50 protein-coding genes (2 of these 50 cut by a window edge) are annotated in these 57,671 nt (G+C 43.7%); 33 read left to right on the plus strand and 17 right to left on the minus strand.

The genetic code is table 11. The annotated features are described in order from the left end of the window. The 8 genes from odhB to ACTXGL_RS04205 form a co-directional block, all read left to right on the plus strand. On the plus strand, positions 1-1,184 hold the 3' portion of the coding sequence (odhB, locus tag ACTXGL_RS04170) for a 2-oxoglutarate dehydrogenase complex dihydrolipoyllysine-residue succinyltransferase (RefSeq protein ID WP_443525086.1). Its footprint begins 49 nt before the window's first position; the window shows 1,184 of its 1,233 coding nt (coding positions 50-1,233); its start codon lies off the left edge, out of view; the stop codon is at positions 1,182-1,184. Positions 1,185-1,443: 259 nt separating this feature from the next. Next, positions 1,444-2,898 (plus strand): dihydrolipoyl dehydrogenase, encoded by a 1,455-nt coding sequence (gene lpdA / locus ACTXGL_RS04175; RefSeq protein ID WP_443525088.1) that lies wholly within the window; start codon positions 1,444-1,446, stop codon positions 2,896-2,898. 152 nt (positions 2,899-3,050) lie between these two features. Further along, positions 3,051-4,217: an ADP-forming succinate--CoA ligase subunit beta gene (sucC, locus tag ACTXGL_RS04180; RefSeq protein ID WP_201579290.1), complete on the plus strand. Its 1,167-nt coding sequence runs from the start codon at positions 3,051-3,053 to the stop codon at positions 4,215-4,217. 122 nt (positions 4,218-4,339) lie between these two features. Then, positions 4,340-5,215, plus strand: coding sequence for a succinate--CoA ligase subunit alpha (sucD, locus tag ACTXGL_RS04185; protein WP_298808923.1), 876 nt, complete (start codon positions 4,340-4,342; stop codon positions 5,213-5,215). Positions 5,216-5,292: 77 nt separating this feature from the next. Continuing rightward, entirely contained in the window at positions 5,293-6,366 is a 1,074-nt protein-coding gene (galE, locus tag ACTXGL_RS04190) for a UDP-glucose 4-epimerase GalE (protein ID WP_443525091.1), read from the plus strand. 70 nt (positions 6,367-6,436) lie between these two features. Then, the gene (locus ACTXGL_RS04195; protein WP_443525092.1) at positions 6,437-7,309 is read left to right on the plus strand and encodes a UTP--glucose-1-phosphate uridylyltransferase; all 873 of its coding nucleotides are present in this window, start codon (positions 6,437-6,439) and stop codon (positions 7,307-7,309) included. A gap of 3 nt (positions 7,310-7,312) precedes the next feature. Next, positions 7,313-8,983: a glucose-6-phosphate isomerase gene (gene pgi, locus ACTXGL_RS04200; protein ID WP_443525094.1), complete on the plus strand. Its 1,671-nt coding sequence runs from the start codon at positions 7,313-7,315 to the stop codon at positions 8,981-8,983. A gap of 64 nt (positions 8,984-9,047) precedes the next feature. Further along, positions 9,048-10,406 (plus strand): UDP-glucose/GDP-mannose dehydrogenase family protein, encoded by a 1,359-nt coding sequence (locus ACTXGL_RS04205; protein ID WP_443525096.1) that lies wholly within the window; start codon positions 9,048-9,050, stop codon positions 10,404-10,406. A 101-nt stretch (positions 10,407-10,507) separates the two neighbouring features. Here ACTXGL_RS04205 and ACTXGL_RS04210 read toward each other — a convergent pair whose 3' ends face one another. Further along, positions 10,508-12,001, minus strand: a complete 1,494-nt coding sequence (locus ACTXGL_RS04210) for a phosphohexomutase domain-containing protein (RefSeq protein ID WP_443525098.1) — start codon at positions 11,999-12,001, stop codon at positions 10,508-10,510. Positions 12,002-12,245: 244 nt separating this feature from the next. Between ACTXGL_RS04210 and mazG the strand changes: the two genes are divergently transcribed. From mazG to yjgA, 8 genes are all read left to right on the plus strand, one after another. Continuing rightward, positions 12,246-13,109: a nucleoside triphosphate pyrophosphohydrolase gene (mazG, locus tag ACTXGL_RS04215; protein WP_443525100.1), complete on the plus strand. Its 864-nt coding sequence runs from the start codon at positions 12,246-12,248 to the stop codon at positions 13,107-13,109. Continuing rightward, positions 13,093-13,470: a ComEA family DNA-binding protein gene (locus ACTXGL_RS04220; RefSeq protein ID WP_443525101.1), complete on the plus strand. Its 378-nt coding sequence runs from the start codon at positions 13,093-13,095 to the stop codon at positions 13,468-13,470. The genes mazG and ACTXGL_RS04220 overlap by 17 nt, the downstream gene beginning before the upstream one ends. A gap of 166 nt (positions 13,471-13,636) precedes the next feature. Next, positions 13,637-15,859: a polynucleotide adenylyltransferase PcnB gene (gene pcnB / locus ACTXGL_RS04225; protein ID WP_443525103.1), complete on the plus strand. Its 2,223-nt coding sequence runs from the start codon at positions 13,637-13,639 to the stop codon at positions 15,857-15,859. 32 nt (positions 15,860-15,891) lie between these two features. Continuing rightward, complete coding sequence (gene folK, locus ACTXGL_RS04230) at positions 15,892-16,470, plus strand: 2-amino-4-hydroxy-6-hydroxymethyldihydropteridine diphosphokinase (protein WP_443525105.1); 579 nt, start codon at positions 15,892-15,894, stop codon at positions 16,468-16,470. A 118-nt stretch (positions 16,471-16,588) separates the two neighbouring features. Continuing rightward, a complete protein-coding gene (panB, locus tag ACTXGL_RS04235; protein WP_443525106.1) occupies positions 16,589-17,389 on the plus strand; it encodes a 3-methyl-2-oxobutanoate hydroxymethyltransferase in 801 nt (266 codons plus the stop codon). Positions 17,390-17,441: 52 nt separating this feature from the next. Next, complete coding sequence (panC, locus tag ACTXGL_RS04240; protein WP_443525108.1) at positions 17,442-18,344, plus strand: pantoate--beta-alanine ligase; 903 nt, start codon at positions 17,442-17,444, stop codon at positions 18,342-18,344. A gap of 68 nt (positions 18,345-18,412) precedes the next feature. Beyond that, on the plus strand, positions 18,413-19,378 hold the full coding sequence (rapZ, locus tag ACTXGL_RS04245) for an RNase adapter RapZ (protein ID WP_443525110.1): 966 nt from the start codon (positions 18,413-18,415) through the stop codon (positions 19,376-19,378). A gap of 49 nt (positions 19,379-19,427) precedes the next feature. Continuing rightward, positions 19,428-19,940 carry a ribosome biogenesis factor YjgA gene (yjgA, locus tag ACTXGL_RS04250; RefSeq protein WP_319050683.1) on the plus strand — a complete coding sequence of 171 codons (513 nt, stop codon included), beginning with the start codon at positions 19,428-19,430 and terminating at the stop codon, positions 19,938-19,940. A 138-nt stretch (positions 19,941-20,078) separates the two neighbouring features. Here the strand turns inward: yjgA and ACTXGL_RS04255 are convergent, their stop codons facing one another. Next, positions 20,079-20,699 (minus strand): thiol:disulfide interchange protein DsbA/DsbL, encoded by a 621-nt coding sequence (locus ACTXGL_RS04255; protein WP_443525112.1) that lies wholly within the window; start codon positions 20,697-20,699, stop codon positions 20,079-20,081. A 501-nt stretch (positions 20,700-21,200) separates the two neighbouring features. Between ACTXGL_RS04255 and ubiG the strand changes: the two genes are divergently transcribed. From ubiG to ACTXGL_RS04275, 4 genes are all read left to right on the plus strand, one after another. After that, positions 21,201-22,034 carry a bifunctional 2-polyprenyl-6-hydroxyphenol methylase/3-demethylubiquinol 3-O-methyltransferase UbiG gene (gene ubiG, locus ACTXGL_RS04260; protein ID WP_443525113.1) on the plus strand — a complete coding sequence of 278 codons (834 nt, stop codon included), beginning with the start codon at positions 21,201-21,203 and terminating at the stop codon, positions 22,032-22,034. A 68-nt stretch (positions 22,035-22,102) separates the two neighbouring features. Further along, positions 22,103-22,813, plus strand: coding sequence for an HAD family hydrolase (locus ACTXGL_RS04265; RefSeq protein ID WP_319050680.1), 711 nt, complete (start codon positions 22,103-22,105; stop codon positions 22,811-22,813). 126 nt (positions 22,814-22,939) lie between these two features. Further along, positions 22,940-23,788 (plus strand): YciK family oxidoreductase, encoded by an 849-nt coding sequence (locus ACTXGL_RS04270; protein ID WP_443525114.1) that lies wholly within the window; start codon positions 22,940-22,942, stop codon positions 23,786-23,788. A 146-nt stretch (positions 23,789-23,934) separates the two neighbouring features. Then, positions 23,935-24,201 carry a DksA/TraR family C4-type zinc finger protein gene (locus tag ACTXGL_RS04275; RefSeq protein ID WP_201600864.1) on the plus strand — a complete coding sequence of 89 codons (267 nt, stop codon included), beginning with the start codon at positions 23,935-23,937 and terminating at the stop codon, positions 24,199-24,201. 130 nt (positions 24,202-24,331) lie between these two features. Here the strand turns inward: ACTXGL_RS04275 and ACTXGL_RS04280 are convergent, their stop codons facing one another. Beyond that, positions 24,332-25,543, minus strand: a complete 1,212-nt coding sequence (locus ACTXGL_RS04280; protein ID WP_443525116.1) for a CobW family GTP-binding protein — start codon at positions 25,541-25,543, stop codon at positions 24,332-24,334. Positions 25,544-25,622: 79 nt separating this feature from the next. Next, positions 25,623-26,381: an osmolarity response regulator transcription factor OmpR gene (gene ompR, locus ACTXGL_RS04285; protein ID WP_319050677.1), complete on the minus strand. Its 759-nt coding sequence runs from the start codon at positions 26,379-26,381 to the stop codon at positions 25,623-25,625. 376 nt (positions 26,382-26,757) lie between these two features. Here ompR and ACTXGL_RS04290 point away from each other — a divergent pair, with 376 nt between their 5' ends. Continuing rightward, the gene (locus ACTXGL_RS04290; RefSeq protein ID WP_443525119.1) at positions 26,758-29,292 is read left to right on the plus strand and encodes a Tex family protein; all 2,535 of its coding nucleotides are present in this window, start codon (positions 26,758-26,760) and stop codon (positions 29,290-29,292) included. A gap of 119 nt (positions 29,293-29,411) precedes the next feature. Here ACTXGL_RS04290 and ACTXGL_RS04295 read toward each other — a convergent pair whose 3' ends face one another. The 3 genes from ACTXGL_RS04295 to ACTXGL_RS04305 form a co-directional block, all read right to left on the minus strand. Then, on the minus strand, positions 29,412-29,936 hold the full coding sequence (locus tag ACTXGL_RS04295; RefSeq protein WP_443525121.1) for a hypothetical protein: 525 nt from the start codon (positions 29,934-29,936) through the stop codon (positions 29,412-29,414). A 450-nt stretch (positions 29,937-30,386) separates the two neighbouring features. Further along, positions 30,387-31,226 carry a hypothetical protein gene (locus ACTXGL_RS04300; protein WP_443525122.1) on the minus strand — a complete coding sequence of 280 codons (840 nt, stop codon included), beginning with the start codon at positions 31,224-31,226 and terminating at the stop codon, positions 30,387-30,389. A 498-nt stretch (positions 31,227-31,724) separates the two neighbouring features. Then, positions 31,725-33,011 carry a saccharopine dehydrogenase family protein gene (locus ACTXGL_RS04305; protein WP_443525124.1) on the minus strand — a complete coding sequence of 429 codons (1,287 nt, stop codon included), beginning with the start codon at positions 33,009-33,011 and terminating at the stop codon, positions 31,725-31,727. Positions 33,012-33,485: 474 nt separating this feature from the next. Here ACTXGL_RS04305 and ACTXGL_RS04310 point away from each other — a divergent pair, with 474 nt between their 5' ends. Then, positions 33,486-33,641, plus strand: a complete 156-nt coding sequence (locus ACTXGL_RS04310; RefSeq protein WP_114701374.1) for a DUF1328 domain-containing protein — start codon at positions 33,486-33,488, stop codon at positions 33,639-33,641. A 108-nt stretch (positions 33,642-33,749) separates the two neighbouring features. Here the strand turns inward: ACTXGL_RS04310 and ACTXGL_RS04315 are convergent, their stop codons facing one another. From ACTXGL_RS04315 to ACTXGL_RS04330, 4 genes are all read right to left on the minus strand, one after another. Beyond that, positions 33,750-34,043: a 4a-hydroxytetrahydrobiopterin dehydratase gene (locus ACTXGL_RS04315; protein ID WP_319052233.1), complete on the minus strand. Its 294-nt coding sequence runs from the start codon at positions 34,041-34,043 to the stop codon at positions 33,750-33,752. Positions 34,044-34,336: 293 nt separating this feature from the next. Beyond that, complete coding sequence (locus tag ACTXGL_RS04320; RefSeq protein WP_443525125.1) at positions 34,337-34,630, minus strand: GNAT family N-acetyltransferase; 294 nt, start codon at positions 34,628-34,630, stop codon at positions 34,337-34,339. Between the two features lie 319 nt (positions 34,631-34,949). Further along, complete coding sequence (locus ACTXGL_RS04325) at positions 34,950-36,377, minus strand: fatty acid desaturase family protein (protein ID WP_443525126.1); 1,428 nt, start codon at positions 36,375-36,377, stop codon at positions 34,950-34,952. 249 nt (positions 36,378-36,626) lie between these two features. After that, positions 36,627-37,808 carry a flavin reductase family protein gene (locus ACTXGL_RS04330; RefSeq protein WP_443525128.1) on the minus strand — a complete coding sequence of 394 codons (1,182 nt, stop codon included), beginning with the start codon at positions 37,806-37,808 and terminating at the stop codon, positions 36,627-36,629. Between the two features lie 464 nt (positions 37,809-38,272). On the opposite strand from ACTXGL_RS04330, the gene ettA reads away from it, so the two are divergent. Further along, the gene (gene ettA / locus ACTXGL_RS04335; protein WP_102090906.1) at positions 38,273-39,934 is read left to right on the plus strand and encodes an energy-dependent translational throttle protein EttA; all 1,662 of its coding nucleotides are present in this window, start codon (positions 38,273-38,275) and stop codon (positions 39,932-39,934) included. Positions 39,935-40,033: 99 nt separating this feature from the next. Here ettA and plsB read toward each other — a convergent pair whose 3' ends face one another. After that, positions 40,034-42,838, minus strand: coding sequence for a glycerol-3-phosphate 1-O-acyltransferase PlsB (gene plsB, locus ACTXGL_RS04340; RefSeq protein WP_443525129.1), 2,805 nt, complete (start codon positions 42,836-42,838; stop codon positions 40,034-40,036). A gap of 248 nt (positions 42,839-43,086) precedes the next feature. Here plsB and ybaK point away from each other — a divergent pair, with 248 nt between their 5' ends. Beyond that, entirely contained in the window at positions 43,087-43,575 is a 489-nt protein-coding gene (ybaK, locus tag ACTXGL_RS04345) for a Cys-tRNA(Pro) deacylase (protein ID WP_443525131.1), read from the plus strand. Between the two features lie 90 nt (positions 43,576-43,665). Next, a complete protein-coding gene (locus ACTXGL_RS04350; RefSeq protein ID WP_443525133.1) occupies positions 43,666-44,040 on the plus strand; it encodes a 5-carboxymethyl-2-hydroxymuconate Delta-isomerase in 375 nt (124 codons plus the stop codon). Between the two features lie 116 nt (positions 44,041-44,156). Here ACTXGL_RS04350 and ACTXGL_RS04355 read toward each other — a convergent pair whose 3' ends face one another. Next, a complete protein-coding gene (locus ACTXGL_RS04355) occupies positions 44,157-45,977 on the minus strand; it encodes an acyl-CoA dehydrogenase C-terminal domain-containing protein (RefSeq protein WP_443525134.1) in 1,821 nt (606 codons plus the stop codon). A 380-nt stretch (positions 45,978-46,357) separates the two neighbouring features. Between ACTXGL_RS04355 and ACTXGL_RS04360 the strand changes: the two genes are divergently transcribed. Further along, positions 46,358-47,482, plus strand: a complete 1,125-nt coding sequence (locus ACTXGL_RS04360; protein ID WP_443525136.1) for an FUSC family protein — start codon at positions 46,358-46,360, stop codon at positions 47,480-47,482. A gap of 63 nt (positions 47,483-47,545) precedes the next feature. Here the strand turns inward: ACTXGL_RS04360 and aroE are convergent, their stop codons facing one another. Continuing rightward, on the minus strand, positions 47,546-48,409 hold the full coding sequence (aroE, locus tag ACTXGL_RS04365; protein WP_443525138.1) for a shikimate dehydrogenase: 864 nt from the start codon (positions 48,407-48,409) through the stop codon (positions 47,546-47,548). Positions 48,410-48,785: 376 nt separating this feature from the next. Here aroE and ACTXGL_RS04370 point away from each other — a divergent pair, with 376 nt between their 5' ends. Beyond that, on the plus strand, positions 48,786-49,451 hold the full coding sequence (locus tag ACTXGL_RS04370; protein WP_443525139.1) for a hypothetical protein: 666 nt from the start codon (positions 48,786-48,788) through the stop codon (positions 49,449-49,451). Between the two features lie 3 nt (positions 49,452-49,454). After that, entirely contained in the window at positions 49,455-50,456 is a 1,002-nt protein-coding gene (locus ACTXGL_RS04375; RefSeq protein ID WP_443525141.1) for an aminotransferase class IV, read from the plus strand. Positions 50,457-50,461: 5 nt separating this feature from the next. On the opposite strand, the gene ACTXGL_RS04380 is transcribed toward ACTXGL_RS04375, so the two are convergent. Both ACTXGL_RS04380 and ACTXGL_RS04385 read right to left on the minus strand, forming a co-directional pair. Next, positions 50,462-51,292 carry a DNA-methyltransferase gene (locus ACTXGL_RS04380; RefSeq protein WP_443525142.1) on the minus strand — a complete coding sequence of 277 codons (831 nt, stop codon included), beginning with the start codon at positions 51,290-51,292 and terminating at the stop codon, positions 50,462-50,464. A gap of 2 nt (positions 51,293-51,294) precedes the next feature. Continuing rightward, on the minus strand, positions 51,295-51,543 hold the full coding sequence (locus ACTXGL_RS04385; protein WP_443525143.1) for a hypothetical protein: 249 nt from the start codon (positions 51,541-51,543) through the stop codon (positions 51,295-51,297). A gap of 94 nt (positions 51,544-51,637) precedes the next feature. Between ACTXGL_RS04385 and ACTXGL_RS04390 the strand changes: the two genes are divergently transcribed. The 5 genes from ACTXGL_RS04390 to tmk all read left to right on the plus strand — a co-directional run bounded on the left by ACTXGL_RS04390 (position 51,638) and on the right by tmk (position 56,162). Beyond that, positions 51,638-51,889, plus strand: a complete 252-nt coding sequence (locus tag ACTXGL_RS04390) for a helix-turn-helix domain-containing protein (RefSeq protein WP_443525145.1) — start codon at positions 51,638-51,640, stop codon at positions 51,887-51,889. Further along, positions 51,873-52,709, plus strand: a complete 837-nt coding sequence (locus ACTXGL_RS04395; RefSeq protein ID WP_443525147.1) for a DNA adenine methylase — start codon at positions 51,873-51,875, stop codon at positions 52,707-52,709. Before ACTXGL_RS04390 ends, ACTXGL_RS04395 begins: the two co-directional genes overlap by 17 nt. Then, entirely contained in the window at positions 52,702-53,991 is a 1,290-nt protein-coding gene (locus ACTXGL_RS04400; RefSeq protein ID WP_443525148.1) for a type II restriction enzyme, read from the plus strand. The genes ACTXGL_RS04395 and ACTXGL_RS04400 overlap by 8 nt, the downstream gene beginning before the upstream one ends. A gap of 79 nt (positions 53,992-54,070) precedes the next feature. After that, positions 54,071-55,351, plus strand: a complete 1,281-nt coding sequence (gene mltG / locus ACTXGL_RS04405; RefSeq protein ID WP_443525149.1) for an endolytic transglycosylase MltG — start codon at positions 54,071-54,073, stop codon at positions 55,349-55,351. 82 nt (positions 55,352-55,433) lie between these two features. After that, on the plus strand, positions 55,434-56,162 hold the full coding sequence (tmk, locus tag ACTXGL_RS04410; RefSeq protein ID WP_443525151.1) for a dTMP kinase: 729 nt from the start codon (positions 55,434-55,436) through the stop codon (positions 56,160-56,162). A gap of 155 nt (positions 56,163-56,317) precedes the next feature. Here tmk and ACTXGL_RS04415 read toward each other — a convergent pair whose 3' ends face one another. Continuing rightward, positions 56,318-57,671: the 3' portion of a cation:proton antiporter gene (locus tag ACTXGL_RS04415; RefSeq protein ID WP_443525153.1), read on the minus strand. 980 nt of this gene lie beyond the right edge of the window; the window shows 1,354 of its 2,334 coding nt (coding positions 981-2,334); its start codon lies beyond the right edge, outside the window — the gene reads right to left on this strand; its stop codon occupies positions 56,318-56,320.

A 57,671-nucleotide genomic window follows, 5' to 3' on the forward strand; every position in this document is an offset into this window, starting at 1 on the left:
CAATCGTTGAATGGCATGTCACTGAAGGTCAACAAGTTAATCGTGATGACCTACTAGCTGAGATCGAGACTGACAAAGTAGTACTAGAAGTTGTTGCACCTGATGATGGTGTAGTAACTAAAATCGTCAAGCAAGTTGATGACACAGTATTGTCTGATGAGTTGATTGCACAGTTCGAAGCCGGTGCAAGTGCAGGCGAAGCACCAGCTGCAGAGACAACAGAGCAGCCAGCTGCATCAGAAAAGCAAGCTGCAGACGGCGGTGAGCCAGTACAAGCGACTGACAAAAAAGACGAAGCAGATCACAAAGATCAAAGCCCAGCAGTCCGTAAAGCAGCAAAAGAGTCTGGCGTTGATCCTAAAGAAGTTGAAGGTAGTGGTCGCGGCGGTCGTGTCACCAAAACGGACATGGCAAATCCAACGCTAAAATCAGACAGCAGCATCAAATCTGATAGTGGCCGTCCCGTTGCTGAGTCAATGGGCGAACGTACAGAAAAACGCGTTCCAATGACTCGTCTGCGCAAGCGTGTTGCAGAGCGTCTATTGTCAGCATCACAAGACACAGCGATGTTGACGACGTTTAACGAAGTTAACATGAAGCCATTGATGGACATGCGCGCTAAGTACAAAGAAAAATTTGAGAAGCGTCATGGCGTACGTCTAGGCTTTATGTCATTGTTTATCAAAGCCGCAACAGAAGCACTCAAACGCTTCCCAGCAGTAAATGCGTCACTAGATGGCGACGACATTGTTTATCATGGTTTTTATGATATCGGTGTAGCCGTATCATCAGACCGTGGTCTAGTAGTACCAGTATTACGTGACACTGACCGTATGAGCATGGCTGATGTTGAAAGTACCATCCGTGAGTTTGGTAGTAAAGCACAGCAAGGTAAGCTTGGTCTAGAAGATATGACTGGTGGTACTTTTACCATCTCTAACGGCGGTGTGTTCGGTTCATTGATGTCAACGCCTATCTTAAATCCACCACAAACCGCTATCTTGGGTATGCATGCTATCAATGACCGCCCAATGGCTGTTGATGGTAAGGTTGAAATTCTACCGATGATGTACCTAGCGCTATCTTATGACCATCGTATGATTGATGGTAAAGAGGCCGTACAGTTCCTAGTAACTATCAAAGAGTTGGTCGAAGACCCAGCCATGTTGTTACTAGACTTGTAAGCTTCTAAGCTTGTATTGGCAATAGCCGATACAAGCTTTTTCACTTTAGTACAGATTATAGTTTTGCTCAGTCAGCAATCAGTTAATCCGCTGACATATACGAAAATGATTTTAAAAACGGTGACTTACTATCGACTAGAGATAAGTGAGTCTTTCTCACTGATATGGTGTATTAACCATAGAGTGTAGACCGTACTGATTTATCATTAAGATAACAATCTATTTAAATGACACATACAATTAAAAATAGGAACGTACTATGAAAGACAATTATGATTTAGTCGTCATCGGCGGCGGTCCTGGTGGTTACGAAGCGGCTATTCGTGCAGGTCAACTCGGTATGAGCGTTGCCTGTATCGAAAAGCGCGTTTATAAAGGTGAGCCAGCACTTGGTGGCACTTGCTTAAACGTTGGTTGTATCCCATCAAAAGCCTTGCTTGACAGCTCACATCGTTATGAAGCCACTAAGCATGATCTTGACGAGCACGGTATCAGTACTGGTGACGTTGCTATCAATATCGAAAAAATGATAGAACGTAAAGAAGGTATCGTCAAGCAATTGACTGGCGGTGTTGCAGCGTTGCTAAAAGGCAATGGTGTTGACTGGCTACAGGGTTGGGGTACGCTAGTTGATGGTACGGGCACTGACAAAAAAGTCAAATTTACTGCTCTAGAAGACGACAGCGAAACGACGATCACTGCTAAGAACGTTATTCTTGCGGCAGGTTCTGTGCCTATCGAGATTCCTGTTGCCAAAACTGATGGTGACCGTATTGTTGATTCAACTGGCGCACTTGATTTCACTGAAGTACCTAAGCGTCTAGGCGTTATTGGTGCTGGTGTTATCGGTCTTGAGCTTGGTTCAGTATGGCGTCGCCTAGGTGCAGAAGTAGTTGTGTATGAAGCGCTTCCTAGTTTCCTAGCTGCTGCTGACAAAGATATCTCAAAAGAAGCTGGCAAAATGCTGAAGAAGCAAGGTCTTGATATTCGTGTCGATACCAAAGTAACCAACGCTGAAGTTCAAGGTGACCAAGTTGTCGTCACTAGCGAAAACAAAGGCGAGTCGAGCGAGGAAAGCTTTGATAAGCTAATCGTTTGTGTTGGTCGCCGTGCTTATTCTGAAAAACTGCTTGGCGATGACAGCGGTATCACGTTGACTGAACGTGGCCTTATCGATGTCAATGACCAGTGTAAAACCAACCTTGATGGCGTGTATGCTATCGGTGATTTGGTCCGTGGTCCAATGCTTGCGCATAAAGCTATGGAAGAGGGCATGATGGCTGTTGAGCGTATTCATGGCGAAAAACCTCAAGTTAACTATGACACTATCATCAATGTCATTTATACTCACCCAGAAATTGCATGGGTAGGTTTGACTGAGCAAGAAGCTGAAGAAGCTGGCTATGAAGTGAAGACCGGTTCGTTCAACTTAGCTGCTAACGGCCGTGCACTTGCTCAAAGTGAAGCTCAAGGCTCTGTGAAAGTAGTCGCTGATGCGAAAACAGATCGTCTATTAGGTATGCATGCGATCTCTGCTGGTGCTGGTGATATTGTCCATCAAGGTATGATTGCGATGGAATTTGTCTCTAGCATTGAAGATTTGCAGCTAATGACCTTCGCACATCCAACTATTTCAGAAGCAGTGCATGAAGCTGCTCTATCTGCAGACGGCCGTGCTATCCATGCTATCCAGCGCAAAAAACGTAAAAAATAAGTAGTTAATTTAGTTATTGTCGATTTACAACCTGATTGTGGTATCGCTATGTTGGCGATAGCCACGATCATGAGTGCGTTATATGTATGCTTAATATATGTGCGTACTTGATTTCACTTTTTATTAATTGTAAAAAATAAAGGATACAATCAATGAATTTACATGAGTATCAAGCAAAAGAGCTATTAAAAAGCTACGGTTTGCCAATTCAAGAAGGCATCATCGCCCATAACGGCGAAGAAGCTGCTGCAGCTTTTGATAAAACCCCAACTGATATTGCGGTAATTAAAGCGCAAGTACATGCTGGTGGTCGCGGTAAAGCGGGTGGCGTAAAGCTGGTTAAAACTCGTGAAGAAGCGAAGCAAGTTGCTGAAGAGCTGATCGGTACTAACCTAGTAACATTCCAAACTGACGCTGACGGTCAGCCAGTAAACTTCGTATTGGTTGCAGAAGATATGTACCCAGTACAGACTGAGCTATATCTTGGTGCAGTTGTAGATCGTGCAACTCGTCGTGTAACGTTCATGGCATCTACCGAAGGTGGCGTAGATATCGAAGAAGTAGCACACAGCACCCCAGAAAAAATCTTCAAAGTAAACGTTGATCCTTTAGTTGGTTTGATGCCTTTCCAAGCGCGTGACGTTGCGTTCAAACTTGGTCTAGAGGGCAAGCAAATCAACCAGTTCGTTAAATTGATGACTGGCGCTTATAAAGCATTTGTTGAAAATGACTTTGCTCTAATGGAAATCAACCCATTAGCTGTTCGCGAAAACGGCGAAATCGTTTGTGTTGATGGCAAAATCGGTATCGACTCAAACGCACTATATCGTCTGCCTAAAATTGCAGCGCTACAAGACAAGACGCAAGAAAATGAGCGTGAGCTTAAAGCCGCTGAGTTTGACCTAAACTATGTTGCACTAGAAGGTAACATCGGTTGTATGGTTAATGGTGCTGGTCTTGCAATGGCGACCATGGATATCATCAAGTTGTATGGCGGCAAGCCTGCTAACTTCTTGGACGTTGGCGGTGGCGCAACCAAAGATCGCGTTGTTGAAGCGTTCAAAATCATTCTAGAAGACAGCAGTGTTGAAGGCGTTCTAATCAACATCTTTGGCGGTATCGTACGTTGTGACATGATTGCAGAAGCTATCATCGCTGCTATCAAAGAAGTTGATGTACAAGTACCTGTGGTCGTGCGTTTAGAAGGTAACAACGCTGAGAAAGGCGCACAAATCCTAGAAGAGTCTGGTCTAAAACTGATTTCAGCTCAAGGTCTATCTGACGCGGCTCAAAAAATTGTCGATGCTGTTAAAGCCTAAGTCTTTAAGCATAGTAGTCAAATCGTAATAGTGGTTTTTATAACAAAGATTGGTTATCAATATCTGATAATAAGAGTTATAAAGACCACTGTTGCAAGACAACCGAATACAAGGAAAATATAATGAGTGTATTAATCGATAAAGATACCAAAGTATTGGTACAGGGTTTTACTGGTAAAAATGGTACGTTCCATTCTGAGCAAGCCATCGAATATGGTACTAAAGTTGTTGGTGGTGTGACTCCAGGTAAAGGCGGTCAAACGCACCTAGGCTTACCAGTATTTAACACTATGAGCGAAGCGATGGAAGCGACTCAAGCTGACGCTTCTGTCATCTATGTACCAGCACCATTTGTACTAGACTCTATCGTTGAAGCAATCGATGCTGGCGTTAAGTTGATCGTTGTGATCACTGAAGGCGTACCGACTATCGACATGCTAAAAGCAAAACGCTATCTTGAAGAAGCGGGCGACGTACGTTTGGTTGGTCCTAACTGCCCAGGCGTTATCACTCCAGGCCAGTGCAAAATCGGCATCATGCCAGGCCATATCCATCAGCCAGGTAAAGTGGGTATCATCTCACGCTCTGGTACGTTAACTTATGAAGCGGTTGCTCAAACAACTAAGCTCGGTTTTGGTCAGTCAACCTGTATCGGTATCGGTGGTGATCCTATCCCTGGTATGAACCAGATTGATGCATTGAAACTATTCGAAGCTGATCCACAAACTGAAGCGATTATCCTAATCGGTGAGATTGGTGGTACTGCTGAAGAAGAAGCTGCTGCTTACATCAAAGACCATGTAACCAAGCCAGTTGTTGGTTATATCGCTGGTGTTACCGCTCCAGAAGGCAAGCGCATGGGTCATGCTGGCGCTATCATTTCTGGTGGTCAAGGTACTGCTGAAGAGAAATTCAAAGCGTTTGAAGATGCTGGTATCGCGTATACGCGTGACCCATCTAAGCTTGGTGACAAGCTAAAAGAAGTTACTGGTTGGTAAGATAGGCAAAAGCCTACTAACTACCAAAACTTTGTTGAAATGTTGAGAGGGCACCCCTACAATGGGGTGTCTTTTTTATGTCTGAAAACTTTATGAAAAACAAAATATTAGTCACTGGCGGTGCTGGATATATCGGTTCGCACACTTGTATAGCTTTACATGAAGCCGGTTATGATATTGTCGTGTACGATAACTTATCTAATAGTAGCCGTGAAGCAATTAACCGTGTCTCTACTCTTATTGGAGAGACGATTGAGTTTGTCGAAGGTGATATTCGAGATAATGAGTTGCTTAGAGAAGTTTTTGCTTTGCATGAGTTCTTTGGGGTGATTCACTTCGCTGGGTTAAAAGCCGTTGGCGAATCAGTCGTCAAACCATTGTTGTACTATAATAACAATGTTAGCGGTACCATTACTTTGCTAGAGGTTATGTCAGAGTATAATGTGAAAAACTTAGTTTTCTCATCGTCTGCAACTGTATATGGCGACCCCGATACCTTACCTATCGAGGAGAGCTCGAAACGTTCCTGTGCCAATCCATACGGACAAAGTAAGCTTGCTGTAGAGTACATACTAGAAGACCTAGCGGTATCAGATGACAGTTGGAATCTTATTTCTTTAAGGTATTTTAATCCTGTAGGTGCACACGCATCAGGGCAGATCGGTGAAGATCCAAATGATATTCCAAACAACCTCATGCCTTATGTTTCTCAAGTTGCTATCGGTAAGCTTGAAAAGCTAAGTATTTTTGGTAATGATTACTCCACTATTGATGGGACTGGTGTCAGGGACTTCATACATGTGACTGACTTGGCTCAAGGTCATGTAGCAGCGCTTGACTATTTAGAGCAGCAAACTAGTTCAGAAATCTATTCAAATACAGCCAGTCCAATTGGGTTTTTACCTATCAATTTAGGAACTGGCAAAGGTACTTCTGTATTAGAGCTAATATCCACATTCTCTGACGTGTCTGGACAAGCTATTCCTTACCAGTTTGCGTCTCGACGTGCAGGCGATATTGCCAGTTGCTATGCCAGTTCGGAGAAAGCGAAGAATTTATTAGGTTGGCAAGCAGAACTATCAATTGCCGATATGTGTAAAGATACATGGCACTGGCAGAGTATGAATCCAAACGGATATACTATGTCTTAAGATTTATTAAATCCTATTACTTATTTAATATTCTTCTCTAAACTCATCTTTTTAATATAGCTAAAAAACTATGAATAAAATAACGCATGCTGTTATTCCCGTCGCAGGCTTTGGTACTCGTATGTTGCCATTGTCTAAATCTGTACCTAAAGAGTTGTTACCTTTGGGTAATCGTCCAGCTATTCATTACGTGGTAGAAGAGGCCATCGCTGCAGGTATTAAGCATATCGTCTTGGTCGGTCATGCACAAAAAAGCGCAATTGAAAACTACTTTGATGTCAATGCTGAGCTTGATAATCAACTGCGCCATAAAGGTAAAGATGAGCTGGCTGACAGCTTGAACTGGCTACCAGAAGACGTCACAGTATCGATGATACGTCAAGGTAAAGCTTTGGGCTTAGGACATGCGGTATTGGCAGCGCGTCCAATCATCGGTGAGCATGATTTTGCGGTATTGCTTCCAGACGTTGTGCTTGATCCGTTTACTAATGACATGTCGGCTGATAATTTGGCTTTTATGATCGATGCATTTGCTAAAGATGGTCATTCACAGATATTGGTTGATCAAGTGGCAGATGAGGATGTGCATAAATATGGTATCGCTAAACTGAGTAATAATAGTAAAGTGAACGACCACGTAGATGTTAATACTAGCTTTAAAGTTGCAGGTTTTGTGGAAAAGCCAAGCTTAGCAGAAGCGCCTTCGAAACTGGCGGTTGTAGGCCGTTATATTTTTAGTAATCATATTTTTGACTATCTGGCCGATACCAAAGCTTCAGTCGGTGGTGAAATTCAACTAACGGATGCGATTGATGCTTTGATTAGTAAGTACGGCGTGCATGTCACCACTATGCGCGGTGATAGTTATGACGCAGGTGATATGCGCTCATATATGCAGGCTTTTATCTACTTTGCCGAGCAGCAACTAGCGGACGATAAATAATCAATGGAAGAGATAAAAGGCAACAAAAAACATAAGCGTGCTCGTGGCTCTGAGCATTGGGAGCACTTACAATCGCTTGCATCGCGCTCATGGTCGCTGGCAGATTTATTTGCGCAAGATGGTAGCCGTACGACACGCTTTAGTACCCAAGCGGGTGCATTGTATATGGACTATAGCAAACAGTGCATAGATGAGCAGGTAGTAGACAGTCTGTTACAGCTAGCAGGCAGCTGTGAGTTGTCCTCTCGAATTGATGCGCTTATGCAAGGTGCGATGGTCAATAACAGTGAAGAACGTGCGGCGTTACATACGGCCTTGCGTCTACCTGAGACGGCAAAGCTACAAGCAGGTGAGCAAAATATTGTTGCTGATGTACATCACAGCCTAGGGCAGGTGGCGAGACTATCCGAGCGTGTTCGTAGCGGAACGTGGCGTGGGTTCTCAGGAAAAGCCATCACCGATGTTGTTAATATTGGAGTCGGTGGTTCCGACCTTGGACCACTGATGGCAACTACTGCGCTTGATGAGTGGGCAGATACTAGTATCGAGGTACATTTCGTCTCCAATATGGATGGTACTCAGCTCGATAATTTGCTCAAGCACTTAAATCCTGAAACCACTTTATTTATTATTTCCTCTAAATCTTTTGGCACCGTTGATACTTTGTCAAATGCTAAGACAGCGTTATCTTGGTTGCTTGCTACAGCGAAACTGCGTGCCGGTACAGAAGATAGTGTGCTACGCCGGCATTTTATAGGTATCTCGGCCAATAGTACAAAGATGGATACATGGGGGATTCACCCTGAGCACCAGTTAGAGCTTTGGGATTGGGTAGGCGGGCGCTTTTCTCTATGGTCGGCGATTGGGCTTGCCATTGCTATCCGTATTGGCATGGCTGGGTTCAGAGCGCTGTTAAGCGGTGCACATAGTATGGATGAGCACTTTGCACAAGCTGATTTTTCGGACAACCTACCAGTATTGTTAGGATTACTAGCAGTATGGAACAGTACGTTTTTGAAAGTAAGTGCCCATACGGTATTGCCTTATGATGGCAGGCTAGGTTATTTACCGAGCTATCTTACCCAGCTTGAGATGGAAAGCAATGGTAAGTCGGTCACTCAGTACGGCGATCATATTGACTATGATACTTGTCCGATTCTGTGGGGAGAAATTGGTTCAAACGCCCAGCATGCCTTTTATCAACTCCTACATCAAGGCACGCAGCAAGTCTCTTGTGATTTTATCGCTTGCGTACGTCGCTATAGTGATCAAGCGCAAAATACTTCATTACAGCAGCAGCATGAACTGTCTTTAGCCAATTGTCTGGCGCAAAGTCGGGTACTGGCTTTTGGTAATGCTGCCGTGACAGAACTGGTCGATCAAACAACAGTATCTCGTGTAGATAAATACAAGTACTACCGTGGTAATCAACCATCAACCACATTACTTATTGATGAGCTGACACCGCATAGTTTAGGGGCGCTGATCGCGCTCTACGAACACAAAGTCTATGTGATGGCCAGTATTTGGGATATCAACCCGTTTGACCAGTGGGGCGTTGAGATGGGTAAACAAATGGCAGAGTCTGTCCATGATGCCATGCAAGAAGAGTCTCAAGGTCAATTTGATACGTCTACTGACCAATTATTACAACATATTAAAAAGTTGTCCTAATAACGGTTATGGGTCAACAATACAGGAAAGTACGCTCATGGAGACTGCCACAAATGACAGTTATATGCCTAAATATAAAAACATATCTGGAACCAAGCAAATGAGTGAGCCTGCAGTCAGTGTGCTCATTGGTCACAGTATAGAAGCGATTACCAGTGCGGTCGTGCTGGCAAGTCTTGGTCAGCGTGTGCATCTTTATGCAGATATAGATCTATTGACTGAGCAGATACAACAGTATGGTTTTGAACATCATTTGCAAGCATTGTGGCAGATGTATGAGCAACAGCAAGTCATCATTAGTAAAGCATTGCCAGCCAATGCGGAGACAGTAATAGCACACTATGAGTCTGCAAGTCACAATGAAGTCGATACGCAAAGTCTTGCAGCACTATATTGGTTGTTCCTTGATAGCGCTCAGTCAGTATGGACAGAGGACAGCTGGATTACCGCTTTTAATCAAAGCCATCAGCAGAAGATACCTGTCATCATGAGCGGCATTGAGCAATTGGGCCATATATCGGAGTTAGCTCAGCGTTTGCAGCGTGCATGGGTGTACTACGTGCCCTTTGTATTCTTACAAGATGGAGATGCCTATAGCTCGATGTTGAACCCTTCGCTATGGCTATTGGGTGAAAAAACAGCGAGTAGTAGTCAACAACTACATTTGTTAAAACCTTTGATGCAGCATGCGCGTGCTGCTCATTATGCTGATATCGCAACGATTGAGTTTGCTCGTAGTAGTATCATGGCGATGCTGGCAACACGAGTGAGTTTTATGAATGAAATGTCACGCTTGGCTGATAGTCAGAACGTTGATATCAGTCAGGTCAGTCGTATAATGGGGTTAGATGAGCGTGTAGGCAGCAGCTATCTACAAGCAGGATGGGGATTCGGTGGTAACACCCTACCTACCGAGCTGACCAAGTTGCAGCAGTCGAGCAAAATAAACAGTCTGGATATGCCTTTATTAGATTCTGTCGTACATATTAATACAGATCAAAAAGAATTGATATTTCGTAAGTTTTGGCAATATTTTGATGGGTTTATTGATAATAAAACCGTCATGGTTTGGGGCGGCAGTTACAAGTCAGGTTCAGGACGTACTGCAGGGTCAGCCATTCATCCGCTATTGGCATTGTTATGGTCTTATAATATACGTACGTTGGTGTATGGTGATAAGGCGCAGGCTGAACTTGCCGAACGCTACCAACAGCAGCCATTACTCAAATTGACTACTAACCCTTACGAAGGCTTGGACGATGCCAACGCTATTTTTATTATCAGTTGGTCACCGCGAGATCAGTTGGATATTGCCAACATAAATCAGCAAGCGATGCCTATATTTGATGCACAAAATGCTCTCACTCGAACGCAAATCAATGATTTGGTAGGGGACTATATGGGTATTGGCCGATCCAAATAGCTTGTTTTCATAGTTTTCACAATACATATTAATCAAAAAACGCTCACTAAATAGCATTAGTGAGCGTTTTTTGAATGTCTAATCAGCACTAAACGATGAGGCTATGCGGGCACAGCTCCTTGATCTGCTAGCCATTGCTGAATAGTTTGAGTTTTAGTGGTCAGCAGTTCTTTATCACCACGACTCTCGATATTCAATCTAATAAGTGGTTCGGTATTCGATGCACGTAAATTAAAGCGCCAGTCACCAAAGTTCAGACTTAAACCATCTAGAGTTGATTTGGTAGGATTATCCAAACTGAATTTTTCTTCAATGGCATCAATAATGGTTGGTGCCTCGAGGGTGGTTAGGCGAAAGTTTAATTCACCTGAGCTTGGGTAATTTTCAATATAACCTGTGACTAATTCTGATAAGGTCTTGCCAGTGACAGACAGAAGCTCAATCGTCAATAGCCACGGAATCATACCGCTATCGCAATAGAAAAAATCACGGAAATAGTGATGAGCAGACATCTCGCCACCATACACGGCACCCGAGCTGCGCATGACTTGCTTGATAAATGAGTGGCCAGATTTACTAATGACAGCCTTACCGTTGTGCTTTTCTATCACCGCTTCAGTATTATAAATGACACGTGGATCATAGACGATTGATTCGCTTTGTTCTTGATGTTTATTCAAAAACGCTTGGGCGAGCATGCCAACGACGTAGCTACCATCGATAAACTCACCTCGCTCATCAAATAAGAAGCAGCGATCAAAATCCCCATCAAAAGCAATACCAAGGTCGGCGTTGTTTTCTAAAACCGCTTGCTGAGTGGCTACTCTATTGGCTTCAATCATTGGATTAGGGATGCCATTAGGGAAGCTACCATCAGGGGTATGGTGCAGCTTAATCACTTCAATAGGTGCACCAGCTTGGGACAGTTGATCGATTAATAAATCGACCACGGGACCTGCGCTACCATTGCCTGAGTTGATCACCAGCTTGAGTGGCTTGAGCTTATCAACATCAATAAAAGTCATAACATGATCGATGTACGCGCTTTTATCGGTCAATAACTGCAATTTACCTGATTGGTTGTCTGTAGTGAATTGTCCCGATTCTGCCAATGCCTGAATCTCTGCCAATCCATCATCAGCACTGATTGGTTTTGAATGCTCTTTGACCAGTTTTAGGCCATTGTAGTTGATAGGGTTGTGGCTGGCAGTGACTTCGATACCGCCAAGCGTGTCGTAATGGCTGGTAGCAAAATACACTTCTTCAGTACCGCTCATACCCAAATCAATAACGTCGACACCGGCATCCATTATTCCTTGAATGGCGGCTTGTTTTAATTGTTCACTAGAATGACGAATATCGCTACCAATAGTGATAGCTGGCTTCAGAGCTGTCATATCATTATTCTGAGCCTTCACTGCTGCCTGATAACGCTGATACAAAATCTGTGCGAATGCTCGTCCGATACGATAGGCTATGTCTTCATCTAAACTGACGCCCAGCTCGCCGCGAATATCGTACGCTTTAAACGAATCAATAGTAATAGGAGTAAATTCCGTTGCAGGTTGATAGCTGGTGGCAGCAGAGGTTGACATAATGATAAAGTTCCTTGGGAATGAGCGGTGATAGAGTTAAAACGCGCGTAGCACGATTATAAATCAAGTTGTGTTCAATGATACACTAACTACTAAAGGTGTGAGGCGTGTGTCGAGAGGTAGGGTCAAAATATATGCCCATCAACCATTCAAATCAAATATACGCTACATTGAGTTATAAAATAATAAGCGACACGTTCTGTTAAGTAGATAATTAACCCATAAAATTATAAGAGTTACCATCATGAGTATTATGAATACTACTACCGAGCCGAAGCCGGCACAAGGAACACCAGCCCCTAGCGGATCGCTCGATGATCTTTTAGCGTTGATGGCACGATTAAGAGTAGACTGTCCATGGGACAAAAAGCAAACCAATCACAGCCTTATTCCTTATGCTATCGAAGAGGCTTATGAGCTAGGCGAAGCGGTACAAAGTGACGATGACGAAGATATCAAGGGCGAGCTTGGCGATGTGCTACTGCAGGTGGTTTTTCATTGTCAGATGTATGCGGAGCAAGGGCGCTTTGATATGAGCGATGTCATCAGTACTTTGCAAGAGAAGTTAGTTCGCCGTCATCCACATGTGTTTGAGGCTGAAACGCTCAAAGACGACGCTGCGGTAAAAGAGCGCTGGGATGAAATCAAGTTGGAAGAACAGCAAGCTCGCGAGGCACGTGGTAAATCAAAACGTCGTTTAGATCAGGTTAAGGCGGGTAGTGCTTTGATGCAGGCACAAGATGTACAAAAGCAAGCGTCAAAGTTAGGTTTTGATTGGGAAGGCATTGCAGGTGCGGTAGATAAGCTAGACGAAGAGATTGCTGAACTCAAGCATGAGCTAACAAATAAACCCACAGCTGAGGTCAAAGCCAATATCAGAGAGGTCGAAAAAGAATTAGGCGACTGCATGTTTGCGCTCGTCAATGTCGCACGTAAGCTAAACCTCGATGCAGAAGCAGCGACTTTAACCTGCGTGCACAAATTCAAATCTCGCTTTGGCTATATCGAAGAGCAATTGGCAGCGAGTGGCAAGCGTGTCGAGGACAGCGATATATCAGAGATGGATGCACTATGGGAAGCGGCGAAACAACATGAACGCTCAGCATAAAACGTCATTTACCAGAATGATTATGATAGCGGCCTTTAGTCTCGTATCGACTGTCGGTACAACTATTGAGGCTAATGCCTCTGAGCCCTGTTTTGATGATCCTAAACGCGCCTATGAGTATTTGATCGCAAAAGAGCAATCTGTGATACAAGCGCGTGAGCAAAAATTAATCAATATTAATAGAGCCAGTGAAGGTGAGCTGGTGTCATTAGATGGCATTGGCAGTAGTAAGGCGCAGGCTATTATTCTATATCGTGAGATGTTTGGTGGTTTTAGGACTGTTGACGAGTTAGAAAAAGTAAAAGGGATTGGGGCAAAAACAGTTGAGAAAAATCAAAAGCGTTTAAGCGTAGTGGATTAATAGCTGCGTTTTGCATTAATTAATCCTAATATTGACAAAATAGCATGTAAGTAAATGTCATAACACCCCCAGTACGTCCAAAATTTGTTAAACTAGCGGGTACATCCGCCTGATAAACGCTGTGTTATTCAGGGGTAGTTAAAGAATACCGGCGAGGAGTAGATGCATGGCCGAGCGTGCCGCCAAGCAGTTAGAACTGAACAAATCTGAATTACCCAATTCCATTACTGAAGTGATTGCCACATTGACCCGAGCTGGGTTTGATGCCTATATCGTCGGTGGTGGTGTGCGCGATACTTTATTGGGCTTGCGCCCGAAAGACTTTGACGCTGTTACTGATGCCAAACCACATGAGATCAAAGATGTCTTTGGTAAGCGTTGCCGTATTATCGGTCGTCGCTTTCAGTTAGCGCATGTATATTCAGGTCGCGAGTTGATTGAAGTGGCTACTTTTCGCGGTCCGCCAACCAGCGATGCCAATACCAATCGTGATGGTATGATCCTGCGTGACAATGTTTGGGGCGATATTCAACAAGATTTTTCTCGCCGTGATTTTTCTATCAATGCGCTCTATTATCAACCGCTCAAAGGCATCGTCCATGATTTTTGTGGTGCGCTGGAAGACATCGATAATAGAGTCATTCGCCTGTTAGGTAATGCGCCAGTGCGTATTGAAGAAGATCCTGTGCGCTTGCTCCGTGCCCTGCGTTTTAAGGCAAAATTAGGCTTTGAGTTTGATGACGCATTGGCTGAGCAATTCCATGATGGTAATTGGGCACTGCTTGAGCAGATATCACCGCATCGACTCTATGATGAAACGCAAAAAATGTTTACTGGTGGTTATCTAGTGCCACTGTTGCCGTTACTTTTTGAGTCAGGTGCCATTGATAGTCTTGTTATTTATCCACCAGCCGAGCCAAGCGCCTTGGTCAACCAAGTAGCGATCAATACTGATAAGCGTATCGCTGCTGGCAAAAGTATTAATCCAGCATTTTTCTATGCTGCGCTGCTGTGGGAAAACTATTTACATCAACTGGCAAAAGCCAAAAAGCGCAATATGCCGTTTGCGGAAGCACAAATGCATGCGGCTGGCAAAGTTATTGACCGTCAACGTATCAAGACAGCAATTCCAAAATTTGCTGAGCAGTTTATCCGTGATATTTGGATATTGCAGCCAAAACTTGCCGCTCCTCGTAGCAAACAAATTGTTCAGCTCTCTGAGCATCCACGCTTTCGTGCAGGTTTTGACTTTTTGTTATTGCGCGAACAGTGCGGTGATGCTGAGCACCCGCTATCAGAGTCGACCAATGATATGGGTGACTGGTGGCAGACATATCAGACATTGTCTGAGCGCGAGCAACAACAGGCGATTGATGAGTTTGACGAAAACATTCGCCGCGGTGCCTACAAAAAAGGACAACGTGGTCGCGGACGCAATCGTCAAAAGCCAGAAGCCAATACCATTGATAATGCATCATCTAATCAAAACAGCGCTAAACAAAGCAAAGCCAGTAATAGTGCTGGGCAGGGAAGGAATGATCAGACAATGGTAAACGATCCATCGAATATTCCAGCACGTCGTCGCCGCGCTACCAGCCAAGCTAAAACAGGTCGAAATGGTAGTAAGCATCACGATACGCAGCAGGTGAAACAAGATAGCAGCGAGCTTGCACAGCTACAGCAGTTATCGCTCAGTAGCAACGATCAATCAGCAAACAAACGCCATCAGACTAAACCTGCGCCACTGTTTGTAATAGAGCATGATAATGTCGTGCCGCCATTACGGAAGCAGCTATCAGATGATAAAGCGTCAAAGCGCAGTAAGGCGCCTGTAAACAAGCAAGAAGCTACGCAGAAGCGAGCATCTATTGATAGCGATGCACCGCAGCAAACAGCCAAAGCTGATCGTCAGAATAGGAATCAGCCTACTAAAACTGATCTGCCAGAGACTAATTCGACTAATTCGTCATCTAGTCAGGCAAGACCAACGCGCTCGATCGCAAGGTCACCTGCATTGGTAAGTATGAATAACGAGCCAATTCCGCATAAGCGTCGCCGCCGCGAGCCTACTGTTGACAGCATAGACAGTACTCAAGTACAAGCTGATGATAAGGCGCCAGCAACAGCAACAGCAAAGTATGCGAAAAAAGCACCTAAACAAGTCGCTCAATCGACTGGTAAAGCTGATGTCAAAGAAGCGACAAATACCGAAGCAAAGAAAGTCGCTACACCTGCAAGAGCTAAAAGACCAGCTAAAACGACTACTGATAAACCTGCTCAACCCAGTCAAATGGCGAGTGACCAACTCTCTGCTATCAAAGTGACTGAGAGTAAAGGCCCTGTACCATCAAAGCGTCGCCGTCGTCAGCCTAGTACCGATAACGCTTAATGTTCTCAGGATGATTTGTAAATGGTGGTAGGATGAGTAAAAGTAGTTTTGATAGTGGCAACGTATCGGGTAGCAACACATCTATATCGGCAACTAATAGCGTTGACGAGACCATTTGGTTCACTTGCTATGTGGGCTTAGGTAGCAATCTGACTAACGAGCTAGGATCACCTATAGAGCATTTGCAGCAAGCGCTTAAAAATATGCAGAATCATGAGAAGATACGTAAAGTGACGGTATCTTCTTTTTATGCATCAGTGCCAATGGGACCACAGGATCAGCCAGACTTTGTTAACGCAGTTGCTGGTTTTGAGACAATAATGAGTCCTTTCGATTTGCTTGGCTTTTGTCAGCAGTTAGAAATGTCGGCCAAGCGAGCACGTTTACGTCATTGGGGTGAACGCAGCCTGGATGTCGATATTTTGTTGTATGGAGATATACAAGTCGCTGAACCGCAGCTAACGATTCCACATGAAGGCCTAGGCGAGCGTAATTTTGTCCTGATACCATTACGAGAGTTGGCACCACATTTGACTATACTAGACAAACCAATAGGTGACTATTCACAAAGCTGCGATTGGACAGGCTTAAAGCTACTATCAGATGCTTGATATCAAATAAACCATAGTCAATGCTCAAAGTTATGCGATGAGAGCGTAATCAATTGCCAGCAAAATTACAGCTAGCGATATCAATAATTAAAGGTACTACAAGTTAATTGAGGGTCATATGACAACGTTATCTACTTTAAATAAATTTAAAAAAGACGGTACTAAGTTTACGTGTTTGACGTGCTATGACTCAATGTTTGCACGGATGATGGATAAGGCGCAGATCGATACGATTTTGATTGGTGATAGCTTAGGAATGGTCGTGCAAGGCCATGATTCAACAATACCTGTGACAACCAACGATATGGCTTATCATACCGCCAATATTGCCCGTAGCAACAAACATGCTCTGATACTGGCTGATCTACCGTTCATGAGCTATGCGACATTGCCAGAAGCCATTGCCAATAGTCGCCAACTGATGCAGGCAGGCGCGCATGTAATCAAAATTGAAGGCGGCAATGAGCTGTGTGAACTGGTCACTACCTTAGCACAAGCAGGGACACCAACTTGTGTACATCTCGGTTTGACGCCGCAATCAGTTAATGTCTTTGGGGGTTATAAAATCCAAGGTCGCGGTGATGAAGCGGCTGACAAATTACTCGCTGATGCTAAAGCGGTCGTTGATGCAGGTGCGGCGCTATTAGTGTTGGAATGTGTTCCAGCAGCACTGGCAAAGGCAGTCACAGAAGCGGTCGCGGTACCTGTTATCGGTATCGGAGCAGGCGCAGATACCGACGGTCAGGTACTCGTTATGCATGACATGCTTGGTATGGTACATGGGCGTGTGCCACGCTTTGTACATGATTTTCTGACCGATGAGCGCAATGATGCAAACAGCATCGAGGGTGCTTTTGCTTTGTATCAACAGTCAGTACGCGAAGGCAGCTTTCCAACTGAACAACATCAATTCGATTAATCTCGTTGACGCTTTTACATAACAGAACGCTTTAATAAAAGAAAAAATTACCATGTCTCCTATCATTCATCATCATATCTCGTCGTTACGTGAGGTTTTGCAGTCTTGCCGTGGTCAGCAGCATACCAAGGAAAAAGGTGTGCAGCGTATTGCTCTAGTACCAACGATGGGCAATCTGCATGACGGTCATCTTGAGCTGGTAAAAATTGCCAAGCAGCATGCGGATGTGGTTGTCGTGAGCATTTTTGTGAATCCTACTCAGTTTGGCGTGGGTGAAGATTTTGACAGTTATCCGCGTACGTTAGACGAAGACGTGGCTAAGCTTGCGACAGTGGGTACAGATTACGTGTTTGCCCCTAGTATCGAAGAGATGTATCCCGTATTGCCACCACCCACCAGCGTGTTGGCTGGTGAGATTGCCAATCAATTATGCGGTCAATCACGTCCCGGTCATTTTGATGGTGTGGGTATTGTGGTCTCCAAGCTATTCAATATTGTACAACCAGATATCGCCGTCTTTGGACAAAAAGATTACCAGCAGCTGGCTATCATTAAGCAGTTAGTGCGTGATTTGAGCTATCCCATCGAGATCATCGGCGCCCCTATTGTTCGTTCTGATGATGGGCTAGCACTGTCATCACGCAATCAGTACTTAAGCACATCTGAAAGAAATACGGCGCCTATATTGCATCAAGCATTACAAGATTTAGCCGAAAAATTAACAAATAGCAGGATTAGTCAGCAAGCGTTTGAAACATTGCTAGCAGACGCACGTAAGCGTATTAGCGACGCAGGTTTTGTGATTGACTATTTAGAAGTAAAAACTGAAGATCTAGACGCTATGACTAATGATTCAATAATCTTCAATGCAGAAAATAAAAACCTCGTTATTTTGGTCGCAGCTTGGTTAGGGCGTGCACGGTTATTGGACAATCAGTTAGTGGCTATTAATTAGTGATTATCAGTTAATGACAATGGGTTAGCTTTTTTATACCGTAATGTACTAGATGGGATGAATAGAGCATGGATACACGTCAGGATCAAAGCGATAATAATACAGCATCGACAACGCCTCAAGTATCAACCGATAAGCTCAGCATCTTGGTGGTATCAGGTCGTTCAGGATCGGGGAAAACCTCGGTGTTGAACATTCTAGAAGATCTGGGATATTATTCTATTGATAATCTACCCTTGTCATTGTTACCCAATGCGGCACACAAGCTGATTGGTGAGAGCGGTATCAATCGTATTGCCCTTGGGGTTGATATTCGCACGCCGCGCGCTGATCTGTCTAACTTTGCAGCAACACATGAGTTATTACGAAAAACTTATGGGGCGCAGGCAGTACAAGTCCTATATGTGACAGCGCAAGAGAGTACGCTAATTGCACGTTTTAATGCGACGCGCCGCGTCCATCCGCTAATGTCTCAAGATGTCGATAGCGACAACGCCAGACACATTGCATTTAATTTGCCTGCTGCACTCAAAAAAGAAGTAGAGCTGTTGGAGCCAATTTCTGCTCATGCAGATATCACCATCGATACCAGTAGTTTAAACATCCATCAGCTAAAAGACAGCTTGCGCGAACATGTTGGTGTGGACAATCAAATCGTCATTAATTTGCTATCTTTTGGTTTTAAATATGGCAGTCCCATTGATGCGGACTTTGTATTTGACGTTAGGATCTTACCCAATCCGCATTGGAATCCTAAGCTGCGCGCATCGACTGGTCTTGACGTTGAAGTGGATGCCTTTTTTAGCGACTATCCTGAAGTGACAGAGATGCTCAATGACATTGATAAGTTTTTGACGCGCTGGCTGCCCGAGTTCTTGCACAATAATCGTCATACGGTAACCGTTGCCATTGGCTGTACAGGCGGTAAACATCGTTCAGTATTTATTACTGATCACCTGCAGCGCCGCCTCACTGATACCATGCCACAAGGCGTCAAAGTATTGGCAAAGCACCGCGAAAAAAGCCGTTGGTAATCCATTTCGACCCTATTCATTTTATTACTTATTATTTTGGAACGCTTTTATGATCGACTGGAAAGAACAGGACATGCGCGTCTCGCGCACAGAACTCAAAAAAGCCCATGAGCGTTTACAGCAATTGTCTATACCGCTCGCAAGCTTATCAAAAAAGCAGCTAAAGACTCTACCTGCCAGTGATTACTTTATGGCTGAGCTCATGGCATTGGCTGACATTACCAGTGCTAATGCTCGCAACCGTCAGACTAAGCGCGTTGGCAAACTTATCAGTGAAGAAAACCGTCACGAACTTGTCAAAGCATTGTTTGATGCATTCTTTCCAAAAGAGCAAGTCTCTAAAATAGAAAGCTGGTACGATCGTTTAAATATCAATGATGAAGGAACGCTCAAGCAATTCGTCAAGCAATACAAAGCTTCTGAGCACAACAGTATGTATCAATTACTGCTATGGATTGAGTATGCCAAGCATATGCAAGACGATGAGCTACTGGCAGAATCGAAAGAAGATTTGGCAAGCTATATACGCGAAGTAGCGATTTTGTCGCAGTTGAAAAAATAGACACACATAATAATATCGATTATATTTTAGAGCATAAAAAAGCCAATCAATTATGATTGGCTTTTTTTTATCACCTAGTGATTCATATTGTATGTATCACTAGGTTCACTAGGTTGTTTCGATTTGCACTTGCTTCAATTATTTTTTCTCAGCACGCGCTTTATCGACTAAATATTCAACAACTTTAGGTACTTTAGCATCTTCACCAGTTACCACATATTTGCCTTGTACAACGACGGCTGGTACGCCAGACAGTTGATAACGTTTAGCACCTGCTTGTGAGCGACCAATTTTTGTACCCACTGCAAATGAGTTATAAAGACTGTTGAATTTCTTCTCGTTCACCCCTTTTGATGCATACCATTTGCTCAATGATGATTGATCAAACAGTTTTTTGCCGTCTTTATGGATGGCATCAAACAACGCAGCATGAGTTTTGTCTTCAAAGCCCAAAAGCTGAGCGGAGTAAAAACCACGTGCATTGGCTTCCCAAACAGGGTTGAGCGCTGCTGGTGTTCTAAAAAACACGACATCTTTGTCTTTGGTTTTTGCCCATTTTTCCATATGCGGATCAAGAACATTACAATGCGGGCAGCCATACCAGAAAAACTCACGAACAATGATAGCATCACCGCTGATGGTTTCTGGATTGTCTAGTACGCGATAATCTTTTCCAGCGACATAGTCCGCAGCTTGTGCGCCCATAGAAGCAAGCCCAATGGCCATCGCTAGACCAGTCAGTGTCATGACACGTTTCATACTTTATCCTTGAGGTGTAGGGATTTGGAGTTCGTTAAGAGGTTTATGCACTGGTGGCTTTCAAACGCATGATATTTGCAATATGCAGTTTTCACCGTGTTTGAATGATGCAGCGCCAAGTATAGTCGAACGATACAGCAGTATTAAGGTATCGACTATGATAACGCAAAATGCATACACTTGTGAATCGGATTCTTAACCGACAGTTGTAAAGCTGTTAGCTATTATTGAAGACATATTGCTTAGCGCTTTTCAGTCTTAGCTTGTTTGGCCTTGTCTCGCCAACACTTATCATGATCCTTGCTCCGTGATGATTACGAATAATGCGAACAAATAATGCCTGCGACAAGGTGATAACTCATAAAAAATGTGTATTTACCAAACCTATTCACAATCAGTGACGATGTACTTACGACAAATTCGCAGCTGCCATGCTAATATTGAACACATAATCGTGCACTGCATACGATAACAACTATAATAGTAATCAAGGACAATCCTATGAGCTCAGCCTTACCTGCTTCGTCATCTTCAAACGACGAAAACATAAATAATAAATCGGCTAATACTGTCAATGTAGATCCTAGCGAAGTCGAGAAATTCAATAATTTGGCAAGCGAATGGTGGAGCAATACAGGTGCCTTTGCCACTCTGCATGAGATCAATCCATTACGTTTGAACTGGATAGAAGAAAACATCAAACGTGGCTATCAGGGTGATACTAGTAATAATGGTACGCCTGCCAAAACAGCTGAACAAGGACTTGCTGGAAAAAAAGTACTTGATGTTGGCTGCGGCGGTGGCATATTGGCAGAGTCTATGGCACGTCGCAATGCTGATGTGACAGGAATCGACCTAGGTACCGAAAACTTGAAAGCGGCGGCGTTGCACGCAGAACAAAGTGGATTAGAAAGCACTTTACGCTACCAGCATATCCCAGTAGAAGCGCTGGCAAAGACGCATGCGGGTCAGTTCGATGTCGTAACCTGTATGGAAATGCTTGAGCACGTTCCTGATCCCAGCTCGATTGTGCAGGCTTGTTATGAGCTGCTAGCCCCTGGCGGTGTCTGTGTGCTGTCGACAATCAACCGAAACCCCAAGTCGTATCTGTTTGCTATCGTGGGGGCGGAGTACGTACTACGATTGCTTGATCGCGGTACCCATGACTATGCCAAGTTCATCACGCCAGCTGAATTAGACAAGATGGCAATAGACACGGGGTTTGTCCGTCAAGATATTATTGGCTTGCATTACAATCCATTGACTAAGCGTTATTGGCTTGCCCAAAACGTCGATGTTAATTATATGATGGCAGTCCAAAAGCCATTGGCTTGATACTGGCGTCAATTACCTCTATTCACTGTAATTCACTAAATACATGATCAATCTCAAGAGCATTCACTATGACCCAATTCGTAAAAGCTGTTTTATTCGACCTTGATGGGACGTTAATCGATACTGCTGCTGATTTTGTTCGTATCATTGGCAAAATGAGTTTGGAGAATAACTGGCAAGCGCCGCCTGAGGCAGCAATCCGTGAGCAAGTCTCGGCGGGTGCGTCAGCTATGGTGCAATTGATGCTCAGACACAATGATCAACTTGAGGTTAGCGATGACGCATTGCTTGATTTTCGTCAGCAGTTTTTAGACGACTATGAAGCAGATATTTGTGTGGACAGCTGTGTGTTTCATGAGCTCGAAGCGGTACTGACTGATTTGGAAGAAAAAGGTGTTCCATGGGGAATTGTCACTAACAAGCCCCGTTATCTGGCAGAAAAGCTATTAAGCGAAATGCAACTAGATGATCGCTGTGCCGCTCTGGTATGCCCTGATGATGTGTCCCGATCAAAGCCTGATCCAGAGCCGATGTATATGGCATTAGAGAAGCTAGGGATTCCTCGCGGCGCAGCTGGTTGTGTCCTATACGTCGGTGACCATATACGTGATATAGAAGCAGGCAATGCGGCTGGTATGCCAACGATTTTGGCCGCTTATGGTTATATTCCGCCTGAAGATCAGAAGTCTTTGAAAAAGTGGGGTGCTGATTATATTGCTGATACCCCTGAGCAATTAAACAAACTGCTGTTGTCTTCTGGCAAATTTGATTATTTATAAATTTTTAGTTTTTAGTTTTTAGTTTTTAGTTTTATAGCTATCAGCTATTGGTATATTTCAGTCTATAAAGACAAGCACATATTTTAACGATTCCATGATAATAAATGATAAGTAGTGAGCAACGCTATGAGTGACCATATTGACCAGCCAGCCAATCAACAAAACAGTCAGCAAGACAACCAAAAAACCGTCCACAGTCGTCTCCAGCCTTTGACTCATGATGATATTCGTAGTTTTGTGCCACTTAGCAATTGCCTAGATGGTAAGACTATCTTGGTGACTGGCGCAGGTGATGGTATCGGCCGTGTTGCCGCTTTGACCTATGCTCGTTATGGTGCCACAGTCCTATTGCTAGGACGGACCAGTAGCAAGCTTGAATATGTCTATGATGAGATCGAAAGTCTGGGTGGTAAGCAGCCTGCAATGTTGCCTATGAATCTAGAAGGGGCGACTTATGCTGAGATGCAGCAGTTAGAAGGATTGATCGACAAAGAAGTGGGTCAGCTGGATGGCATATTGCATAATGCTGGTGTGCTTGGGCAACTGACCCCGCTTGAGATGTACGACGTCGATACGTTTGCTGAAGTGATGAAGGTTAACTTTACGGCGACCTTTATGCTCACCCAAGCCCTGCTTCCCTTATTGAAAGATGCTGATCACGGCTCTATCGTCTTTACCTCTAGTACAGTAGGTACGCATCCTCGCGCATTTTGGGGCGCTTATGCGCTCTCAAAACAAGCAGTAGAGGGTATGAGCGATATATTTACGCAGGAGACGCAAAACACCACAAACTTACGTTTTAATTGCGTGAATCCTGGCGGTACGCGCACTAATATGCGTGCTCATGCTTATCCAGGTGAAAACCCTATGAGTTTAAAAACACCTGAGGATATTATGGCAGGTTATGTCTGTCTGATGAGTGACGACAGCATTGGCGTGCGCGGGCAAGTTGTTGAGCTACAGCCTAAAAACTAACAGCGAAATATTTTAATTAATATTGCCGAGTTATATTTACGATACAGTGGTTGTTATCAGGTTGCAATCCAGTAAAACCAGCCCCATCTATCTGTTATTAAAGACTTTTGTATTGTCTAATTATGACAAATAAATAGGATGAGATTATGGCAGGTGGTTGGTCAAGAGATGGTGCTGAGCACGAGCAGATGGACGCAACGGTCAACGATGCGTTAGAGCGAGCACGACGTTCGCTGCCTACAGGTATCAGTGCTGAGCTATGTGATGAATGTGGTAACCCTATTCCAGAAGCGCGGCGATTAGCGGTTCCTGGTATTCAACACTGTGTCAGCTGTCAGACCGAGCTTGAACAAGAAGCAAAAGCTGCGGAACTGTTCAATCGCCGTGGTAGTAAAGACAGTCAATTGCGTTAATTGAATGGTTTTAGCAAGAGCTAAGCAACTTTGGGTAAGAGAAGTCAGAATGAGCACAAAAGAACGACCCCTGTTCTACATAGCAGAGGTCGCTTTTTTATGTTCATTTTTTTGTGTTAATGCTTTTATTCTAGAGCGACTGTATAACCATCGCCATCAACTCTCGATCAAAAGCTTCCCAATCTACAGAGTCTGATGAGGATTTAGTATGGGATGCGGTCTCTATTTTTTCTATATTTGTATCGACAGTATTGCCTAACTGTAAGATAACCTCCAACCGACTGTCAGTCTGTGCATCAATTGTCTTGGTAGTTATACTGCCAGGATTGAAGTTGAGTTGCAGCCAGCCATCTGAAGTATGTACGACGCCTTTGATACGCTGCCAGTTTGGCAGTGCTAATAGCCAGTTTTGTAATTCATCAGCGTCTAGCACGTAGTGTGTAGGCAATCGCCATCCAGCCAGCTGAAAATCTTGCTGCTCTTCATGATATCGATAGGGTAATTCGGTATCAGTATTAGCTTGAGTCTCATCCTCATCCCCAATACCGTTCGAAGATGATGAAACTCCCAAAGTGCTTGGCTGTGACAGTGAGCCAAGCGTAGGTTTTTGATTATGAGCGATGTTGACTTTGCGTTGGTTTGAAATGATAGCGCTGGGCTTATGCAGTTGCTCGTTTAGCGTTGCTAAGTAGTTATGTGCTAAAGGGGTATTTGACGAGCCTGCTATATCAGGCACTACTTGTTCAGATACTGCCCAAACAATTTTTACTTGTGAATTGAGCTTGGCTATCCACTCTACCAAGGATTGTTTTTCGTTACTACTCAATTGAGCATAGCGATTGATGATCAGTACATCGGCATCACGGATATGCGCTTGAAAGCCATCATGATGACGGTATTTAGTTTGTTGCCACTGCTCAGCGCTCAGTACAGTGATCACGGCGCTCATTTTCAAAGCTGTCTGCCAGTGCGGGGCACTGAGCTGTAATATAAGCTCGCGCGGATGAGCTAACCCTGTAGGCTCGATAAGGAGTCGCTGTGGATGATGGTCACTGAGTAGACGACTGATCGCTATTTGTAAGGGCAACTGACTGGTACAGCAAATACAGCCGCCACTGACTTCACGAATGGCAATGTTCTTTTGCTCAAGCGTGCTGTCTTGTGAGCTTGCTAAGAGTGCACCATCAATACCGATACGACCAAACTCATTGATCAGTAAAGCCCAGCGTTCGTTATCAGGCTTTGCGGCAAGCAACTGATTAATCACTGTGGTTTTGCCAGCACCTAAAAACCCTGTCACTAACGTGCAGGGTATATTTTGAAAAATAACAGAGTTCTTCACACAAATACTCATTATATAGACCGTATTTGTGAGTTACCGAACACGGCCCTTACTAAAAGAAAATGATAGTAGTCAGAAGCTACTCGCTTTTGACGGTGTCTGCCTCAGCCTCGTCAGGGACGAACACATAGCCGACACCCCATACCGTTTGAATATAACGCGCTTGTGAAGGATTATCCTCAATCAGACGACGTAGACGTGATACCTGTACGTCAATAGATCGCTCCATCGCACCCCATTCGCGCCCGCGAGCAAGATTCATCAGCTTATCGCGTGTCAACGGCTCACGTGGATGTTGTACCAAGGCTTTGAGCACTGAGAACTCACCTGTGGTAAGCGTCACTACATTGCCGTCGCGCTTGAGCGTACGAGTTGATAAGTCTAGGGTCCATGGACCAAACTCAACCACTTCTAATTGATGACTTGGTGCGCCTGGGAGCTCACGATTCTGACGACGTAATACTGCTTTGATACGCGCCAATAGCTCTTTTGGATTAAAAGGCTTTGGCAGATAGTCATCTGCACCTGCTTCTAGACCTGCGATGCGATCTGCATCGCCACCTTTGGCGGTCAGCATGATAATTGGGATGTCAGCATTGTCTTCGCGTAAGCGTTTACAGATACTGATACCGTCTTCACCTGGCAACATCAAATCTAGTACGACCAGAGAGAAAAGCTCGCGCTGCATGAGTTTGTCCATTTGACTGCCATCGTGAGCAGTACGAACCACAAACCCGTCGTCTTCTAGAAAGCGCTGCAGCAAAGAGCGCAGACGGGCATCGTCATCGACGACTAAAATACGCTGAGTCAAAGTATCTGGGCTGTTATTATCAGTCATACAGGCATCCTTTTATAAAAATTATTGTTAGCAGAAACTACGAGTCAAAAGCGATGAGTAAAACATTGCTATTGGTTGCCATTATTTAATTATTGGGCAAAATAGATACGTCACAAAATCAAAAACTATTGTTCAATATGTCAACGCATATCGATATTTGTGTCATTGATACTTTAGTGTATAAGATTGCACCGCCAATTGCATCACTCATAAGGACAAATGCTGTATGCGTTTGTTTAACGAAGCCATGGAACGTTTGATACAAAACGATTTGCGCCACAAAATAGACGATAAATAACGAAAAGATAAAAAGGATTTTTATTCATGCAGCTTTTGCTATAATGCAAAACTACATTTCTCAACGATTGATACGTATATGAGTAGCACTGATACCTTAACGTCATCTCAAGCCTCGACAAATGCACAGGTTTTGGATGCAACCACACACGCGAATATTCACGACAAGCTTGCTCGCGCGCTTGGCATTAAGACTGCTCAAGTCAATGCGTTTGTGAAACTTTATGATGAAGGCGCGACTGTTCCTTTTATTGCGCGTTACCGCAAAGAAAAGACGCAAAATCTGGACGATGCACAGCTGCGTGCACTAGAGAAGTCTTTGAACTATGAGCGTGATATGGCTACACGTCGCCTCAAGATCTTGGAGCTACTCAGTACACAGGGCAATCTGACTGATGAGCTACAGGCGCGTATCGATAATGCGACCTCTAAGCTTGAGCTTGAAGATATCTATCTGCCATATCGTCCACGTCGTCGTTCACCTGCTGCCAAAGCGCGTGCCGCAGGTCTCGATGTTGCTGCACAAGCAGTATTGACGCAAGAAATCACTCCGACTGACGCATTGACTGATTATCAAGTCCAATCAAGTATTACTGATGATAGTGGTAATGAGATTGAAGTTGATTTTAGCGATATTGAAAAACAGCTCGCGGGCGTACAGGCAATTATCGTTGATGAATGGACACAGGCACTAGGCTTGCTAGATAACTTGCGTAGTGGTTTTGCCAAAACTGCCAGTATCGTATCGAGTGTTGCGAGCGAAGAAAAGCGCGAAGTGGGCGAGAAGTTCAAAGACTATTTTGAACATAGCGAAAGCCTAGCTCGTCTCCCAAATCATCGTCTACTCGCAATGCTACGTGGTCGTCAAGAGAACGTCTTGGGTCTAAAGATTGAAGGCGAGGATGCCCCCTTTATCGAAAAAATCATTAGCAATTTTGATATTGATGCCAAAGCACCGGCTGCACGTCGTGAATTTTTGACGGAAGCGGCCAGTAGCTTGTGGAAAGACAAATGGCGTCCGCATATCGAGCATCGCTTGTTGACTGAAAAGCGTCTAGCCGCAGAAGCGGATGCGATTGATGTATTCGCTAGCAACTTACAGCATCTACTCATGTCTGCACCAGCAGGCCCCAAAGTGATTTTGGGCGTTGATCCTGGTATCCGTCATGGCGTAAAGATGGCTATCGTGAACGCTCAAGGTCACGTGATGCTAGACAGCGAAGAAAAGCCTGTCATCGCGACGGTTTATCCATTTGCACCTGATAACAAAATGACTGAAGCCAAAACAGTCATTGATGAGCTATTAGGCACTTATAATGTAGACCTAGTGGCTATCGGTAATGGTACGGCAAGCCGCGAAACCGATGCGATGATTAAAGAGATTCTAGCGGCAAATGATGCACTGAAAGCTAAAGCTGTTATCGTTAATGAGTCAGGCGCGTCTGTCTATTCAGCGAGCGAGCTTGCCAGTGATGAGCTTGCTAACTTAGATGTCTCTGTACGCGGTGCCGTTTCTATCGCACGTCGCCTGCAAGATCCGTTATCAGAGCTTGTCAAAGTCGATCCGAAAGCTATCGGTGTTGGTCAGTATCAGCATGACGTGAACCAGAACCAGCTAGCGGATAGTCTCGACAAAGTCACTCAAGACAGCGTGAATGCGGTTGGTGTGGACGTCAATACGGCGAGCCCTGCTATCTTAGCTCACATAGCAGGTCTTAACCGCAATGTGGCACAGCAAATCGTCACGTATCGCCGTGAGCATGGCGCCTTTGATAGTCGTGAAGCACTCAAAAATGTCCCACGCCTAGGTGCTAAAACTTTTGAGCAAGCAGCAGGCTTCTTGCGTATCCATAATGGTAGCAATCCACTAGATGCGACTGGCGTACATCCAGAAAGTTATGCCTTGGTCGATAGCTTATTGGCACAAGCGGGTAAGCCGTTGCCAGAAGTTATCGGTAATGATGGTGTGCTGAATGCCATCGATACGACCACACTAGCGGCTAACGATGATAATGTCAGCGTAAAAGCGATTATCGAAGAGCTTGCTAAACCTGCTCGTGATCCTCGTCCTGAGTTTAAAACGGCTAACTTCCGTGATGATGTAAATGGTATCAAAGATCTTAGCGAAGGCATGGTCTTAGAAGGTGTTGTCACCAATGTAACGGCCTTTGGTTGTTTCGTTGATGTAGGGGTACATCAGGATGGTCTGGTACATATCTCACAGATGGCCAATGACTTTGTCGCAGATCCTATGAACCGCGTCAAGCCAGGTGATATCGTATCGGTACGTGTTATTTCTATCGATGAAAAACGTGGGCGTATCGGTTTTAGTATGAAACCTGAATCTGAGAAACCTGCACGTACAGCGACTACAGATACGGATGGCGAAAAAACCAGTCGTCCACGTAGCAATCCTGCAAATAGCAACCGTCCAAATAATAGTCGCCCAGCTACTGATAAGCGTTCCGCTAAACCACGCGGCAAGCGTCCGGACAATGCAAACAGTAACCGCAGTAGTAAACCAGTCAAAAATGACAAAGCTGAATCACCGAGCAAGATGGGTACGCTTGGTGCCTTGTTACAAGAAGCTGGCGTGACTAAGACAAAGAAATAAGTACGCTACGGTATAGGTAATATACCAATCGCAATACATAAAAAGGCAGCCATATGGCTGCCTTTTTATGTTCGGTAAATCAGTGATAAAACATTGATTAACTCAAGAAATCGTTAGTCTTAACGCGATACCGCAATACGGCGGTTTTCTTTGAACTGTACATTGGCTGGCTGTGTGGCTAGTAATTCACCGCGCTTGTCTTTTTTCTTTTCTTGTAAAGTACTAGCGGTATCTGCCATCTTGTTATCGGAAGCAGCTTCGCCTGCAATCAATGGTTGATAGTTTGCATTGCTGTGCTGCATGTTAGGTGTCTGGACGTTACGTGCAGGAACTTGAGCAGTTGGCGCCGCAGTCATTGCTGCAGCATTGGTAGATACCTGGGCGTTGTTTCTCAAAGCGGCATTATTGTTGGCCTTATTACGCATCATATCATCGGCTTCGTCACCCATGTCATCGGTTTCGTCGTCCATATCGTCGGCATCAGACTCATCGATATCAACAGCGCCAGGTTGGGTAGCCAGTAGCTCACCATCAGGACCTTTTATTTCAGCTCGTAAAGTATTGTCAACGGCCGTGCTACGCATATCTGCTGGCATAATGTCACTGTTTCCCATAGGGGCAGCCATTGCTACAGCTGGTAACATAAGAGTAGTTCCTACGATTAAAGATAAAACGTTCTTTTTCATTGTAAAGCTCCAAAACCTATAAATTAATAATTGAAAACTGATCTATATACCCAAGTCCTAACATCTATATCCAAATACAATCACTCAGCTAAAGTGTTTTAAACAAAGTAACTTATATGAGGTAACTTATAATAAATAGCTTAGATATTAATAAGTAATTTAGATATAAACTGCTTTGAATATAAAGTGACCTATATATGAAACGAATTAAATATAAACCGACTTAAATCAGGGCATATATAAATGTGATCAGCTTTTGATTTAACCTTGTTCTAATTGGTAAAAACAAAATACCAGCTATATAGCTGGTATTTCAGTAGTAAACTCATTAAAGTTCTAACAGCTTGGTATATTCTTGTGATGTTATGAAATCAAGCTCTATGATTATTGGTACATGCATCACCGTTTTTATTGGATAATCATGTATTCAGTATCATCAGAATTCATTGAGCGTTGCTGATTGTCACTATCAGCATCATCAGATAGGTCTATCACAGGATAGCTCTGAGTCACTGCTATATTATTAATAACATCAGCATCTGCTTTTTTCCCAACGATAACCGTGTCATTGGCACTGTTTTCAATGGCAATGGCATCTCCTCTGGCTGTATTAATACTTTTGACTTGGTTTTCTGGCACGAGGATAACTTCTTTAACTCTGTAACTTGTAGGGCGGATGACACGGGTGGTCTCAATCATCACTGGTTCTACGCTACGTGCTTCAGCGATAGCGAGTTGTGCTTCTGGCGCTGCTACCTCACCTACGATAGGAGTAGGGAACTTGCCGCCAAAATGGTTATCACATTGTTGCATGCTCAGGCGTACAGGGTTTCCTGCACTGTCCATGTAGACGTTGACAGGCATGTCAGCTGCAATAGGGATGTACTTGCCGACCAAATCTCCTGATACACCATAGCGACCGTTTGCTTGACCAACACCTAAGTCACAAGCACCAGCTGAATAGTTACTAGTAGGCAAATTATTGTTATTGACGACGCTCTGAGGGATCATAACTTCAGACAATCGCATTTTGCCGACAGTTGCTTCACCAGCTTGGCGTTTTGGGTTTTGATACGTATATGGGGTATAGAATTTGGCTGAGCCATCTCGAACGGCAGTTACGCACTCTTCATAGCTGTCGTAACCAACGTTGCCATGACCGTCCGTCACCATGGCGGCATTAGCCGAACTGGCAAAAAAAGCAAAACCTGAACTTAATATGGCTGCTGTTAATACATTGTATTTCATCGTTATTTCCTTTTTAGTTAATATTAGCAATCCTGCTGTTTCTCTATCTTATAAGAAGCTAGAACTATTCTTATGTCTAGTATCACTTCTTTAAGCAATACTTAATCCTTTAACCAATACGTTTACTTATTTTTTCGTTTTCTTTTTTCTTAAATAATTAGCGTGTCAAAACTGTTTTTAAATTTCCGCTATAAGTTTGATACGCCTTTTTGTATGTCTCTTTCTTATTTTCTATAGAACGGACTTTATGACCTGTTTCATCCTAGCGTACTGCCCCAGTCATGGCTGTGACATTACGCTAGGAATGTGTAGCATAATGTATTAAAAAATCGAAAAGCCGCAACATTGTTTACTAAAAAAGTACGGTATTAGTATTTGTTAACATGCACTGCAAGATTGATAGATGTACAGCCATCAAAAAACCGTACCTTGTTACCAAGATACGGTCATAAAAGTAATAAGCGTTAACCCATCGCTATTTAAAAATTGTTCGAGCGACTAGCCGTCGACAACCTCAAAGCTCAGACCTGAGTGTTCTTCTAGACGAGATATCAAATTATCCCCCATTGCAGAAGCTGGTGTCCAAAATCCACCGCCGACGTCCTCTTTACTCACATCTTGTGCAAGACACAATGCTGCTTGTGCAATCATACGAGAGGTACTGCCATAACCAGGGTCTTTATCACCTGTGACTTTGACAGTGATGGTGTCTTTTTTAGCCGTTTCTCCAAAATGACGAATATCGAAATAGCCGTTTTCTTGCTCATCTTTAGACGGGCCTGACCCTGCCTTAGGAAGGACATGTTTAGACAACAACTCACGGCTTGGCTTGATCATCATGGCGGTAGCGAAACCCAGCAACCCTGCACTCATAGCATAACTTGATAGTTTACCCTTAACGCCGTCTTGCATCCACATGGCTTCGTCATATTTGAAATCGCGACCATATTCATAACTGAGTAGTTGGTTGCTGCGATGGACAATACGCGTATTAATGGTCGCCATCACAAAAGGCGCTAACCAACGTTTATGGTTGCTATCGTACTTTGGTTTGCTGACATTGTCTTGACGTACATTGGGTGCCTCTGCGTCGTCATTCAGCAAGTAAGGGTTGGCGACTTGTTTACGGCGTGATTTATCTTCTCCAGCTTCTTCAAAGATCGATGCCATCGAGGCAATCGTTCCACCAGAAATGCCACCTTTCGCCGCTTTTACGCGCATATTGATCACATTACAAGTTTCGCCAAACTTCTCTTCCGCCTTTTCTTGTAAGAAATAAACGCCCAAGTCTGACGGGATAGAATCAAATCCACAAGAGTTTACGATACGTGCGCCGCTTTGTTTGGCAGTATCTTGATACTTGTCCATCATATCTTTAATAAAAATCGCCTCACCGGTAAGGTCGACATAATCAGTGCCGTTTTCAGCACAAGATTTTATCAGTGGCTCACCATATTTTAGATAGGGACCAACGGTTGAGATGATAACTTGTGTCTGCTTTGTCATGTCATCGAGACTGGCAGAATCTTTGCTGTTGGCAATGATAATGTCTACTTTACTCTCAAGCTTTGACTGTAGTTTATTTAGCTTGTCTTCGTCGCGCCCTGCAATCGCCCAAGTGATATTAGAACCGTCTTTGTTTTTGGCATTAGACAAAAAGTTGGTTAGGTAGTGAGCAGTGATTTGACCAACAAAGCTCGTTGCGCCATACAAGATAACGGCATAAGGGCGGTTATCAGTGTTGCTTTGTTTTGATGGTTTTGCGGTGTCCGTTTCGGTATTCATGGGTATTATCCTTAATAGAGTGAATGATCATGTGACCTTAAACTATAAACCAAGTGGTTTAAATAGGTTAGGAGTTTATAGAGTCGCTACAGTTTTCATTGCCAAACATCTGTTTCAGAAAACAGTTAGGTCATCTATCCTAATGCTACTTATCTATATTTCTAATAGGTACATAGTTCTAATAGGCATAGCTATAAAGTACACAGTTATAAATCAATAAGTAGATTATCAAAAGATATTAGATAATCCCAAATAGCGTAATTATTAAGACAATAAAAAATAAAAGATACCAGGAGTTGCTACAAAGTTTACATAACCTACCGATATCATTACCAAAGTGTACGCTCTTTAGAAAAAAATATTGCTAATCTATGTTTGTAAGCAGATATGACTGGTATTAAAAAAACAAGAAGTTAAATGAATACCATATAAAGTTTACTATCTGGTTTTTAATAATTATTTTAGGAGAATATTATGTTTCGTTGGGCTATTATTTTCGCAGTAGTTGCACTATTAGCAAGCTTACTAGGTTTTGGCGGTGTTGCAGGACTATCTGCTAATCTGGCATACATTTTCTTAGCCGTTGCGGTCATCTTATTTATCGTCGCATTCGTTAGTCGTAAAATGTAAAAAAATCTTATCGTTCTAAGAAATTCATAATTATAAAAAAGACCCTAATATTAGGGTCTTTTTTATGTCTAACTCAAAAAATTACTTATTAATGCATTTAGCGTAATACTATAGACGTTTGGGCTGAACGATATGTTCCATTCGTTTTGCTAAGCGAATATCCAAACTAGAAATACCACCTGTATCCTGATTGGTCAAACGTACTTCTACTATGTTGTATGTATTGCGCCATTCAGGGTGGTGTTCGAGTGCTTCAGCATGAAATGCTGCTTGATTCATAAAGCTCATAGCTTCGATGAAATCAGCAAAGTGGTAGGTCTTGACGATGCTATTACCATCACGCTGCCAACCAGCAAGGTCTTCTAGCTGTAGATTGATTTGTTTGTCAGATAAACTACTCATATTAATAACCTTTATTGTTGTATCGGATTGGTTGATTAACAGTTATGTGCGGGCAGGTCTCCTAAGGTATGTCCCTATTTTAAAAATGATGATAAAAATGAGATAAATCGCAGACAAATAAGGAAAGTCGCACAGATAATATCGAAATATTGACCAGCTATTTGCCGCCATTTGTCAAAGATTTAGCCATTTTTATTCTATTTAGTGATAAACGTTTGAATTAGGGATATGCCCTAATCTCTCATTGTCAAAACCATGGTTTAACAAAAACTGCCGCGCTGATAGACAACAGGCTAGATCAAATCTTGATACTCAGGGTGTTTGCTGATGTATGAGGCTACAAATGAACACTGCGGTATGACTTTCTTATCTTGCGCACGTGCATAGTCCAACGCATGTACAACCAATGCAGACCCAACACCTTGGCCGCCTAACTGCTGAGGGACAATGGTGTGATCGTAGACAAGCGTATCATCACGCTCTTGATAACTGATATAGCCAGTTTGACCATCAATAGTTGTCTCAAAACGTTTTGCTGCCTGATTATGCGTAATATCTAATTCTGATTTAGAAACTTGGTTGCTCATTGATAAACTCCATTTATTATTATCGGATTTTTATTGTAAATTAAAGGTCTTTTGAGTGTTAAGGCGCTAGCAGTAGGGACCTATCGAGTCCTATTTTGCTAATTGAGTATATAACTATGCAACATTGATACTAAATACTCTAGACGCTTACCGTAAGGGTCGATAGGGTGATTGTTAACGTTATTAATGTCTTGTCTCTGCTAGGCATTTCTCAATCACTTAAGTATTCAGTTATCTAAGCACTTAAACATATAAACGTTTAAATATCTAAGCGCGTAAACATCTGGCATCGATTTATCAGAGTAACAATCTAAATATATTACCGTGCGTATGAGATGGCTTTACGAACCACAGGAGGCAAGAACCGACTGAGTCCACCTTCGTCCTCGATCTCTGATTTAGCATCATTGGTGGCAGTATTGTCCGTACGTGATACCGACTGCTGGTACGCTTGCCATTCTTGTTCGCTAGGTTTGCTAAAGTGGTGAATGCGTCCTAAGACTTGTCGAAGCTGTGTGCTAAAGCGCCCAGTGTTGTATGCCAGATTATATTTGTGGCATATGGCTTGTACTTGCGGCGCAATTCTAGCGTAGTGGCGGGCTGGCATATCAGGAAAGATGTGATGCTCAATCTGATGGGATAGATTGCCTGTCAAAATATGAAACCACTTGCTGCCCTTGATATTGCTAGAACCAAGGATCTGCCGCACGTACCAGTCGCCTTTGCTTTCATCAGCATCGAGGCGGGTGTAGATATGTGCTTGCTCAGTGAAGTGACCACAAAAAATCACCGCCCATGTCCATAGGTTACGGACAATATTAGCTGTGACATTACCACTCAGTGTACTCACAGCGCTACGGCGTCCTAGTGTTATTGCTGCTATCGTTGGCAATACAACATAGTCCTTACCCATTTGCCGTCCGATTTTGGCAAATAGGGCACAAGATTTTTGCTGCATGATTTGGTGCAGCTCAGGAGAATCCGCATACTCATCTGCGCTAATCTGAATATCATGAAAAGCAACCGCCCACTCAAACCCAAGTGCCAACCCTGCCGTACTGAGTAAATTATAACGGTCTTCTGGTACCCATGGCTGCTCATCAGTGACCCTGATCAGATGGTAACCGACATCATGATCACGACCAACAATATTGGTAAATGTGTGATGCAGGTAGTTGTGAGAGTGCTGCCATAATGGCGCAGGACAGACAATATCCCAGTCAAATTTTTGACTGTTGAGATGCGGGTGCTGCATCCAGTCGTATTGCCCATGCATGACATTGTGCCCAAGCTCCATATTGTTTAATATCTTGCTAAAGCTCAGTAAGGATGTGCCCAGTAGCCAAGTCGCTACTTGTGAGCGCCGCGACGGCATATGTCCTACTGCGGCAAGAAGGCCACGTGCGGCAACCTCACTGTAGGCCACAGTGGCATATATTCGCTGAATGTAACGAGCATCATCACTGCCCAGTGAATCCATCACGTTCTTATAGATAGTATCTAGCTCTGCTCCTAAAGCCTCACTTTGTGTTTTTGTGAGTGGTGCACTACTCAGTGTTGGATAGCGAGCTGACTGTGATGGCAAGTTTGTCGGGTTATCACTGCCAGTTATTTTATCGTCGCTATGAGCGTCAGACATCTCTGGGGCTAATGCTAGCTGCCCTTGAGCTGCACGTTGTGTATCGGATAGTGGCGTCAAGGTAGGTACGGCAGATTGTGCTGGAGTAATAGGTGGTAATAAGCGCATAAATAATCCTTAACCGAAACGGCACGAATAAGCAGCACTGGATCCGGTTTAATAAGTCATCTGAGTTTTAGCATACAATATGAGTTAACATCAGTCTATTTTTTAGTTTTAAGAGGTCAATAGTTAGGGGTCAGTGGTCGTATTTTCATTTCAATACTACTGAGGTATGTCATCAACTAGCGTATCTTTAAATTTTGTCGGCTTAAAATGGCCAGATCTTAAGTCTGACACCATCAATAATGACACGCCTTAAACGTCTAATACCACGTCAGTCATCGCGATATTGATACAAGTCTGGATAGACTCGTAGCCGTCACTGCTGAGCTTACCTGTTTGGATGTTTTTGACCACGCCGCTGACTTTATTGCAGCGGCACAACTGGCAAATACCTTGCCGACAACCATAGGCTAGGCGTAGATCTGCGCTCTCAGCAGCAAGTAGTAAAGTCGTGTTACTGCTAAACTGTCGCTGACGTGCACGTAGATAAACGGTGTGCGCTTCTGTCTGTGGCTGTCGATCTATCTGGTCACTATCACCCTCAAAATCAGGTAACGCACTACCGAAGTTTTCTACAATAATATTGTCGCGTAGCTGGATACCCTCGAGTAAGCTGATCTCTGCTACCGCTTTGTACAGGCCAGCTAAGAGAGTTTGTGAGCCACATGCAAATATTATTGTGTCTGCTAGAGGCAGATTTAGTGCCGTCAGGCTATCTGCACTCAAGTAGCGCTCACCAGCCAAGTATGTCGCAGGAGTGTCAGTACGAATCAGATGATAGTTAAAGGTCGAGTGTACATCGCCTAGTTGTTGCCACTGGTGCTCAAGCTGTGACAGTTCAGAACGACTATAATGCAGCAGAGTCACTGGATGTCCGATCTCTAGCGCTTGGGTAATGAGCCCTAACATGGGCGTAATACCGCTGCCACCAGCGATAAACAACAAAGGATTAAGTCTTTTATTATCTAGGCTTGTTTTCGCTAAAGTAAAACCACCCAGTGGCACACTCGTATCAACGACGCTAGCCATCGGCATTTGCTTGGCGAGGTAATTGGATATCAATCCTTGCGGTTTGATGGCGATAGTCACTGTATGGCGACGGCTTTTTGCTGCTTTTGTATTGGTATCATCTGACCACCATAATGGCTGGTTTGCCAATCCTACTATTGAATAGCTGCGCTGATGATAAACGCCATCGATGAGCACGCGTAAATCAAGATACTGACCGCCTTGCCAACTCTCTGTCTCTTTAAAAGATTGCTGTCTAAAGGCGCCATTGGTCTCAAATCTGAGTGCAATCAAATCATCGCTCAATGGATACCGCGCAACAAGTCTGAGCTTCGGCGTCGTCAGCGACCAAAATGGATGGATGCGCGATCCGATAAAATCGACAAACGCACGTTGAATAACTTCAGGGCGATAGCCGGTGGTCATATTACCAGTACCTTTATGATTGTGGTTAAAATGAATGTTGCACATTCTATGTCAGCTTGTCAGTCATGCGGTAGCTTACTAGTCATGTTGTAGACAATAACCCCAAACTATCTGTCCAACGCTATTAAGCTATCCTAACATGCTAACGGCTATTGATTAAATTTGCGAAAGTTTTGATGCTACTTTTTGTGGTTTTTATAAAACACTAATGAATCAGAATGTTAGGTTTGCGTATTGAGTCGAACTTTTAAGTGACTCTTTTAGAACACTTATATCACTAAAGTAGATGGCTTAATACCAAAAGTAGCAAAACAAAGGGGAAAACAACCTGTTAGCTTGCAGGGTATGCGTCACAATGCGATAATAACCTATAATTTGTAACCCTGATTTTGAGGTACAGCACGCTTGGCATCATTGCTGAGTGGTATTTGCTGTTCTCTTCTATGCAGTCTATCGGAGTGTTAATGGCTCAATATATCTACACGATGAACAACGTGTCAAAACTTGTTCCCCCTAAGCGTGAAATTCTAAAGAACATCAACCTGTCGTTTTTCCCTGGTGCCAAAATTGGTGTCCTAGGTATCAATGGTTCAGGTAAATCAACGTTGCTACGTATCATGGCTGGTGTCGACACTGAATTTAGTGGTGAAGCGCGCGCGCAAGCAGGTACCAAAGTTGGCTATTTGCCACAGGAACCACAGCTTGATGACAGCAAAGATGTACGCGGCAATGTCGAAGACGGTATGCGCGAAGCACTAGACGCGCTCGCTCGTCTAGATGCCATTTATGCTGAATACGCTGAGCCTGATGCTGATTTTGACAAACTTGCTGAAGAGCAAGGCAAGATGGAAGATATCATCCAGTCTTGGGATGCGCACAACTTAAATAACCAGCTAGAAAAAGCCGCTGATGCACTACGTCTGCCACCATGGGATGCTGATGTGAGCAAACTGTCAGGTGGTGAAAAACGCCGTGTGGCACTATGCCGTCTGCTATTGTCACGCCCTGATATGCTATTACTTGACGAACCGACCAACCATTTGGATGCCGAGTCTGTCGCATGGCTAGAGCAGTTCTTGCAAAACTACAGCGGTACTATCGTTGCCATTACCCATGATCGCTATTTCTTGGATAATGTTGCTCAGTGGATCTTAGAGCTGGATCGTGGCCATGGTTATCCGTATGAAGGCAACTATACTGAGTGGCTAGAGCAAAAGAACACGCGTCTAGAGCAGCAGAATAAGCAAGAAGAATCATTTGCTAAAGCGCTGAAAAAAGAGCTTGAGTGGATTCGTAAAAACCAAAAAGGCCAACAAGCCAAATCTAAATCTCGTGTACAGCGTTTTGAAGAATTGAACTCAACTGAGTTCCAAAAACGTAATGAGACCTCTGAGATTTATATTCCACCAGGCCCACGTTTGGGTAACAAAGTTATTGAGATCAACGATATCTCTAAATCATTTGGCGATCGTCTACTGTATGAAAACCTAAGTTTTAACGTACCAGCGGGTGCGATCGTTGGTATCGTCGGTCCTAATGGTGCGGGTAAGACCACACTGTTTAACATGATTACTGAGCGTGATACGCCAGATACTGGTTCAGTTGATTTGGGTGAAAGTGTCAAGGTTGCCTATGTCGGTCAGGTACGTGATCATCTAGATGATAACAAAACCGTGTGGGAAGAAGTCTCTGATGGTCTTGATATTATTACGGTTGGTGACTACACCACGCCAAGCCGTGCGTATATTGGGCGCTTTAATTTCAAAGGCTCAGACCAGCAAAAACACGTCGGTCAACTATCCGGTGGTGAGCGTAACCGTCTGCAATTAGCGAAGACGCTAAAGCAGGGTGCCAACGTATTGCTACTCGATGAACCATCAAACGATTTGGATATCGAAACCTTACGTGCGCTAGAAGATGCGATTCAAGTATTCCCAGGTACCGTCATGGTGGTCTCGCATGATCGCTGGTTCCTTGATCGTATCGCGACTCACATCTTGGCATTCGAAGAAGAAGGCCCTGTGTGGTTCGACGGTAACTATACTGAGTTTGAAGCGTATCGCAAGAAAACAATGGGCGATGATGCGACTCCTAAACGTGCTAAGTATAAGAAGATTACCAACTAATATGGCTGTTTAGTATAGTTAAGTACAATAAAAAAGACCGCTAATAATTAGCGGTCTTTTTTTATAGCTATTTAGTCAGTATGAGTTATTAAATCAACACTAACGTTTACGCCCGAATTTACGCTGCTTTTTATTACTAATCTCAGTAATCGCATGGGTAATCTCTTCTTCGTCTAGACTCGCCACTTGCTGTAAGATTTGCATCATATCAGGCGTTAGGACGTACTTAGCGTGACTGGCGATGTCATTGATACGATGATCAAAGGTCAGTATGCCTGTCTCGTCATCCTTTTGTAGATAGTCTAAGCGAGTCAATGCACTGATAAAGCTGGTGAATAAGGCGCGATCAAAGAAGTCTGGAATATCATCGGCGTATAGTACAGATAGTCGCTGTCCAAGCAGATGACATAGGTCAACGACTTCGTTCTCAGTCAAATTACCAGAACCCTGCTGAGCGAGTAGGGCAAGCGTCATGAAATAACGCTCAAGACTCTGTCCAACGGGTGTCGCCAGTACTTGCAGCTGCTGATAATGCTTGCTATTAGACTCAGGAACGCTAAGCGTGTCATCACCCAGCTCAACAATCAGCCCATGAGAGAGTAAGCTGTCGACTTTTTTGTTGAGGGTCTCAGCCAAGCCATGTGCGGGATAATATAAGAATAGCTCACCTTGCAAGAATGGGTATAGCTGCTCAGCGATACTATCTAGGCGACTGCGTTTGATACGGCCGTTGCGAGCGACTAGCGCGGACAAGAACGACAATAGAATAAACACATGCAAAATATTGTTGCGGAAGTAACTGAGCAGGGCAGCTTGCTTGCCTGCAACCTGAATAATATCACCTAAGATATGCGGTGTACGTTCGATCAATTTCAGCTTGATACCATAATCGATGATTTGCTGCGGTGTCATATCGGTGATCACCGTATCCTCTGCGTAGACCAGTTGCTGAGCGAGGCCTTGGTATAAAGCGATCTGCTCACGGCAGCTATTTTCATCCAATGCAGCTTTCGGTGCGGACAGCAAAACCAATGATAATAGCGAGACAGGCGTCACCACTGCTGCTTTATTGATATGCTGCATGACTTTGACACCGATGTTATCAACCATAGCGCTGGTTTTTTCATCGAGCGGTGAGTCAGTACGATCGGATGGCAAGCTGTCAGCAGGAACATCAAACTTGGTCATAAAGTCGCTAAGATGCAGTGGTGTACCAAAGCTTAAATGTACATTGCCAAAGATGCGCTCAATCTTACGACCAACTTTGAGTAATCCAATCAAAGACTCTGACTCTTTTGGTTTACCTTTTAGCTCACCAACATAAGTACCGCCTTCCATGATACGCTCGTAACCAATATAAGTTGGAATAAAGACTACAGGTTTATTGGTTTTGCGCAATTGGCTATGCACTGTCATCGCAAGCATACCCATCTTTGGAGGTAGTAGGCGACCTGAGCGTGAGCGACCACCTTCTATAAAGTACTCAATCGGGGTATTACGCGTAATGAGTGTGTGCATGTATTCACGTAGTACCGCAGTATACAGGGCGTTCCCGCGGAAACTACGACGAATATAAAAAGCGACGGCACCGCGTAATAATGGTCCCAATACAGGTACATCTAAGTTATCACCTGCCGCCACATACGGAATACTTAGACCGCGTTTGTAAATGACATAAGACAGCAATAGGTAATCGACATGGCTGCGATGGCAAGGCACATAAATCAGCTCATAATCGGTCGCTAGATCGCGCACTCGCTCGAAGTGATGAACTTCCACGCCGTCATACAACTGCGTCCATAGCCATGTCAAAAACTTATAGAATCCGCGGATAATAGAATGAGAGTAGTCATTGACCATCTCATTGGCATAGCCGCGGGCTTGGCTACGAGCGTCTCGAACGCTAGTGCCTGTCTCTGCTGCTTCCATCTCGATGGCATGTTTGATGGCAGGCGAGTACACCAGCTTGTCCACTAGGTTACGTTTGTCTGACAAGTCCGGTCCCAGCATGCTAGCGCGTTGCTTATCTAGATAGATCGTCAACTGCTGCTGTAGCATACGTACGAGCTCGCGATTGCCGTCCGCGGCTGCAACCAGAGTATAGCTAGGTGCTACCTCGGCATCAGTTTTTGCATCATCGTTTGTAGAGGTGTCTTCAGCACTTTTGGTGTTAGTTGGTGTTAGTTCTGCCATAGCCAAGTCTGTAGAAACCGAATCAAAAACAGCAGGTCCTTCTACATCACCTTTGAGGCTGTCGTTGATAATGGTGCGTAAGTCTTGCGGTGGATGAAACTGTACAAAGGTATCGCGGCCCATCACACCGATATTAAATAACTGCCTAGTGATACTAGGATCCTGCCAATTATCAGCAGTTAGCAGCTTAAACAGCGAGTCTTCTTTTTCAGGTGCGCGTCCCCATAAAATAGACACCGGCACTAGGCGGACCTTTAGTTCTGGATGTTGCAAGACCGCAGACACTAAGCGCGAAAGACGAGGGGATAAGGGATTATCTTTGGCATGTGGGTGGTTCAAAAATATGATAGCAGCGTTTTCTTTAATGCCGTGGGCCGTATCATTTACCCCAACCAATGCAGGCGGCAAGTTGTGCTCTTGTGTCTGCAAGTCAATTAAAATACTATTGGAGCGAGAATAGTCCTGTAGCACATAAAACCTGAGTATCTGATCGTCGTTATCAAACTCAGGCAATTCTCCAAGTAGCTTGGGTTTGACCGCGACATCGAGTAGCTGACCCGATAGCTTGCGATACAACTGATTGATCGGTGCATTCGAGTATGGCTTAGTGGCGACTGGACCGGCGTCAGTTTCAGAAGTGTCAGTTTCAGATGTACGATCAGTCGCGACTGGCGCTTTAAAAATCCGTTTTTTTAGGAACTTCGGTATCATAATCAGTATCAAAAATAGTCAAATATGTTGCGCTTATGATGCCATAAAAGCCATTAAAGCGATATATCGTGTCTGCATATACTGCGAATATTAATACGGTCTGGTCACGCTATAGTAAGTGATAGATGATATAAAAAATCCAAATATTTGAAATATGACGGTGTTTGGCGTAATAATACAGTGGTGACAGATATGATAAACATATGTGTCTTCTACTTTTTAACTTCACTATACTAAGCCTAAATCCTATGACGCCAGCTATCGACCTTGCCAAAAAACGTGGTCTTGATTATCAAGTACACGAATATACTCACGACAGCCATGCCCCATCGTTTGGACTAGAAGCTGCAGAAAAGCTTGGCGTGGATGCGACACAAGTGTTTAAGACATTGGTTGTATCAACGGATAGCGATGTGCTTGCTGTCGCGATACTGCCAGTAGACAAAACGCTTAATTTTAAAAAAATGGCCAAGGCGTTATCTGCCAATAAATTGCTGTCCTGCAAAAAAGTACAGATGGCTGACCCAAAACAAGTCGAGCGCAGCACGGGCTATGTACTGGGCGGCGTCAGTCCTTTAGGACAAAAAAAGCGCCTGAAGACAGTGATAGATAGCACGGCTCAAGATCAGTTAACCATCTATGTCAGCGGTGGTCGTCGCGGTTTAGAGATTGAGCTGCCACCCGTACAATTGGCTCAGACACTTGATGCCTGTTTTAGTGCGATTACTGATGAATAATATCAATAAATATTTTACGGTAGTCAGGCAGAACGCGTAAACTGATGAGCCAATTTATTTATTAATTTCTCTATATCTAAGGATGTACTCATGCCGCATTTAACCCTTCAAGTCACGCCAAACGTTCGTATCGCTCACGAAGAGTCATTGCTCAAATCGCTAAACAAAGCGCTGTGGGACAGTGGACAGTTCAAACAACCTGCTGATATCAAGGCACGTATCATACCCATGGAAACATTTTTGGTAGGTATTGAAGATGATGAGCAGGCCAATGGATTTATTTATGCGCACCTAAAGTTGATGAGCGGACGTCATATGGCCACTCGTGACCAGTTGGCTGAGCTATTGGTTGCAGCCATTGAGGACAAGATAGGGCACGAGCAGTCAGGACGTGCAGCCCTGCAGATATGTGTGGAAGTCGAAGAGATTAGTGCGGTGTATCACAAGAAGATGCTAGGCAGCTAACAGCGGTTATACTTTTCAAGTCTATTGTATTGAATACGATGTACTAGCGTATTTTTAATTAAGCACAAAAAAGCGCCCAAATGATAGGCGCTTTTTTATAGCTTATTAGTACAATCTTAATCTAGGAACGAAAAGTGTTCGATATCCATTGCGGTCATGCTTTCGCTAGGTGCGACCATCGCTTCAGCATGGCCTGACGTACGAGGCAACAGCTTATCAAAGTAGAATTCAGCGGTTTGAATTTTAGCCTTGTAGAATTCTGGTGCTTCTGTGCCACCATTTTCAAGCTTATCATAAGCGACGGCTGCCATACGAGCCCAGTGATAACCCATCATCACATAGCCTGAGTACATCAAGAAGTCTTCTGACGCGGCTGAGATGATTTCACGATCTTTACGTGCCATCAACATCAAGCGTACTGTTAGCGTGTTCCACTCAGCACATAGTTTGGTCAGTGCCCAAACAAATTTACGCATTTCTTTATCAAGTGCGTACTCGCCACACCATTTCATGATGCTAGACGTGTAGTCACGGATAATCTTACCTTTAGACTGTAAGATAACCTTACGACCTAGTAGATCAAGTGCCTGTACGCCAGTAGTACCTTCGTACATTGTCGCAATACGAGCATCACGAGCGATCATCTCCATGCCCCATTCTTTGATATAGCCGTGACCACCATAGACTTGCTGACCATGCTTAGCAGCTTCGATACCTAGCTCAGTTAAGAAGCCTTTTAGGATTGGCGTGTAGAAGCCTAGCTTGTCATCCCATTTTTCGAATTCTTCATCATCGCCATTGACGATACCCTGTGCCATTTTATCAGCGTAGCGAGCTGAATGATAAATCATTGAGCGGCCGCCTTCGGCGAAGGCTTTTTGTGTCAGTAGCATACGGCGTACATCAGCATGATGGATGATTGCATCAGCTACTTTTTCAGGATCTTTAGTACCTGATAACGTACGCATTGAGCGGCGTTCTTTGGCATAAGGAAGCGCGTTTTGGAAAGACAGCTCAGTATGCGCTAGACCCTGGATACCCGTACCGATACGAGCCGTGTTCATGAAAGTGAACATGGCTTTTAGGCCTTTGTGCGGCTCGCCAATCAGATAGCCTGTCGCACCATCAAAGTTCAATACACAAGTTGATGATGCGCTGATGCCCATTTTGTGCTCAATTGAACCACAAACTACGGCATTGCGCTCGCCAGCTTCACCTTCAGCGTTCGGCATGAACTTAGGTACGATGAATAATGAGATGCCGCGCGTGCCTTCTGGTGCATTTGGTAGACGTGCTAGAACGATATGGACGATGTTATCTGTTAAGTCATGCTCACCGCTTGAGATAAAGATTTTGGTGCCGCTGACTTTGTATGTACCGTCTTCTTGCGGGATGGCTTTTGATTTTACCTGACCCAAATCGGTACCACACTGTGGCTCAGTCAAACACATGGTACCTGCCCATGAGCCTTCGACCAGTTTTGGCAAATAAAGCGCTTTTTGCTCATCTGTACCGTACTGAAGCAACGTATTGATACAACCCGTTGATAGACCAGGATACATCGACCAAGACCAGTTAGCAGTACCGATCATCTCAGCTTTGATAAGGTTGATCGAGGTTGGCAAATTCATACCACCAAACTCTTCAGGGTATGAGATACCTTGCCAGCCACCTTCTACAAACTGGTCATAAGCCTCTTTGAAACCTTTTGGCGTAGTCACTACACCATCTTCGAAATGACAGCCTTCTTCACCACCTGATTGGTAGAGAGGCGCAATGACGTTTTCAGCAAAGTCAGCCATGCCTTGTAGAATCATATCGATAGTTTCAGGGTCAGCGTTTTCGCCGTTGTCTAAGCTTTTGTAATGAGTCTGATAATCAAATACATCATTAATCAAAAATTTGATATCACGTAAAGGTGCTTTGTAAGTTAACATAATCGCTCTCTTTGGTTGGTTCGCTATCATAGACTTACGACGCAGTATTCGAGTCAAAATGCATGTCAGCGATATTTGCTTATTTTAAGTGAGATAGACACTATAGGTCGTCATATGGACTGATAATAAACAGCAAGTCCGTTGTGAGGGTAAGTAAGACGTCCTTGTTAAGCGTCAGCTGTTATGGCGTTGATATGATTATAAATCTTATAGGGCAACAAATATACAACTAATAACTATTATTCATGTTTTGATGTTTTATTAATTACATTTAGTTATTACGTATGATCGATATATATATTTAAAGCCGTCTGTAATGGACTATCTCTATGGGCAAAAGGTCGAAGATAAGTAGATTCAATAAATGAGGAAAGCCTTTTATGAGTGAGTCAAAACAACAAAAACAAGGGTCAGGGTTGTCCGCGCTATTCACTCGCATAAAACTGCTTATTGATGGAGAGCTTGGACATCTACTCACCATCAATCGTAGCCAAAGACCGTGGCACATGCCTATTGTTATGGCGATTGCCATTAGCTTTCCGGTATTTGTGGGGGCTTATTTTGGTGACTTGTCCTCCGGTATCAAAGCGTCATTAGGGTCGATGATTATTCTGAACTTGCCATTGGCTGGTACATTACCTTATCGATTGGTGACGGTAATGGCTTGGGGGTTTGCCATGATACTTAGTTTTGCACTGGGACTCATGGCGCAGCAGCTGCCTGTGCTCAGGCTTCCTGTATTTATGTTCATTGCTCTTGGTGTTGTGATGCTAGGTCGCTATTATCGGCAGCCACCACCAGCAGGACTGTTTGTGTTAATGGCAGGTGCCATTGCGCTGTTTATTCCTGTGCCGATAGACCAAACCCTATCAGCCATAGGACTTGTGCTGTTGGGCAGCGGGTCTTCGATGCTGTTAGCGCTGCTCTATACATTGTTTCTACTCGCCGCACGTCCTATCGCCCCTGCACCTAGCTATCAGTATGAGCCAGATACGATCAGTGACAGTCTCATTGTCGTAAGTTTTGTCAGTTTGGCATTGGTGATAGCGGTACTGTTAGATATGCCTTATCCATACTGGGCGGCGATGAGTTGCTTTATTATTATCCAAGGCATGCAACTACGGACCATGTGGATTAAGCAGTTGCATCGCTTGCTAGGCACGTTGGTTGGTATGGCGGTTGCAAACTGGATGCTGTCTTGGGGACTATCGATGTGGGGTGTTGCCGTAGCGATACTATCTATGATGTTTTTGATTGAGTCGTTTGTCGATCGGCATTACGGACTGGCGGTGATTTTTATCACACCGTTGACGATATTTATTGCAGAATATGGTAGTACGATGCTTGTGCCGCCAGTGGCGAGCGTGGTTATCAACGCACGTATGATTGATACAGCACTTGGCTGTGCGATTGGATTGAGCGGCGGTTTGGCGATACATTCGGCGCGATTACGCGTACCACTACGGCGTTTTGAGAACTGGTTGCTGCTGCGTTTTGGTCCATAAAAAGCAGCAGTCTTTTTGATATCGCTCGTTTAGTCAGTAGTCATTAATTATGGGCGGTATTCATCATGATTTTTGGCTCAATGATTCTGTGGCTTTGGCGACGTCGATAGTATGACCCGTCCAGCGCTCAAAACTCAGCGCCGCTTGTCCGATGAGCATGCCGTAGCCTTCTGATACTTGGGCCTCTCGCGCTGCAAAATGCTGCAAAAATGGTAGCGCGCGCCCGTACATCATGTCATAAGCGTACTGGCAGTTTAGATTATTATCCAGAGGTAAGGTGTCACCTGACAAGCCAATAGAGGTGGCATTGATAATAATATCAAAGGCACCGCTCAACTCACTGGTAGCACAGCTCTCAATTTGCTTTACTGCAATGACGGGACTGGCGGCACTTAGCTCTTTTACTAAATCAGTTGCTTTACTCACGGTACGATTGGCGATAGTAAGGGTGCCAATACCTGCTTCAATCAGTGGCAATATGACACCGCGTGCAGCACCGCCTGCCCCAATGAGCGCAACACGAGCATCCGCCAGTGGCCAGCCCAAGCTTACGATGTGATTGACGAGTCCTTGCCCATCTGTATTATCGCCATATATAGCCTCTGTTATCGAGGCGCCTTTTGCGACTAATGCTTTGTTTATCAGTAGGGTGTTGACTGCGCCTGCCGTCTTGGCGTGATCCGATAGACCACCGCGCGCTGTGCAAAGATCATAAGCCGTTTGTTTAAAAGGAACAGTCACATTGGCACCCACGCCGCCACCACAAAAAAACGCCTCAACGACAGCGATAAAACTGGCATCGTCAGCAGGGCAATACTGACGTTGGTAGCTGATATCTGCCTTTACCTGTCGCGCAAACTGCTCATGAATTACTGGAGATTTACTATGGGCAATGGGGTTGCCAATGACGATGAAATGTTGAGTCATAAATAGTCCGTTAGCTAAAAGGGGCGAGGCATTATCAAACAAGCCGTCAGTCACGACCAATCATCATAAGCGATAAAATGATGATTGACAAACCGAAGGGTCAACCAAAAATAAGTCATTAGCCAGTAATATTAAAGGATTAATGCTTTAACAAATATGTACTCTCCAAGACTACTATGCGTAACGTAAAAGGTAGTCAAGCAATGAGCAGTTGGGTAAACTATGGATTATATGTTAATTAATATGCTCTAATGATTGTAAGGTTATAACTTTTATTAAATACATTATTTATTAAAAATTCTTCGTTATCGGCGGCATCTGTGCCAGCTCGGTAATGTCATTTTGAGACTAATTTAAAAGTGTGAGTAAACAACCCATGTGGAATCATAACCTTCAGACCCTGCTAGTTGGTACGATAATGGCGGTTAGTGTGTCATTAAGTGGCTGTGATAGCACCAAAGACGATACTCAAAATCCAGAGACAAACGCTGAGAGTAGCGAGCAGACAGTCACTGACGCGCCAGCCAGTACGACTGATAATTCTGACACGGATACGGCAGCTGTCCAGCAAGGCACACCAGTAAAATATGACGTCTCGGCATGGGGCGCTGATACGGTAGAGCCGATCAGTGTCAATGAGCTCAATGGTATCCAGTCGGCGTTCGGAGAGGTGATGAGCACGGATGAAAATAGCCTAGACTATGCCAGTAACCCTGCGACCAAATACCGCTTTATGAAGACAGATGCGCCTTATCTGGATATTATCGATTCTGAAAAGTATCTAGAGCTTGGCTGGTATTATGCCAACCCTACCGACTCTGACAACGAAAAAGAGCTGAGTCAAAACCATGCCAAAAAAGCCTACCAGCTATCGCGACAACTGATGAGTGATGAAGGTGGCAAACTGGTCGGTGAAATGCTCAATGGTCAAATCGTCAAAAACAGAGTCGTTGGCGGACAAAAAGTAGAACTGGCAAAATGCGAGTTTTATAGCTGTATGCTGGTCATCAATAAATCTGATGCTCAGACAGACGATAGCTAAACTATGATAGATAAGACGTCAGTACCGAATGGCTGGGTATGCCTGTATCCACAAGACAGCAGTTTGACCAAAGACAATAGTGTGACCGAAGATAATCGGTCGACTAGCCAAACGGTGACGGTGTCTCTAGATAATCGCGGACTGGCATATGGCGATGGATTTTTTACTACCATGGGCGTCATCGATGGGTTGATACTGTGGTCAGACTATCATTATCAGCGGCTCGTCTCTCATGCTGACGCCTTGCAGTTAAATATAAACAGCGAAGAGTTATTAGCAGTACTGCAACTGTATGCCCAGCAATTAGAGCAGGGTATGCTAAAACTCGTAGTCACCCGCGCTGCGCAGGATGTGCGCGGTTATGGTTATACACCTAATGCAAATGGTAACGACTGTGAGATATGGCTAAAGGCTACGGTAATGAGAGTTTCTACGGCGCTGCAACTGTCCTTGCCTGATGGGAGTTTGGTACCCATCCAACCTCATGCCTCGGCAATATGTTTGTCTTCGCAAATTGCTTGCTTACCGCCACCGCTGGTAGGTCTCAAGAGTCTTAATCGTTTAGACAATGTCCTGGCCAGTGGTGAGCTACAGCAGATAAAATCTGAGCCATTGGCGTCTGAGATTGCTTCAATACTTGGTGAAGGTCTGCTACGCGATATGAGTGGGCAGTGGGTTGAGGGTACGATGAGTAATGTATTCTATCAATTGGCAGAAGCGCCACTATCAGAATCCAAAACTACCTCTAGTATTCATAAAAATGATGAAGATTACCTAACCACCGGTCAGTGGTACACCCCTTCTATGGCTCAATCGGGTGTCGCTGGCGTCATGCGTCAGGTAATTATAGATGCGCTATCCACGACGCAATATCCAGTCAGAATCAGGTCGCTACAAGATGAAGATTTGCCTAAATTAACGCAGCTCTTCTTTTGCAATGCACTGCGCGGTATCATGCCAATGAGTAGTCTGACGTTATTGTCAGGTGATGTTGTGGATTTTTAATCCGTTTAGTTGTTACTCTCTTTATTTAATAAACGATAGAAATGCTGTTTGAAAAACTCTTTTCTTCCTTCTTGTTGTAGGTCTTCGTAACGCGCTTGGCTAAGTTGTAGGTATTCAGCTTCCTGTTCAATACCGATAAATTGCCTTCCTAAGACATTACTTGCAATACCTGTCGTCGCAGAGCCAGAAAAAGGGTCGAGAACCACTGCATTTTTCTTAGTAGAGGCTAAAATAATTTGAGCTAGTAAAGCCAAAGGTTTTTGCGTAGGGTGCTTACCACAAGATTTTTCCCATTTAGCAGTTGCTGGCAAGCGCCACACATCTTTCATTTGCTTATCGTTATTAAGTCGTTTCATCAAATCGTAATCGAAGTAGTGCGGTACTTTAGGGTGTTTTCTTGCCCAAATAATGAATTCTGTAGAATGAGTAAAAAACCGACAAGAAAAGTTGGGTGGTGGATTGGTTTTTTCCCAAGTTATAACATTAAGTATCTTAAAACCAAGCTGCGGTAAAATACGTCCTAAGGTAAAAATATTATGGTGTGTACCACTGACCCATAAAGTTGCATTATTTACCATTTTTTCTCGTACAGCAGACAGCCATTCGTAGGCAAATACGTAAGCATCATTGTCACTGACAAGCTTGTCCCACTGACCTTTATTGACTGACTGGACTTTACCGTTTTTCACTGTCAGACCATCATTGGACAAAAAATAAGGTGGATCGGCAAAGACCATATCTACGTTATTATCTAACTGAGGGATAACAGTTAAGCAGTCACCTTTCAGTAAGTTAAAATCTAAATTAGTACTACTGAAAAACGAGTGACTTTCCATGTCTATTCCAGCATATCAGCTAAGAAATAAAGAAGCTCAGGCAAATTGAACTCTCCTTGTACAAAACCATACTGCCCACAATCGTCTGGAATAACAACAGTTTGATCAATAAACCTCTTATCTTCACTAATGATGCGAAGCATATTTACTAATTCATCTCTCACTACTGCAGAGTCTACAGTATCTAATAGTTCACTAAGTACTGTTGAGCTGGAGCTAATATTGATAGTCATATTTTCGATACTTATCATAACTTACTTTCCTCATTGATACTTATTGTATGTAGACTTATTGTATACAAAATATAGCATGAGTCAAACAAAAAAACCAATATGCGTGCCCTATATGAAAGAAAAAGTTCTATGTGATTTCGGTGAAAGAATACGCCAGTTGCGTAAAAAAAATGACTTGAGCCAAGAGCAGTTAGCCGAAAAAACCGGTTTTCATCGCACGTATATAGGTATGGTTGAACGTGGTGAGCGTAATCCTGCTTTAGTAAACATCAAAGTTTTTGCAGATAGTTTTAATATCAGCTTGTCGGTATTATTTAATGATAAATCATTTGAAAAAGAGGTTAAGAATGGCAAAGAAAAATAAATTAGTCATGCCCTTCTTGAAGTGGGTAGGTGGAAAACGCCAACTTATAACTGAGATTGAGCCATTGCTTCCTAGCCGTATATCTACTTACTACGAGCCTTTTTTGGGTGGTGGCGCAATACTTCTGCACATGCAACCAAAAAAAGCAGTGATCAATGATTACAATTCTGAATTAATCAATGTTTATGAAACGATTAGAGATGATGTAGATGCTCTTATTGAACACTTAGCTATTCATGAAAATAACTCCGAGTACTTTTATCGGATAAGAGCTCTAGATAGGCAGGAAGATTTTGTTGATTTAACTAAGATAGAGCGTGCATCTCGTGTTATTTACCTAAATAAGACTTGTTTCAATGGACTATATAGGGTCAATAGCTCAGGCGAGTTTAATACACCTTTTGGGCGTTATAAAAACCCTAATATAATCAACGAAACTGTTCTGCAAGCGGTAAGTAATTACTTACAGAATAATGATATTGCATTGCGTAATGGAGATTTTGAGGAAGCTGTTAAGGGGGCGCGTAAAGGCTCATTTGTTTATCTTGATCCACCGTATGATCCTGTTTCGAAAAGCTCAAACTTTACAGGATACGTTCAGGGCGGTTTTGGTGATGATGAACAAGTAAGGCTTAGAGATACTTGTATCAATCTAAATAAAAGGGGGGTTAATTTTCTTTTGTCTAACTCTGCTACTGCCTTTATGAAAGAGTTATATAAAGACTTTGAGGTAATTGAAGTAGGAGCTAATAGAAGTATTAACTCTGTTGGAAGTAAAAGAGGTGAAGTTAAAGAGATATTGGTAAGAAATTATGAGTAAGGGTAAGAGCATACAAAACCTGAAATGGGAAGAGATATTCAAAGACTACCCAATTATTGATGCTGTGAAGGATGAAGGTTATTTCCACATCACGTCATCTCAAATAAATTGTTACCATGAAGCTAGGTTGATGACTAAGTTCGACTTTCAAGATCAGCTACCTAAAATATTCAAAGATAATGGTTTAGCTATTCTACCTATTACTAGAGGCAGCTATGTCATAGGTAGGTTTAATTTATTTGAAAAAATAGTAAATACCAAAAATATAAAGACAATCGGAACTAAAAAACCGGATCACATTGAATCTATAGATATCGAAAATATAAGTAGTGAAACTACAGCGCTTCTATGCGCGAATATATGTGAAATACTGACTTCTTTCTTTGAAGAAGAAAGTATAACTCATGTAATAGGCGGTAGGATGGGTTCTGGAGATTTCGATTTTGAAATATCTAATTTAAAAATTGATGTTTCAAAGTCGCAAATTGAGATAGATGGTGGGTTCGAGTCTGAGACTTCAATTTATCTTGTTGAAGTTAAAAATTTGATACACGATGACTTCTTGATTAGACAAGTCTATTATCCCTACAGGGTCTGGACTAAAAAACTTGAAGAAAGGAACATAAATAAGAAAGTACGTAATATATTTCTAACTTATTCTGATGGTGTTTTTCACTTAAGAGAATACGTATTCAAAAATCTAAAAAAGCCAGATTCAATAGAGATGGTTAGAGAGGGCAAATATAGTATTGTGAAGGACTCATTGAGTTTAGATCGACTTCAGAACATTGTGAATGATGCAGTATTTGTAAAAGAACCTTATGTTCCTTTTCCTCAGTCTAACGATATAGATAAAACGATAAACCTCTGTGAGCTTCTTTATTATAGAAATGCTGAAATGTCTAAAGAAGAAATAGCAGAAGAATTCCGTTTCGTACCAAGACAAGCTGATTATTATGGTAATAGCGCTAAGTATTTTGGTTTAGTGAATTATAGTAATGATAAAAAATATAGCCTTACGAGTTTAGGAAAAAATATTTTAGGAAAGCCGATAGAGCAAAGGCAGTTTGATTTAGTCAGTTTGATTATGAAATACAAACCATTCAACCTTGTAATGAAAAGCTATCTTAATAATGGTAGTTGTCCTTCGGTAGACGAGGTTAAGTTGCTAATAAAAGATTGTGATTTACACGGAGTAGGAAAAGACACGACTACTTTCAGTCGGAGATGCTCTACAGTTATTAGTTGGACTAATTGGATACTAGATAGAGTAGAGATATAAAAGGTAAAAAACTTAATCACCATTGAAAATCGCACAGTTCAGTGCTAAATTCTAGCAAACATCTGCCTCGCGAGTTGCCATGAGCAAGCCTACACCTAGTACGCCACCTGAACGTCCCAATGAGACGCCATCAAATAAACAAGATGGCACAGTCGAGGAGCGTGTCGATACCACGCTACCGGACGATCAAACCGTGGTAGATGGGGTGAAGGACAAGCCAGCAACTAACGTCTCGCTCATCAGTGGTGACAGTAAACCGCGCCAATACAAAGTCAATAACCCCTCGTTTTTTATGCAGCGTGGTTATCAAGTACTGCTGGTGTTGGGACTTATTGCTGCGTTTTTCTTAGTCATGGTCTATCAGACACTGTTCGGTCGTATTGAGCAGCCACAGCAAATGGTCACTATTGACCAAGGTCAGACCTACTATGGTTTATTGCCACAGTGGCAAAACCAGATTCCGCTATTTTCGGCCAGTGTCGCCAAGCTGTATATTAAGTCACAAGTTGACGCTCCATTGCACGCCGGTATTTATCAGCTGCCTGAGAACCCAACCATCGCGGAGGCACTGCAAATATTAGAGCAGGGCGCAAAAGCGGCTATGGTAAAGGTACAAATTATCGAAGGTAAAACGTCAAAAGATTTGTACCAAACGCTACGTGATAATGACAATATCAAAAAAGAAGTACTGACCGCTGACAGTGATAATGCCAGTATTGCGCAAGCACTAGACTTGGCAAGCATACTGCCAGATGCTGTGACGAGTAGCAGCGACCCAATTGTTAATTACAATCTTGAAGGTTGGTTTGCTCCTGATACGTATTACTATGGTGAAGGTACCAGCGACAAAAAAGTCCTTACTGACCTATACAAACGCCAGCAGCAAGCCCTTACTGAGGCGTGGGAAAATCGCGCACCGGATCTACCTTATAAGAGTCCCTATGAGGCGCTAGTGATGGCCTCTATCATCGAAAAAGAAACCAGCGTACCTGAAGAACGCGAGTTGGTCTCTGCGGTGTTCAGAAATCGTCTGAACAAAAACATGCGTATGCAAACGGATCCGACCATTATCTATGGGATGGGCAGTCGCTATGATGGTAATATTCGCCGCCGCGACATCGATGAAAAGACCTCGTATAACACGTATCAAATTGACGGTTTACCACCAACCCCTATTGCACTGCCTTCTGCTGCTTCTATTGAAGCAACACTGCATCCTGCCGATAGTGAGGCGCTCTACTTTGTAGCGACAGGTAACGGCGGACACAAATTTACCAACAGTCTTGCTGAGCACAACCAAGCGGTCAAAGACTATCTAAGCGTCATGCGTGAGAAAAAATCTCAAACACCGCCGCAGTAAATACCCTCTAATTTATAAAACTTATCGTTTATTGAGCGCTATAATCTAACTATAGCGCTCATCAATGACATAAGGTCATATCATGTCAGTATCTATGAATACCAGCGCACCATCACATACCAGCACGGCATCATCAAACCTCATCGACCCCGACGCTGTACAGACTACTAGTACACCTAGTATAGGACGGTTCATTAGTTTTGAAGGGACTGAAGGTGTAGGTAAGACCACTGCCATTGAGCAACTGTGCTTGCGACTAGAGAACAGCGGCGTTGAATATCTACGTACGCGCGAGCCAGGTGGTAGTCCGTTCGCTGAGCGACTGCGTGATATGTTGCTAGACCCTGCCACTGAGATTGAGGATGATACAGAGCTGCTACTGCTGTTCGCGGCGCGCTGTGATCATATTCAGCGAGTCATCATGCCTGCACTACAACAGGGCATATGGGTCATCTGTGATAGATTTACGGACTCTACTATTGCCTATCAAGGGTTCGGACGGGCGCATGGTGATAAGGTCATGCTAACCAAGATTGAGACGCTAATCGCTCAGTTCGTAACGCAATTGCCTGAGCTAACGTTGTGGATTGATTTGCCAGTAGCAGAAGGCATGGCGCGCGCCAATAAGCGCAGTACAGCCGATCGCTTTGAGCAGCAGGCAATGACGTTTTTTACTTGGGTACATAATGGCTTTAGCCAACTTGCAAGCTCGCATCCTGAACGTATACAGCGTATCGATGCATCAGGCAGCGCAGATGAGGTGAGTGCTCGCATATGGCAAACCGTCACAGAAAGATTCGCTATAGAATAATCAGATGTGATTGAGCGGTTCTATTTTGTCAGTAGCGTGGATAATCAGTCAGATGTGATAAAAACAAAAAGCCCCAGCATATCGCTGGGGCTTTTTATGAATCAACGTTTATTATTTAACGAACTATGACAGTAGCGGTTAAACAGCTACAGATGTCATTTATCACTATTTTTATCAGTTAGCTCACTTTGCTCTGCTGGTTTTTCAACAGTGACAGAAGTATCGGTGCTAGTACTAGTATCAGCTTTGGCATTCGTATTAGTCGCATTGTCTTGACCAGAATCAGGAAGACGATTGGGATCAAGCGCGCCTTTCTTGTTTTTTGGCGCGTTGCCGTTACCATTACTGTGAGTAGAGGTTTTCGTCTTTGAGGTCGCTGTTGAGTTTGCGGACATTACACCTGTATGAGCATTACTAGTAGAGTTGGTAGAAGCTGTTTTTTGCTCTATATCTGTATCCTCAGCCGCTACTGGTGTAATAGTAGATGACTTGTCCACGTTACTATCCTGAACCGTTGATGACTGAGTAGCCGTGTTTTTCTCAGTGCTTTCAGTAGTATCCATCGGAGTCTCTGGCTCGACTTTCGGAGTGCTATCACCGCTCAACTCTCTTTCTTTACGTTTTTCAGGCGCTTTTGAACTCGATTCAAAGTTAGCGTCAGCTGCCATACGAGCTTGCTCTTGCTTAGCGGTCACGTCGACAGGTTTTGGCTGTACTTCGTCATCCACGACCAGTGAGATAAGCTTACGATCACGAGGTACCGTACCGTCGAATTTATCAGTGATGACATGCAGCTTGCCTTCTTTGTCTATCGTATACAGCGGTACGAACTGTTTGTTATCCGCTTTATACTGCTCAAAGCTATAGCTATCAGTGATATTAGTGATTTTGATACGGGCTTTTTTGGACAGCATACTAGCAAGTTTGGTATACGTCACATCTTTGCCAAACAGCCACTGCGAGTGGAAGTTTGATTGCTTGTCGTCACGCTCACTTCTGACTTTTTCATCACTGAATTTGAGACGGTATAGCTTACGCTCTCCGAATTCATGACGATAATGAATCTCAGACAGGGTGTTCATCTCTTTATCCATACTCATGGCAAACAAACGACCAATACCGATAAGATCGAGATGATGATCGGCATGATCGGAGATAGGATTACCAAAGTACGTACGCAATCCACTCATACGGGCGCGTGCAATATTGGTATAGTTGTTATGCGCGACGATAACGTCAAACCCTTGGTCTTTGAGCGATGTCGCAATCAATAGGGCGATGGGGTTTGAGCCGACAATCAGAATACCGTTGGTTTCAGGCTCGCGTACGCCGAGCAAGTTACCGACTACTTTTGCACCCAGTCCTTGAATCATGACCGTACCGATGATGACCATAAACACCAGTGGCACGAGCAGCTCGACACCCTGAATATCATACTCTTGCAAACGAATCGCAAACAGTGATGAGATAGCAGCAGCAACGATACCACGTGGTCCAATCCAGCTAATC

This window comes from Psychrobacter sp. T6-6 (assembly GCF_052258185.1).
Taxonomy (GTDB): Bacteria; Pseudomonadota; Gammaproteobacteria; order Pseudomonadales; family Moraxellaceae; genus Psychrobacter.

Coding starts and splice junctions, on each gene's coding strand:
- aroE (WP_443525138.1), bottom strand. CDS start 48,409: ATGACTCAACATTTCATCGTCATTGGCAACCCCATTGCCCATAGTAAA.
- ACTXGL_RS04300 (WP_443525122.1), bottom strand. CDS start 31,226: ATGAAATACAATGTATTAACAGCAGCCATATTAAGTTCAGGTTTTGCT.
- ACTXGL_RS04290 (WP_443525119.1), top strand. CDS start 26,758: ATGAGTAGCACTGATACCTTAACGTCATCTCAAGCCTCGACAAATGCA.
- ubiG (WP_443525113.1), top strand. CDS start 21,201: ATGAGCTCAGCCTTACCTGCTTCGTCATCTTCAAACGACGAAAACATA.
- ACTXGL_RS04355 (WP_443525134.1), bottom strand. CDS start 45,977: ATGTTAACTTACAAAGCACCTTTACGTGATATCAAATTTTTGATTAAT.
- ACTXGL_RS04295 (WP_443525121.1), bottom strand. CDS start 29,936: ATGTTACCAGCTGTAGCAATGGCTGCCCCTATGGGAAACAGTGACATT.
- galE (WP_443525091.1), top strand. CDS start 5,293: ATGTCTGAAAACTTTATGAAAAACAAAATATTAGTCACTGGCGGTGCT.
- sucD (WP_298808923.1), top strand. CDS start 4,340: ATGAGTGTATTAATCGATAAAGATACCAAAGTATTGGTACAGGGTTTT.
- sucC (WP_201579290.1), top strand. CDS start 3,051: ATGAATTTACATGAGTATCAAGCAAAAGAGCTATTAAAAAGCTACGGT.
- ACTXGL_RS04315 (WP_319052233.1), bottom strand. CDS start 34,043: ATGAGTAGTTTATCTGACAAACAAATCAATCTACAGCTAGAAGACCTT.
- rapZ (WP_443525110.1), top strand. CDS start 18,413: ATGGATACACGTCAGGATCAAAGCGATAATAATACAGCATCGACAACG.
- ACTXGL_RS04375 (WP_443525141.1), top strand. CDS start 49,455: ATGATAGATAAGACGTCAGTACCGAATGGCTGGGTATGCCTGTATCCA.
- ACTXGL_RS04210 (WP_443525098.1), bottom strand. CDS start 12,001: ATGTCAACCTCTGCTGCCACCAGCTATCAACCTGCAACGGAATTTACT.
- yjgA (WP_319050683.1), top strand. CDS start 19,428: ATGATCGACTGGAAAGAACAGGACATGCGCGTCTCGCGCACAGAACTC.
- ACTXGL_RS04390 (WP_443525145.1), top strand. CDS start 51,638: ATGAAAGAAAAAGTTCTATGTGATTTCGGTGAAAGAATACGCCAGTTG.
- ACTXGL_RS04310 (WP_114701374.1), top strand. CDS start 33,486: ATGTTTCGTTGGGCTATTATTTTCGCAGTAGTTGCACTATTAGCAAGC.
- pgi (WP_443525094.1), top strand. CDS start 7,313: ATGGAAGAGATAAAAGGCAACAAAAAACATAAGCGTGCTCGTGGCTCT.
- folK (WP_443525105.1), top strand. CDS start 15,892: ATGAGTAAAAGTAGTTTTGATAGTGGCAACGTATCGGGTAGCAACACA.
- tmk (WP_443525151.1), top strand. CDS start 55,434: ATGTCAGTATCTATGAATACCAGCGCACCATCACATACCAGCACGGCA.
- mazG (WP_443525100.1), top strand. CDS start 12,246: ATGAGTATTATGAATACTACTACCGAGCCGAAGCCGGCACAAGGAACA.
- ACTXGL_RS04220 (WP_443525101.1), top strand. CDS start 13,093: ATGAACGCTCAGCATAAAACGTCATTTACCAGAATGATTATGATAGCG.
- ACTXGL_RS04370 (WP_443525139.1), top strand. CDS start 48,786: ATGTGGAATCATAACCTTCAGACCCTGCTAGTTGGTACGATAATGGCG.
- ACTXGL_RS04320 (WP_443525125.1), bottom strand. CDS start 34,630: ATGAGCAACCAAGTTTCTAAATCAGAATTAGATATTACGCATAATCAG.
- ACTXGL_RS04350 (WP_443525133.1), top strand. CDS start 43,666: ATGCCGCATTTAACCCTTCAAGTCACGCCAAACGTTCGTATCGCTCAC.
- ACTXGL_RS04330 (WP_443525128.1), bottom strand. CDS start 37,808: ATGACCACCGGCTATCGCCCTGAAGTTATTCAACGTGCGTTTGTCGAT.
- ompR (WP_319050677.1), bottom strand. CDS start 26,381: ATGACTGATAATAACAGCCCAGATACTTTGACTCAGCGTATTTTAGTC.
- ACTXGL_RS04205 (WP_443525096.1), top strand. CDS start 9,048: ATGCCTAAATATAAAAACATATCTGGAACCAAGCAAATGAGTGAGCCT.
- ybaK (WP_443525131.1), top strand. CDS start 43,087: ATGACGCCAGCTATCGACCTTGCCAAAAAACGTGGTCTTGATTATCAA.
- ACTXGL_RS04270 (WP_443525114.1), top strand. CDS start 22,940: ATGAGTGACCATATTGACCAGCCAGCCAATCAACAAAACAGTCAGCAA.
- ACTXGL_RS04255 (WP_443525112.1), bottom strand. CDS start 20,699: ATGAAACGTGTCATGACACTGACTGGTCTAGCGATGGCCATTGGGCTT.
- plsB (WP_443525129.1), bottom strand. CDS start 42,838: ATGATACCGAAGTTCCTAAAAAAACGGATTTTTAAAGCGCCAGTCGCG.
- ACTXGL_RS04275 (WP_201600864.1), top strand. CDS start 23,935: ATGGCAGGTGGTTGGTCAAGAGATGGTGCTGAGCACGAGCAGATGGAC.
- ACTXGL_RS04380 (WP_443525142.1), bottom strand. CDS start 51,292: ATGGAAAGTCACTCGTTTTTCAGTAGTACTAATTTAGATTTTAACTTA.
- ACTXGL_RS04385 (WP_443525143.1), bottom strand. CDS start 51,543: ATGATAAGTATCGAAAATATGACTATCAATATTAGCTCCAGCTCAACA.
- ACTXGL_RS04325 (WP_443525126.1), bottom strand. CDS start 36,377: ATGCGCTTATTACCACCTATTACTCCAGCACAATCTGCCGTACCTACC.
- lpdA (WP_443525088.1), top strand. CDS start 1,444: ATGAAAGACAATTATGATTTAGTCGTCATCGGCGGCGGTCCTGGTGGT.
- panB (WP_443525106.1), top strand. CDS start 16,589: ATGACAACGTTATCTACTTTAAATAAATTTAAAAAAGACGGTACTAAG.
- mltG (WP_443525149.1), top strand. CDS start 54,071: ATGAGCAAGCCTACACCTAGTACGCCACCTGAACGTCCCAATGAGACG.
- ACTXGL_RS04305 (WP_443525124.1), bottom strand. CDS start 33,011: ATGAATACCGAAACGGACACCGCAAAACCATCAAAACAAAGCAACACT.
- ACTXGL_RS04360 (WP_443525136.1), top strand. CDS start 46,358: ATGAGTGAGTCAAAACAACAAAAACAAGGGTCAGGGTTGTCCGCGCTA.
- pcnB (WP_443525103.1), top strand. CDS start 13,637: ATGGCCGAGCGTGCCGCCAAGCAGTTAGAACTGAACAAATCTGAATTA.
- ettA (WP_102090906.1), top strand. CDS start 38,273: ATGGCTCAATATATCTACACGATGAACAACGTGTCAAAACTTGTTCCC.
- panC (WP_443525108.1), top strand. CDS start 17,442: ATGTCTCCTATCATTCATCATCATATCTCGTCGTTACGTGAGGTTTTG.
- ACTXGL_RS04265 (WP_319050680.1), top strand. CDS start 22,103: ATGACCCAATTCGTAAAAGCTGTTTTATTCGACCTTGATGGGACGTTA.
- ACTXGL_RS04400 (WP_443525148.1), top strand. CDS start 52,702: ATGAGTAAGGGTAAGAGCATACAAAACCTGAAATGGGAAGAGATATTC.
- ACTXGL_RS04195 (WP_443525092.1), top strand. CDS start 6,437: ATGAATAAAATAACGCATGCTGTTATTCCCGTCGCAGGCTTTGGTACT.
- ACTXGL_RS04395 (WP_443525147.1), top strand. CDS start 51,873: ATGGCAAAGAAAAATAAATTAGTCATGCCCTTCTTGAAGTGGGTAGGT.